The organism is Nonomuraea purpurea (assembly GCF_042650645.1).
Taxonomy (GTDB): domain Bacteria; phylum Actinomycetota; class Actinomycetes; order Streptosporangiales; family Streptosporangiaceae; genus Nonomuraea; species Nonomuraea purpurea.
Genome location: NZ_JBHSBI010000027.1, coordinates 108,295 through 159,215, shown reverse-complemented (window position 1 = coordinate 159,215; position 50,921 = coordinate 108,295). Strand labels below are relative to the sequence as shown.

Annotated in this window: 57 protein-coding genes (1 of these 57 running past the window's edge); 36 read left to right on the top strand and 21 right to left on the bottom strand. The window is 70.7% G+C overall.

Annotated elements, in window-relative coordinates:
- The coding region (locus ACFOY2_RS40045) for a M28 family metallopeptidase (protein ID WP_379533328.1) at positions 1–1,147 on the bottom strand (1,147 nt) is incomplete at its 3' end.
- Between the two features lie 95 nt (positions 1,148–1,242).
- Positions 1,243–1,851, bottom strand: a complete 609-nt coding sequence (locus ACFOY2_RS40040) for a hypothetical protein (protein WP_379533327.1) — start codon at positions 1,849–1,851, stop codon at positions 1,243–1,245.
- Positions 1,852–2,038: 187 nt separating this feature from the next.
- Between ACFOY2_RS40040 and ACFOY2_RS40035 the strand changes: the two genes are divergently transcribed.
- The 5 genes from ACFOY2_RS40035 to ACFOY2_RS40015 are packed head-to-tail and all read left to right on the top strand — an operon-like array spanning position 2,039 to position 4,613.
- Positions 2,039–3,280 carry a hypothetical protein gene (locus ACFOY2_RS40035; protein ID WP_379533326.1) on the top strand — a complete coding sequence of 414 codons (1,242 nt, stop codon included), beginning with the start codon at positions 2,039–2,041 and terminating at the stop codon, positions 3,278–3,280.
- Positions 3,273–3,560 carry a hypothetical protein gene (locus tag ACFOY2_RS40030; protein ID WP_379533325.1) on the top strand — a complete coding sequence of 96 codons (288 nt, stop codon included), beginning with the start codon at positions 3,273–3,275 and terminating at the stop codon, positions 3,558–3,560. The genes ACFOY2_RS40035 and ACFOY2_RS40030 overlap by 8 nt, the downstream gene beginning before the upstream one ends.
- Positions 3,560–3,718, top strand: coding sequence for a hypothetical protein (locus ACFOY2_RS40025; RefSeq protein ID WP_379533324.1), 159 nt, complete (start codon positions 3,560–3,562; stop codon positions 3,716–3,718). Before ACFOY2_RS40030 ends, ACFOY2_RS40025 begins: the two co-directional genes overlap by 1 nt.
- Positions 3,711–4,307, top strand: a complete 597-nt coding sequence (locus ACFOY2_RS40020) for a hypothetical protein (protein ID WP_379533323.1) — start codon at positions 3,711–3,713, stop codon at positions 4,305–4,307. The genes ACFOY2_RS40025 and ACFOY2_RS40020 overlap by 8 nt, the downstream gene beginning before the upstream one ends.
- 6 nt (positions 4,308–4,313) lie before the next feature.
- On the top strand, positions 4,314–4,613 hold the full coding sequence (locus ACFOY2_RS40015; protein ID WP_357825313.1) for a WXG100 family type VII secretion target: 300 nt from the start codon (positions 4,314–4,316) through the stop codon (positions 4,611–4,613).
- Here ACFOY2_RS40015 and ACFOY2_RS40010 read toward each other — a convergent pair.
- Positions 4,610–8,770 carry an FtsK/SpoIIIE domain-containing protein gene (locus tag ACFOY2_RS40010; RefSeq protein ID WP_379533322.1) on the bottom strand — a complete coding sequence of 1,387 codons (4,161 nt, stop codon included), beginning with the start codon at positions 8,768–8,770 and terminating at the stop codon, positions 4,610–4,612. The two genes, ACFOY2_RS40015 and ACFOY2_RS40010, sit on opposite strands and share 4 nt — an antisense overlap.
- A gap of 207 nt (positions 8,771–8,977) precedes the next feature.
- On the opposite strand from ACFOY2_RS40010, the gene ACFOY2_RS40005 reads away from it, so the two are divergent.
- The 4 genes from ACFOY2_RS40005 to ACFOY2_RS39990 are packed head-to-tail and all read left to right on the top strand — an operon-like array spanning position 8,978 to position 12,272.
- Positions 8,978–9,475 carry a sigma-70 family RNA polymerase sigma factor gene (locus ACFOY2_RS40005; RefSeq protein WP_357825307.1) on the top strand — a complete coding sequence of 166 codons (498 nt, stop codon included), beginning with the start codon at positions 8,978–8,980 and terminating at the stop codon, positions 9,473–9,475.
- Positions 9,472–10,167 (top strand): zf-HC2 domain-containing protein, encoded by a 696-nt coding sequence (locus tag ACFOY2_RS40000; RefSeq protein ID WP_379533321.1) that lies wholly within the window; start codon positions 9,472–9,474, stop codon positions 10,165–10,167. The genes ACFOY2_RS40005 and ACFOY2_RS40000 overlap by 4 nt, the downstream gene beginning before the upstream one ends.
- Positions 10,168–10,187: 20 nt before the next feature.
- The gene (locus tag ACFOY2_RS39995; protein WP_379533320.1) at positions 10,188–11,048 is read left to right on the top strand and encodes a PHP domain-containing protein; all 861 of its coding nucleotides are present in this window, start codon (positions 10,188–10,190) and stop codon (positions 11,046–11,048) included.
- A 48-nt stretch (positions 11,049–11,096) separates the two neighbouring features.
- A complete protein-coding gene (locus tag ACFOY2_RS39990) occupies positions 11,097–12,272 on the top strand; it encodes an FUSC family protein (protein ID WP_379533319.1) in 1,176 nt (391 codons plus the stop codon).
- A 2-nt stretch (positions 12,273–12,274) separates the two neighbouring features.
- Here the strand turns inward: ACFOY2_RS39990 and ACFOY2_RS39985 are convergent, their stop codons facing one another.
- From ACFOY2_RS39985 to ACFOY2_RS39975, 3 genes are all read right to left on the bottom strand, one after another.
- On the bottom strand, positions 12,275–12,490 hold the full coding sequence (locus tag ACFOY2_RS39985; RefSeq protein ID WP_379533318.1) for an aldo/keto reductase: 216 nt from the start codon (positions 12,488–12,490) through the stop codon (positions 12,275–12,277).
- An 84-nt stretch (positions 12,491–12,574) separates the two neighbouring features.
- On the bottom strand, positions 12,575–16,018 hold the full coding sequence (locus ACFOY2_RS39980) for a tetratricopeptide repeat protein (RefSeq protein WP_379533317.1): 3,444 nt from the start codon (positions 16,016–16,018) through the stop codon (positions 12,575–12,577).
- 102 nt (positions 16,019–16,120) lie between these two features.
- A complete protein-coding gene (locus ACFOY2_RS39975; RefSeq protein WP_379533316.1) occupies positions 16,121–16,813 on the bottom strand; it encodes a response regulator transcription factor in 693 nt (230 codons plus the stop codon).
- Between the two features lie 175 nt (positions 16,814–16,988).
- Between ACFOY2_RS39975 and ACFOY2_RS39970 the strand changes: the two genes are divergently transcribed.
- The 11 genes from ACFOY2_RS39970 to ACFOY2_RS39920 all read left to right on the top strand — a co-directional run bounded on the left by ACFOY2_RS39970 (position 16,989) and on the right by ACFOY2_RS39920 (position 23,922).
- Entirely contained in the window at positions 16,989–17,240 is a 252-nt protein-coding gene (locus ACFOY2_RS39970; protein ID WP_379533333.1) for a MoaD/ThiS family protein, read from the top strand.
- Positions 17,241–17,324: 84 nt separating this feature from the next.
- On the top strand, positions 17,325–17,990 hold the full coding sequence (locus ACFOY2_RS39965) for an LmeA family phospholipid-binding protein (protein WP_379533315.1): 666 nt from the start codon (positions 17,325–17,327) through the stop codon (positions 17,988–17,990).
- A gap of 37 nt (positions 17,991–18,027) precedes the next feature.
- Positions 18,028–18,540, top strand: coding sequence for a sigma-70 family RNA polymerase sigma factor (locus ACFOY2_RS39960; RefSeq protein ID WP_357825269.1), 513 nt, complete (start codon positions 18,028–18,030; stop codon positions 18,538–18,540).
- On the top strand, positions 18,537–19,367 hold the full coding sequence (locus tag ACFOY2_RS39955) for an anti-sigma factor family protein (RefSeq protein ID WP_379533314.1): 831 nt from the start codon (positions 18,537–18,539) through the stop codon (positions 19,365–19,367). The genes ACFOY2_RS39960 and ACFOY2_RS39955 overlap by 4 nt, the downstream gene beginning before the upstream one ends.
- Positions 19,368–19,501: 134 nt before the next feature.
- Entirely contained in the window at positions 19,502–19,591 is a 90-nt protein-coding gene (locus tag ACFOY2_RS39950) for a putative leader peptide (RefSeq protein WP_357825266.1), read from the top strand.
- Between the two features lie 56 nt (positions 19,592–19,647).
- Positions 19,648–19,947 (top strand): DUF4395 family protein, encoded by a 300-nt coding sequence (locus ACFOY2_RS39945; protein WP_379533313.1) that lies wholly within the window; start codon positions 19,648–19,650, stop codon positions 19,945–19,947.
- The gene (locus ACFOY2_RS39940) at positions 19,944–20,783 is read left to right on the top strand and encodes a sulfurtransferase (RefSeq protein WP_379533312.1); all 840 of its coding nucleotides are present in this window, start codon (positions 19,944–19,946) and stop codon (positions 20,781–20,783) included. Before ACFOY2_RS39945 ends, ACFOY2_RS39940 begins: the two co-directional genes overlap by 4 nt.
- On the top strand, positions 20,783–21,094 hold the full coding sequence (locus ACFOY2_RS39935; RefSeq protein WP_379533311.1) for a DUF1416 domain-containing protein: 312 nt from the start codon (positions 20,783–20,785) through the stop codon (positions 21,092–21,094). The genes ACFOY2_RS39940 and ACFOY2_RS39935 overlap by 1 nt, the downstream gene beginning before the upstream one ends.
- 89 nt (positions 21,095–21,183) lie before the next feature.
- On the top strand, positions 21,184–21,744 hold the full coding sequence (locus ACFOY2_RS39930) for an RNA polymerase sigma factor (protein WP_379533310.1): 561 nt from the start codon (positions 21,184–21,186) through the stop codon (positions 21,742–21,744).
- Positions 21,741–22,490 (top strand): methylated-DNA--[protein]-cysteine S-methyltransferase, encoded by a 750-nt coding sequence (locus ACFOY2_RS39925; protein WP_379533309.1) that lies wholly within the window; start codon positions 21,741–21,743, stop codon positions 22,488–22,490. The genes ACFOY2_RS39930 and ACFOY2_RS39925 overlap by 4 nt, the downstream gene beginning before the upstream one ends.
- Positions 22,491–22,605: 115 nt before the next feature.
- Complete coding sequence (locus tag ACFOY2_RS39920; RefSeq protein WP_379533308.1) at positions 22,606–23,922, top strand: hypothetical protein; 1,317 nt, start codon at positions 22,606–22,608, stop codon at positions 23,920–23,922.
- Here the strand turns inward: ACFOY2_RS39920 and ACFOY2_RS39915 are convergent.
- The 3 genes from ACFOY2_RS39915 to ACFOY2_RS39905 are packed head-to-tail and all read right to left on the bottom strand — an operon-like array spanning position 23,912 to position 26,590.
- Entirely contained in the window at positions 23,912–25,276 is a 1,365-nt protein-coding gene (locus tag ACFOY2_RS39915; protein ID WP_379533307.1) for a hypothetical protein, read from the bottom strand. The genes ACFOY2_RS39920 and ACFOY2_RS39915 overlap by 11 nt on opposite strands.
- Positions 25,277–25,283: 7 nt before the next feature.
- The gene (locus tag ACFOY2_RS39910; protein WP_379533306.1) at positions 25,284–25,931 is read right to left on the bottom strand and encodes a hypothetical protein; all 648 of its coding nucleotides are present in this window, start codon (positions 25,929–25,931) and stop codon (positions 25,284–25,286) included.
- Positions 25,928–26,590, bottom strand: coding sequence for a hypothetical protein (locus tag ACFOY2_RS39905; protein WP_379533305.1), 663 nt, complete (start codon positions 26,588–26,590; stop codon positions 25,928–25,930). The genes ACFOY2_RS39910 and ACFOY2_RS39905 overlap by 4 nt, the downstream gene beginning before the upstream one ends.
- A 168-nt stretch (positions 26,591–26,758) precedes the next feature.
- On the opposite strand from ACFOY2_RS39905, the gene ACFOY2_RS39900 reads away from it, so the two are divergent.
- The 5 genes from ACFOY2_RS39900 (at position 26,759) to ACFOY2_RS39880 (ending at position 34,655) form a co-directional block, all read left to right on the top strand.
- A complete protein-coding gene (locus ACFOY2_RS39900; protein ID WP_379533304.1) occupies positions 26,759–28,708 on the top strand; it encodes a hypothetical protein in 1,950 nt (649 codons plus the stop codon).
- 70 nt (positions 28,709–28,778) lie between these two features.
- Positions 28,779–31,727, top strand: coding sequence for an ATP-binding protein (locus tag ACFOY2_RS39895; protein ID WP_379533303.1), 2,949 nt, complete (start codon positions 28,779–28,781; stop codon positions 31,725–31,727).
- A gap of 59 nt (positions 31,728–31,786) precedes the next feature.
- Positions 31,787–33,016 carry a MurT ligase domain-containing protein gene (locus ACFOY2_RS39890; protein WP_379533302.1) on the top strand — a complete coding sequence of 410 codons (1,230 nt, stop codon included), beginning with the start codon at positions 31,787–31,789 and terminating at the stop codon, positions 33,014–33,016.
- Complete coding sequence (locus tag ACFOY2_RS39885; protein WP_379533301.1) at positions 33,006–33,719, top strand: type 1 glutamine amidotransferase; 714 nt, start codon at positions 33,006–33,008, stop codon at positions 33,717–33,719. Before ACFOY2_RS39890 ends, ACFOY2_RS39885 begins: the two co-directional genes overlap by 11 nt.
- Positions 33,720–33,839: 120 nt before the next feature.
- On the top strand, positions 33,840–34,655 hold the full coding sequence (locus ACFOY2_RS39880) for an ArsR/SmtB family transcription factor (RefSeq protein WP_379533300.1): 816 nt from the start codon (positions 33,840–33,842) through the stop codon (positions 34,653–34,655).
- On the opposite strand, the gene ACFOY2_RS39875 is transcribed toward ACFOY2_RS39880, so the two are convergent.
- A complete protein-coding gene (locus tag ACFOY2_RS39875; RefSeq protein ID WP_357825222.1) occupies positions 34,649–35,011 on the bottom strand; it encodes a DsrE family protein in 363 nt (120 codons plus the stop codon). The genes ACFOY2_RS39880 and ACFOY2_RS39875 overlap by 7 nt on opposite strands.
- Positions 35,012–35,074: 63 nt before the next feature.
- Here ACFOY2_RS39875 and ACFOY2_RS39870 point away from each other — a divergent pair, with 63 nt between their 5' ends.
- The 4 genes from ACFOY2_RS39870 (at position 35,075) to ygfZ (ending at position 37,563) form a co-directional block, all read left to right on the top strand.
- Positions 35,075–35,563, top strand: a complete 489-nt coding sequence (locus ACFOY2_RS39870) for an FABP family protein (RefSeq protein WP_379533299.1) — start codon at positions 35,075–35,077, stop codon at positions 35,561–35,563.
- 6 nt (positions 35,564–35,569) lie between these two features.
- Entirely contained in the window at positions 35,570–35,866 is a 297-nt protein-coding gene (locus ACFOY2_RS39865) for a DUF2470 domain-containing protein (RefSeq protein ID WP_379533298.1), read from the top strand.
- Positions 35,867–36,200: 334 nt separating this feature from the next.
- A complete protein-coding gene (locus tag ACFOY2_RS39860; RefSeq protein WP_357825214.1) occupies positions 36,201–36,614 on the top strand; it encodes a Fur family transcriptional regulator in 414 nt (137 codons plus the stop codon).
- 10 nt (positions 36,615–36,624) lie between these two features.
- Positions 36,625–37,563: a CAF17-like 4Fe-4S cluster assembly/insertion protein YgfZ gene (gene ygfZ, locus ACFOY2_RS39855; protein ID WP_379533297.1), complete on the top strand. Its 939-nt coding sequence runs from the start codon at positions 36,625–36,627 to the stop codon at positions 37,561–37,563.
- Between the two features lie 10 nt (positions 37,564–37,573).
- Here ygfZ and dtd read toward each other — a convergent pair whose 3' ends face one another.
- Positions 37,574–37,999: a D-aminoacyl-tRNA deacylase gene (gene dtd / locus ACFOY2_RS39850; protein WP_379533296.1), complete on the bottom strand. Its 426-nt coding sequence runs from the start codon at positions 37,997–37,999 to the stop codon at positions 37,574–37,576.
- Between the two features lie 51 nt (positions 38,000–38,050).
- On the opposite strand from dtd, the gene ACFOY2_RS39845 reads away from it, so the two are divergent.
- Positions 38,051–38,959: an asparaginase gene (locus tag ACFOY2_RS39845; RefSeq protein ID WP_379533295.1), complete on the top strand. Its 909-nt coding sequence runs from the start codon at positions 38,051–38,053 to the stop codon at positions 38,957–38,959.
- On the opposite strand, the gene ACFOY2_RS39840 is transcribed toward ACFOY2_RS39845, so the two are convergent.
- A complete protein-coding gene (locus ACFOY2_RS39840) occupies positions 38,956–40,566 on the bottom strand; it encodes a DUF2207 domain-containing protein (protein ID WP_379533294.1) in 1,611 nt (536 codons plus the stop codon). The two genes, ACFOY2_RS39845 and ACFOY2_RS39840, sit on opposite strands and share 4 nt — an antisense overlap.
- Before the next feature lie 28 nt (positions 40,567–40,594).
- Complete coding sequence (locus ACFOY2_RS39835) at positions 40,595–41,671, bottom strand: FAD-dependent monooxygenase (RefSeq protein WP_379533293.1); 1,077 nt, start codon at positions 41,669–41,671, stop codon at positions 40,595–40,597.
- A gap of 105 nt (positions 41,672–41,776) precedes the next feature.
- On the opposite strand from ACFOY2_RS39835, the gene ACFOY2_RS39830 reads away from it, so the two are divergent.
- Positions 41,777–42,691 carry a TetR/AcrR family transcriptional regulator C-terminal domain-containing protein gene (locus ACFOY2_RS39830; RefSeq protein ID WP_379533292.1) on the top strand — a complete coding sequence of 305 codons (915 nt, stop codon included), beginning with the start codon at positions 41,777–41,779 and terminating at the stop codon, positions 42,689–42,691.
- Here ACFOY2_RS39830 and ACFOY2_RS39825 read toward each other — a convergent pair.
- A complete protein-coding gene (locus tag ACFOY2_RS39825; protein WP_379533291.1) occupies positions 42,681–43,415 on the bottom strand; it encodes an alanyl-tRNA editing protein in 735 nt (244 codons plus the stop codon). The two genes, ACFOY2_RS39830 and ACFOY2_RS39825, sit on opposite strands and share 11 nt — an antisense overlap.
- A 27-nt stretch (positions 43,416–43,442) precedes the next feature.
- On the opposite strand from ACFOY2_RS39825, the gene ACFOY2_RS39820 reads away from it, so the two are divergent.
- A complete protein-coding gene (locus ACFOY2_RS39820) occupies positions 43,443–44,081 on the top strand; it encodes an SGNH/GDSL hydrolase family protein (RefSeq protein WP_379533290.1) in 639 nt (212 codons plus the stop codon).
- 6 nt (positions 44,082–44,087) lie between these two features.
- Here the strand turns inward: ACFOY2_RS39820 and ACFOY2_RS39815 are convergent, their stop codons facing one another.
- The 5 genes from ACFOY2_RS39815 to ACFOY2_RS39795 form a co-directional block, all read right to left on the bottom strand.
- Positions 44,088–44,453 (bottom strand): DUF2516 family protein, encoded by a 366-nt coding sequence (locus ACFOY2_RS39815; protein ID WP_379533289.1) that lies wholly within the window; start codon positions 44,451–44,453, stop codon positions 44,088–44,090.
- A gap of 123 nt (positions 44,454–44,576) precedes the next feature.
- Positions 44,577–44,969 (bottom strand): hypothetical protein, encoded by a 393-nt coding sequence (locus ACFOY2_RS39810; protein ID WP_379533288.1) that lies wholly within the window; start codon positions 44,967–44,969, stop codon positions 44,577–44,579.
- 3 nt (positions 44,970–44,972) lie between these two features.
- Positions 44,973–45,464, bottom strand: coding sequence for a helix-turn-helix domain-containing protein (locus ACFOY2_RS39805; protein ID WP_379533287.1), 492 nt, complete (start codon positions 45,462–45,464; stop codon positions 44,973–44,975).
- A gap of 60 nt (positions 45,465–45,524) precedes the next feature.
- Positions 45,525–46,430 (bottom strand): M56 family metallopeptidase, encoded by a 906-nt coding sequence (locus ACFOY2_RS39800; protein ID WP_379533286.1) that lies wholly within the window; start codon positions 46,428–46,430, stop codon positions 45,525–45,527.
- Positions 46,427–46,783, bottom strand: coding sequence for a BlaI/MecI/CopY family transcriptional regulator (locus ACFOY2_RS39795; protein WP_357825175.1), 357 nt, complete (start codon positions 46,781–46,783; stop codon positions 46,427–46,429). The genes ACFOY2_RS39800 and ACFOY2_RS39795 overlap by 4 nt, the downstream gene beginning before the upstream one ends.
- A 54-nt stretch (positions 46,784–46,837) precedes the next feature.
- On the opposite strand from ACFOY2_RS39795, the gene ACFOY2_RS39790 reads away from it, so the two are divergent.
- Positions 46,838–47,344: an O-acetyl-ADP-ribose deacetylase gene (locus ACFOY2_RS39790; RefSeq protein WP_379533285.1), complete on the top strand. Its 507-nt coding sequence runs from the start codon at positions 46,838–46,840 to the stop codon at positions 47,342–47,344.
- On the opposite strand, the gene ACFOY2_RS39785 is transcribed toward ACFOY2_RS39790, so the two are convergent.
- Together ACFOY2_RS39785 and ACFOY2_RS39780 are read right to left on the bottom strand one after the other, a co-directional pair.
- Positions 47,341–48,129, bottom strand: coding sequence for a class I SAM-dependent methyltransferase (locus ACFOY2_RS39785; protein ID WP_379533284.1), 789 nt, complete (start codon positions 48,127–48,129; stop codon positions 47,341–47,343). The two genes, ACFOY2_RS39790 and ACFOY2_RS39785, sit on opposite strands and share 4 nt — an antisense overlap.
- Complete coding sequence (locus ACFOY2_RS39780; RefSeq protein ID WP_379533283.1) at positions 48,122–48,865, bottom strand: SDR family NAD(P)-dependent oxidoreductase; 744 nt, start codon at positions 48,863–48,865, stop codon at positions 48,122–48,124. The genes ACFOY2_RS39785 and ACFOY2_RS39780 overlap by 8 nt, the downstream gene beginning before the upstream one ends.
- A 144-nt stretch (positions 48,866–49,009) precedes the next feature.
- Here ACFOY2_RS39780 and mshA point away from each other — a divergent pair, with 144 nt between their 5' ends.
- The 3 genes in view from mshA to ACFOY2_RS39765 are tightly spaced (at most 23 nt apart) and all read left to right on the top strand, a layout consistent with a single transcriptional unit that may run on beyond the window.
- Positions 49,010–50,287 carry a D-inositol-3-phosphate glycosyltransferase gene (mshA, locus tag ACFOY2_RS39775; RefSeq protein WP_449290156.1) on the top strand — a complete coding sequence of 426 codons (1,278 nt, stop codon included), beginning with the start codon at positions 49,010–49,012 and terminating at the stop codon, positions 50,285–50,287.
- Positions 50,288–50,310: 23 nt separating this feature from the next.
- Complete coding sequence (locus tag ACFOY2_RS39770; RefSeq protein ID WP_379533282.1) at positions 50,311–50,802, top strand: type III secretion system chaperone family protein; 492 nt, start codon at positions 50,311–50,313, stop codon at positions 50,800–50,802.
- A gap of 10 nt (positions 50,803–50,812) precedes the next feature.
- Positions 50,813–50,921: the start of a phosphoglyceromutase gene (locus tag ACFOY2_RS39765; protein WP_379533281.1), read on the top strand. It continues 635 nt past the right edge of the window; 109 of the gene's 744 nt are visible here — the first part of the coding sequence; it begins with the start codon at positions 50,813–50,815; its stop codon lies beyond the right edge, outside the window.

Genomic DNA, 50,921 nt, shown 5'->3' with positions numbered 1-50,921 from the left:
TCGAACCGCTGACCGTGGTGCCGAGCTGCTTGGCGCCCGAGGACGTGGTGGCCTCGGGGTCGCCGCGCTCCCACTGACCCGAGGTGGCGGTGTCGGTCCCGGCCGGGTTGACGGTCCAGCCGTTCGCCGACTCGAACGTGTCCTGCCAGACCACGGCCGGGGGAACGGCGGTCGCGGTCGTCCACACCGTGTACGCGATCGCGTCGGCGTTCCTGTTCAGCGCGGTGTCGTTGATGTTGGACGTCGTGTCGCAGGAGCGGTGGTAGCAGGAGTCGAACGCCTGGCCCGCGGTGCCGCCCCACAGCGTGGCCTGCGCGGAGGTCTTGATGCCTTCCGCGCCCGTGAACGTGCCGCCCGCCGGGATGCCCACCGCGATGAACGGCCCGTAGTCGGAGCGGCCGTCGAAGTCGGTGCCCCGCGTGGCGACCCCGATCGAGGTGAAGTAGTCCTGGATGGTCTTCTCCAGGGCCGCGGAGCCGGCGGGTCCCGGGCCCGAGCCGGTGCCGTCGGAGTTGTCGCCGTCGTAGACGAAGTAGCCGGCGTTCGGGGAGCCGACCATGTCGAAGTTCAGGTACCCCTTGATCTTCGCGCGTTCGGCGGCCGGCAGGTTGTTCACGTAGAACTGCGAGCCGCGCAGCCCCTGCTCCTCCGCGCCCCACCAGGCGAAGCGCAGGTGTTTGGTCGGCTGGAGCGACTGGCGGGCCACTTCGAGGGCCGTCTCCAGGACGGCCGCGCTGCCGGAGCCGTTGTCGTTGATGCCGGGGCCCGCGGTGACGCCGTCGAGGTGGGAGCCGGTCATCAGGATGTCGTTCGGGTCGCCGCCGGGCCAGTCGGCTATGACGTTGTAGCCGGTGGCGCCGTTGTAGGTGAACGACTGCAGCGTCGTGCTGTAGCCGGCGGCGTCGAGCTGCCCTTTGACGTAGTTGGCCGAGGCCAGGTAGCCGGGGCGGCCGTGCGCCCTGTTGCCGCCGTTGGCGGTGGCGATGGACTGGAACTGGGACAGGTGGGCCTTGACGTTGGCCAGCGAGATGTCCGGTGGCGCGGCGGCCTGGGCCGGTGGGCCCGCCGAGATGGCCAGGGTCAGGGAGAGTGTCGCGATCGCCGCGACGATGGGTAATTTCCTGCCGTTTCTCCAGGTGAGCGGCATGGCGGCGCCTCCATCCGAGCATGAGGGTGAAAGATCCCGAGATGGTGCTGTATGGAACTTAGCCGCACAAATGGGGTTCGCCTAGGGCCCAACTTTCAAGAGGGCAGCGGGAGGTCGGTGCGCAGGGCCGTCACGATCCGGTTCGGGTCCTCGGCGAAGAATCGGATCGAGGTGACCTCTGCCCGCGCGCCGAGCGGGCGGACGACCGTGATCGGCTTGGTCAGCTCGACCGTCACGTTGGTCTGGGACGCCACCGCCACGCTGACCCGGCCGTCCTTGACCGTGATCATGCCGCTCTCGTTGAGGCTGCGGCTCGTGCGCACGGCGGCGATCTGGTCGCGGGGCACGCGCAGGTCGAAGTAGACCCCGTACCTGACGCGTAGCTCGCCCGCTGTGACGACGTGCGGCCTGGTCACGCAGGCGGCGGCCATGGACAGGCCGGTCAGCAGCCCGTACAGGTCGATGGCCAGCACCGCGTACCGCAGCCACGGGTTCACGCCGACGGAGATGAGCAGCAGGTCCACCACGATCGCCTCCACGGCCATGGCGAACATGAACAGGCCCATCGTGAACGCCTGCTCCTTGGCGTACGTGCCGACGGTCGAGCCCGGGGGCACCTCGTGGCGGCGCCGCATGATCCACAGGCCGATGCCGGCCATCCCCTCACGCTCGAAGTTCAGGAGCCTCTGCGCGGTGCCGACCATTGATTTCCCCCCTTTTTGTGGTGATCACCGCTAATTAGACAGGTTGACGTCACGTCAAGGTCAAGCCGCACAGTGGCGACTTCGTGCGATTCCTGCATGGGATTGAACCCATCCCCGGCCGACGGCGTACAACCAGGCGGAAAACGGCGGAAACGCCGGATCACCTGGGCTTGCCACGGGGGTGACGATGGAATTTCAGGGATGGGGCGGCGGCCTGGCCCTACGGCCCCGCGATTACCTGGGAACGGGCGAACCGCTCGCCGCGGTCGTCGGGACGGCGGGGCCGTTCCGCGGGCAGACGCTCCACCTGCTGGCGCTCGGCACCGCCGCCACCCTGGCCAGGCTGCACCTGGGCGGGATCGCGGGGCTGCGCCTCAACCCGGGCAACGTCATGATCGGGCCGCACGGCCAGGCGTTCTTCGCGCCGGGCCCGCGCACCAGCGAGTTCCCGGCGCAGGACGTGCGTGACTGGGCCGAGGTGATCGTGTTCGCGGCGACCGGCCGGCCGGCTGACGAGGAACCCGATCTCGACCGGCTGCTGCCCGCGTTGCGCGCGGTGGTCGAGGAGTGCCGCCGCCCGGACGCCGCGGCCCGCCCGACGGCCGTCGACCTGGTACGGATCCTGCTCGGCCACTCCGGAGCCGCCCCCGGCGCGTCGGTGGCCGAGCTGCTGCGGGAGGCGGAGAACCGGACACGGCCCTACGAGGAGCAGGCGCCGTACGAGGCGGTGCCCGCGCCCACGCCGATCTGGCGCAGGCCCGCCTACCTGGCGGGAGTGGCCATCGGCGTCCTCGCCGTCACGGTGGCCACGGCCGCCGTCGCGATGATCGCCCGCGAGCCCGAGGCGCGGGACGTGGTCAGCGCCATCGGCCACCGCACCGCGTCCTTCCAGCAGAAGGGGGACTCCTTCGCCGCCGACGGCCGGCTGAGCTTCGACGCCGGCGTCCCCGCGACCTCGTACGAGATGACCGTGACCTGCGGGCAAGGGCATGTTCCCGTGCCCGTCACCCTCGTCGGCAGCAAGGGCGTGGCGGCCGGCGTGCCGTTCGACGCCGACCGGCCGCAGATCGAGCCGTGCGCGTCCTTCACCGCGCCCTCCATCAGGCGCTACAGCTCCCCGAACACGATCAAGGCCCTGCTGGAGGCGGCGGAGCCTGGTCTGACGACCACGTCGGGCCCCGGCAACGGCCGGACGATCACGGGAACGGCCATGGCGCACCGGCTCAGGGGCGTGGAGACCGGCGGCGTGTACGGCGGCGGCATGGGCGAGGGGCCGGTCCGGTTCGAGCTGCGGGTGGACGGCCGGGGGCTGCCGACGCGGCTCGCGCTCCAGACCGACAGCAGGTCCGGCGGCCGGACGGACGTCGAGACGGTGTATCAGGACTGGCGGGCCTTCGAAGCGGTCGGCACGGAGGTGCGCAATGGCTGAGGAGTTCACCGCCGACCGGCAGGAGGCCGCGACCGTCTCGCGGGACCTCAAGTCCATCCGCGCCGCGCTCGACGGCGCGAACGTCGGCGCGCTCGACGCGAAGACCGGATCGGACAAGGTGGACGAAGCCGTCAGGACGTTCTTCGCCGAGTCCTCCGACAACCGTGAGCGGATGGACCAGCTCCTGGAGCGCGCGGCCGGACTGCTGGACGCCCTCGTCGAGGGCACGGGCACGCTCGACGGCTCGCTGGCCGATTCGCTGACGACCAGGAGCGCGTGATGAAGCCGCTCGCGCTCGGCGTGATCACCGGCGTCCTGGTCGCCACGATCGCGGCGTCGCTCGTGTTCGCGCTCACGGACCGGGGCTCGGCGTCCTCCGGCGGGAGCCCGGCGCTTCCCGCCCTCACCACGCAGGTCAAGGAGCTCGTCGATGGCTGATCTTCCCTTCGGGTTCACGGTACGGGTGCCGGAATCCTGGTACGAGTTCGACGTCTGGCGCGCGGCCCGTACCAGTGACCTGGCCCGCCTGGTGGACGCCCGCGTCAAGGCCGCTCCCGAGCTGGCCCCGCACCGGTCGGTGCTGCTGAAGGTGCTGCGCGGGGTCGCCGACATGGCGGCCAGGCACGGCGCGGTGTTCGGGGCGGCGATGACCGACCACGTGGAGGACGCGGGCACGGTCCTGGCCACGCTCATGGTCCTGCACACCGAGGGCCGGGTGGACCCGGACGGCAACACCGTGGAGTCGATCGCCTCTGGCGTCATCGCCGTCCCGCCCCGGCCCGGCACCCCGGCCTGGCGGCGGGTCGAGATCGTGGACGTCGCCGCCGGCCGCGCGGTCCGGGTGGCCGGCGTCGAGGCCGGAGAGATCGAGACGGTGGGAATGCAGACCCTCATCCCCGTGCCCGGTGGGCACGGCGTGCTGGACCTGGTGCTCACCAGCCCGCACGTGAGCCTGGCCGAGCCCATGCTCGACCTGTTCGACGCGATCAGCGCCACTCTGGCCTGGTCAGACCCCCAAGGAGAGTGAATTGTCATGGCAGGTGGCACCCATCACCTGAGTATCCCCCAGGTAGAGAACAGCGCGACCCGGCTGAACAAGGAGAAGGAGGACATCGAGACCCGGCTGACTCAGCTCAAGTCGATGATCGACCAGCTCGTGAGCAGCGACTTCGTCACCGAGCGGGCGTCGGGCAAGTTCCAGCAGGACTACGACCAGTGGAACAACGGCGCCAGGCAGGTCATGCAGGGCCTGGACGGCATGAGCCAGTTCCTCAAGACCGCCATCGCCAAGCACCGTGAGCTGGACGCCTCGCTCAGCAACGGGGTCTCCTAACGGTCGAAGGCGGCCACCTGCACGAGCTCCATGCGGCGGGAGGCGACCAGGTAGGCCCGGCCCGGCGGCCCGGCGAAGAACTGGTCGGGCTCCAGGTTCAGGCCGTGCTCGCGGGCGTTCACCCGGTTCGTCGGCGTCAGGAGGAGGCGGGCGCCTGTCCTGAGCACCTCCGTGACCTCGGACGACAACGAACGGCGGTGCCCTTCGAGCAGCGGCGTGGCGTCCCCGGCCAGGATCAGCGCGCGCCGGCCCAGAGCGGATGGGGCCAGGACGTCCTGCAGGAGCGTGGGCAGCGTCTCGAAGCCCTGCTCCCTGGGCGTGATCGTGAGCTGGTCGAAGTCGTCGACGACCACGGCGTGCCGGGTTCCTTCGAAGGCCGAGGCCGCCTGCCTGAGCTCCTCGTCGGTGAAGGACGTGCCGGTCAGCGTCCTGGCGCCGGGCAGCGCGCGGGTCAAGGGTGAACGGGGCGGCGCGACGGCCAGCACGTTCACCCCGGCCCTGAGCAGCCCGGCGGCGATGACGAGCGCGGCGTTGCTGCGCCCGGAGCCCGGCGGCCCCGAGACCAGCACCAGGTGCGGGCCCATGCCGAACAGGTCCAGCTCGACGGGCGTCACGTCGGGGCCGCCCACCCCGATGGGCACCCCGGTCGTGCCCGCCGTGGTCAATGGCAGGGTCACCGGCAGCGGCGGGAAGACCTTCGGCGGGCGGCTGTTCCCGGCGGGGGCCGTGGGCGTCTGCGCGGGCGGCAGGCAGATCTGCACGTGCAGCCCGGACGCGGCCTCGATGGCCCGCCCGGCCAGCAGAGGCGGCGACACCATGCCCGACGACAGGTACGACCGCCGCGTCTCCTCCCGGGGGAAGGGCAGGAACAGCCGCCGCGAGAACAGGTCGGGCGTCTTGCCCCGCAGCATGTCGTGCCCGCCGACCGCCACCACGTGGATCCCCACGGGCGGCCCGCCGGCCACGACCCCGCGCAACGTGACCAGCAGCGGCGTCTCGAAGAAGTCGGGGTCGCCGCGGTTCTCGAAGTACTCCCAGCCGTCGATGACGAGCACGATGACCGGGTCGTCGCCGCCGGCCGACAACCGCGACAGCCGCCGCCGCTCCATCTCGCCCGCCAGCCACGTCACGATCCGGCGGATCCGGTCGGGTTCGCCGCCGCCCGCGACGGCCCCGCAGTGCGGCAGCCCCTCGTAGGCGGCCAGCCCGCCCGGCTGGTGCTCGATGACGTACAGCCAGACCTCGGAGGGCGAGTACCTGGCCGCCAGGCTGGAGACGAGCGTGCGCACGAACGTCGTCCGCCCCGACTGCGGCCCGCCGGCCACCATGAGCCGCTCGGTCCCGTCGAGTTCCAGCGCCATCGCGGGCTGCGCCTGGTTGGCGGGGTCGTCCGCCAGAGCGTACGGCACCCCGTCCGCCTCCCCCAGCCGTTCCAGCCCGATCGAGGCGGGCAGCGGCGGCAGCAGGGGACGGAACGGCGGCTCGACGGGCAGCCGGCGCGCGGCGGCGACCGCGGCCTCGATGACCAGGTCCTGGTCGGTACGGCCGGCCCTGGGCGGGTCCTTGAGCACCGGCCGGGGCAGGCCGAGCGCCGGCCACGGCAGCAGCCGCGCGGTGGCTGGGGCCGCTCCGGAGGGCGGCGGGTCGCCGAGGTAGCCGGTCTGGAAGAGCTGGGGTGTGCGCTGCTCCCCGCCCACCCGCATGATCATGCCCCGCCCGCGCAGCCGCGACGGGATGGCGGCGGCGTCGGGCACGCCGAGGACCTCCGTGCTGTCGGAGGGCTCGTTCTGGCGCAGCGTGATGCGCAGCGAGATGTTGTTCTTCAGCTCGGGCGAGAGCTTGCCCTGCAACGACTGCGTGGCCAGGACCAGGTGCATGCCGAGCGAGCGGCCCTTGGCGGCCACGTTCACCAGCTCGCGCAGGAAGTCGGGCGAGGTCTCCAGCACGCGCGCGAACTCGTCGAACACCATGACCAGCCGCGGCAGCCGCCCGCCGGCGTCCCAGTAGACGTCGATCTCGCCGCCGTAGCGGGCCAGGACGGCCTCCCGCCGCCGCACCTCCGCCCGCACCGAGGCCAGCACGCGCCGCGCCGCGCTCTCGTCGAACACGTCGGCGGCCGTGTCGCCGGTCGAGCGGATCAGCCCCACCACGTGCGGGCAGTGCTCGAACGGCAGGAACGCGCTGCCGCCCTTGAAGTCCACCAGGACCAGGTTGAGCTCGTCCGGCCGGTTGGCCAGCAGCAGCGCGGTGACCAGGGTCTGCAGCAGGATGCTCTTGCCCGCCCCCGTGGCCCCGCCGAGCATCGTGTGCGGGCCGTCGGCCGCCAGGTCCACGGTGACGGGCCCCGAGCCGTCGGCCCCGATGACGACCTTCGTGGTCGGCCTCGGGTCGGTGTTCCAGCGGGCCAGGATCAGGTCGGCGTCCGGCACGCCGAGGCCGAGCGCGTCCACCAGGCGGACGCTGCCGGGGATGACGCTCTCGGCGCGGGCCAGCGTGAGCCGGTCGCGCATGGGCGCCACCGCGCGGGCGATGCGTTCGGCGGCCCTGCGCCCGAGGTGCTCCGGCTGCACCGAGACCGGCAGGCCCTGGCGGCCCCGGGTGAGCAGCATGCCGGCGCCGTCCAGCTCGCAGACGCCTCGGCACTCGTTCAGGCTGCGCTGGTCGGCGCAGATCACATAGACGCCGACCGAGGGGCCCTGCCTGAGCACCTCCTTCATGCCGGGGATGTCGCGCAGGGCCCTGGCGCCGTCGAGGACGACGACGATCTCCTCGGCGAAGCGCCGGTCGCGGACCTTGAGCCGCTCGGTGACCAGGTTCTTCAGCTCGTCGATCCGCTCGATCCTGGTCTCCCGCGTGTTGCCGATCAGGCAGGGGGCCTCGACGTTCAGGTGCGGCAGCCAGCGCGTCCAGGCCAGGTGCTCGCCGGTGGAGGCGGTGATCAGGACCAGGCGCAGCTCGTCGGGGGCGCGTAACGTGCCGAGCTGCACCAGCAGCCAGCGCAGCAGCGCGTCCACCGGTTCCGGCGGGCCGATGACGCCGAGCACGCCGATCTCGCGCAGGTCCACCGTGACGGGCACGCCGCGCAGCACCGGCTGGACGAAGTCCGGCCACGGCTCCCCGTCGAACGCGATCGTGGCCGGCTCGTCGGCCACGCCCACGCGCAGCGTCAGCCCGTCGGGGGAGTCGGCGTTGCGCGGCCACAGCCCCGGGCCCTCGTGGGTGGCGGCGAAGGTGAGGTCCACCTCGTCGGGGGCGACCAGGTGACGCAGCCACTGCTCGTGGACGACGTGCCGCCGTATTCGCTCGGCCGTCTCCCGTTTGCGCTGGTCGAACTCGCGCTCTTTCTTCCGGCGCTGGCGGCCTTCGACCCACTGCGTGGCAAAAAAAGTGACCGGTGTCAATATTCCGAACAGCAGAAAATACGCACTTTTCAGCAGGATGGCCATCGCGATGGAAATGGGCAGCGGCAACAACGACGAAAGCAGCGCGACCGCGATATTGCGCTGCGGCACCTCGTTCCTGGGCATGGCGATCCTGGCCGCGGGCACCGCGGGGGCGGGGGAGAAGGCCCGGTCGAAGTCGACGTGGCCGTCCCCGCCCCGGGTGGTCCTGAGCCGGGCGGGCGGCAGCGGCGCCCACCGCAGCCGGTCGTCGCCCACCTGCAGGACGCCGTCGGGGCGCAGCACGGCGGGCTCGCGCACGTTCAGTTCGTCCACGAGCGTGCCGTTGCGCGAGCCGAGGTCGACGACCGTGGCCTCGCCGGTCCACGAGATGTCCAGGCGGGCGTGCGCACGCGAGATCTTCTGGTCCCGCAGGAGGGGGATGTCGGTGCGTTCCCTGCCGATGACGTGGCTTCCGGGGCTGAGCCAGATCACCAGTCCGGCGTCCGGGCCGGAGAAGACGCGGATCGCGCCCGCGGCGGCGAGCGGCCGCCACGGCTGCGCGCGCTCGGGTTCGCCCACGCTGATCGTCGATCCTGGCACCAGCGGGCTGTCGGCGAGGGTGGAGTCGGGGTCGAGCTTGCCGGTGCCGACGAAGCATGGCCGCCCCTTGACGGGGAACGGCAGGGCCCGCAGCAGTGAGCCGATCGGGGTCTGCGGCTCGGCCGTCACCTCGACGTCGAGTTCGGCGGGTTGGGCGGGGTCGCGGATCGTCAAGCGAATGATCATAATCCCCTCTCCGGGGGACCTAGGCCCGATTTATCCGTTAAATCTAGATTGGGGGGTGAGAGGGGCAAAGTACCTGACCTTTGCCCCGCTTGGTGGCTAGAGTAATAATTCCCATACCGACGCGATATTCGATGGTATCCGCAGCACGCGCGAGGAGTCCGTCCCCTTGTGAAACACCGCGTAACGGACGAAGCCATGGTCCGAGCCCTCTACCGCGAATACGGCGGCCCCCTGATGGCCTTCGCCGTCCGACTGACGGGCGGCGATCGGCGCTGGGCCGAGGACGTCGTCCAAGAGACCCTGGTACGCGCCTGGCGCAACCTCCCCGACCTGCGTACGGAGTCCGGCTCGCTGATGCCCTGGCTCGCGACCGTGGCCCGCAGGGTCGTCATCGACAACCGCCGTCGCTCGGGCTCCCGCCCCCTGGACACCGTCGAGGACATCCACGACCGCGTCCAGCCCGTGGCCGCAGAAGACGAGCGCCTGCTGCGCGAGATCGTCGTGACCGAGGCGATGCTCTCCCTCTCGCCCGCCCACCGCCAGGTGCTCACGGAGACATACCTGCTCGACCGGACGTTACAAGAGGCGGCGGAGACGATCGGCGTGCCCGTGGGCACGGTGAAGTCCCGCGTGTACTACGCCATGCGCGCGTTACGGGTGGCGCTGGAGGAAAGGGGGGTGACGTTGCCATGACGGAGGTACGTCACGAGGACGTGGCCGCGTACGCGCTCGGCCTGCTCAGTGACGAGGAGCGGGCCGAGTTCGAACACCATCTGCGTGCCTGCGGGAGCTGCTCGGAAGAGGTCGGCTCGTTCGCGGCCATGGGGGAACTGATCAAGGGGGTGCATCCGGACGACCTGCTGCCCAGCCCGCCCGACGCCCAGGTCGAATCACTGCTGGTACGCCGAGCCGCCACGGAACGCCGCCGCCGGGGGCTGCACAGGATCGTCATGAGCGCGGCCGCCTGCGTGCTGGTCGCGGCCGGCATCTTCCTGGCCGTCAACTCCGTGACCGGCGAGCCGAACCCCGACAGCATCCACGGCCCCGCCCGCGAGCTGCTCCTGACCGGCCGCACCTACTCCTTCAACGACTCGGAGACCCGCGTCAACGGCGTCGTCGGCCTGGAGGACAAGGGCTGGGGCACGCACGTCGCGCTGGAACTCAAGGGCGTCAAGGGGCCGTTGCAGTGCCGCCTGCGCGCGTTCGGCGACGACGGCCGCTCCGAGGTCGTGGCGAGCTGGGGCGTGCCGGAGAAGGGGTACGGCGTCTCCGGCTCACCCGACCCGCTGGTCCTGCACGGGGGCACCAGCCTGCCGCAGTCCGAGCTGAACCACTTCGCCATCGAGACCGCCGACGGCAGAAACCTGGCCACCATCCAGGTGTGACGTCGTACGATCGGAGGGCAATGCGCATAGACCTGCACAGCCACAGCACCGCGTCCGACGGGACGCAACCCCCTGCCGACGTGGTGCGCCGAGCCCGCGCGCAAGGGCTTGACGTGCTCGCGCTGACCGACCACGACACCGTCCGCGGACACCGAGAGGCGATCGAGGCGCTGCCGGCCGGGCTGACGCTCGTGCCGGGCATGGAGTTGTCGTGCCGCCGCGCCGGCCAGAGCATCCACCTGCTGGCCTACCTCTTCGACCCGCTCGATCCCGAGCTGGTGGCCGAATGCGCCCGCATCACGCAGGCCCGCGAGGTCCGCGCCAAGCTGACCGTCGAACGGCTGGTCGAGCTGGGCGTGCCGGTTACCTGGGAGCAGGTGGCCGAGTTGGCAGGGGGTAGCCCGATCGGGCGGCCGCACATCGCCCGCGCCATGGTCGTGGCCGGGGCCATCGCCGAGCCCGCGCTGGCGTTCACACCCGAGTGGATCGGCGCGGGCGGGCGCGCCCACGTCACCCGCTACGCCCTCGACCCCGAGCGTGCGGTGCGCCTGGTGCGCGCGGCCGGCGGAGTCGCCGTGCTGGCCCACCCGAAGGCGAGAAGGCGCGGCGAGGAGGTGCCCGACGAGTGGATCGCCGAGCTGGCGCGCGCCGGGCTCTTCGGCGTCGAGGCCGACCACCTGGACCACGACGCGGACGCCCGCGCGCACGTGCGCGGCCTGGCCGGCGAGCTCGGACTGGCCGTGACCGGATCGAGCGACGACCACGGCGAACTGACCGGCCACCGGCTGGGCTGCGAGACGACGGCGGCCGAGGTCTACGAGCGGCTGACCGCCACGGCGACGGGCGCCCGACCGGTCACCACAGGCCGCCGCGAAGCCTGAGCACGCCGCCGGGCGCTATCCGGCGACTGTCTGGGCAGGTCAAGGGGCATGGAGACCGAGCCGAGAGGCTCCCCGTTCGAACGCATCCTGTCGGGCGGGGCGGCGGGGCTCGGCCGGATCCGCCGGCTGGGGTTCGGCCGCTGGCTGCGCATGGAGCGCGCGGAGCTGATCCAGATCGCCAAGGTGACGGGCGCCTGCGTGTTGGGCTGGTGGCTGGCCGCGCGCGCACTGGGGCTGAATCTGCCTATGCTCGCGCCCATCGGCGTGCTGCTGACGGTCTCGGCCACCGCGTACGGCACAGCGGTGCGCGCGGTCCAGCAGGTCGGCGCCGTGATCGTGGGGGTGGCGGCCGCGACGGGGCTGATGTGGCTGCTGGGCGTCAACGCGGCGACGCTGGCGGTGCTGGTGGTGGCGGGCCTGGTCCTGACCCGCCTGCTCAAGCTGCCGGCCCAGAACGTGCAGATCCCGATCTCGGCGCTGCTGGTGTTCTCGCTCGGCAGCACGTACGGCTTCGCCCGTTTCGCGGACGTGCTGCTGGGCGCCGCGGTCGGCCTGGCCGCCAACCTCCTGCTGCCGCCGCGCTATGTGGAGCAGGCCAAACGGGAGCTCTGCCGGCTGTCGGGAGAGCTGGCCGAGCTGACCGAGGACATGGCCCGCGGCCTGCGCTGCGACTGGGACAGGGACATGGCCGAGGGCTGGCTCGACCGGGCCAGGACCCTGTCCCAGCGGTTGGAGAACGCCAAGGAGACGGCCGACCAGGCGGCGGAGTCGGTCCGGCTGTCGTGGCGCCGCCGCCGCTACGACCGCAGACTGCGGCAGGTGGCCGAGGCCGCCACCTGCCTGGACCACGCCTGCCACCAGCTCAGGGGGATCGCGCGCGGGCTGACGGACCTGGTGGCGGGCGCCCGCGGCCTGCCCGGCGAGGAGGCCGCCGACCTGCCGAGGCCGCTGTCGGGGGAACTGGAGGCGCTCTCGCGGATCTTCGACGGGTTCGGCCGGCTCCAGATCGGTCAGGGCAGGGCCGAAGACCTGGAGGAGCTGCGTGCGGCCGGCAAGGAGGGCGAGGCGCGGCAGCGCGAGCTGATCGCGGAGTTCGAGGGGACGAAGAACCACCGGTTGCGGCTGCTGCAGGCGGCCTTGCTCGACGACTGCGCCAGGATCCGGCACGAGTTGGACCCGGACGAAGGGCCGCACCGGGCGGCCTTCCCGCCGCGCGCCCCGTGAACTCAGTCGAGGACGGGCGGCGGTGCCATGCGCTCGCCCTTGTCGATGCCGTAGTAGTCGGAGGTGTCGAGGAAGGTCATGCCGAGGTCGGCGGCCTTCCTGAGTGTGTCGAGCGACTCGTTCCTGTCGGTGGGCCCGAGGAACTCGCTCAGCCCCATGCAGCCGAGGCCGAGGGCGGAGACGTCGAGGCCGCCGCCCAGGTGGACCATGCGCATCATAGGTTTCTCCCAAGGAATAGGGACACCCGTCCCGGATGCTGGGAAATATACGGGACGAGCGTCCCGGTTGTTTATGCGCGGCTTTCAGGCCAGGTCGCGCAGCTCTTCCGCCACCTGCCGGGCCTCGATGACGTCGCCGACCTCTTCGAGCGCCTGCACGGACTCGCGCAGATAGCCGGCCGCCACGCCGAGACGCCCCTTGCGGGCCGAGATCAGCCCCAGCGCCCGCAGCGCGGTTCCGAGGTCCCGCCTGGTGCCGCACTCCAGGTGCACGTCCCTGGACTGCCGGGCGTGCCCCTCGGCCTCTTCGAGCTGGTCCAGGTCGAGCAGCACCATGGCCAGCGTGGTGAGCGCCGCCGCCCAGCGGTCGCGCGTGCCGGTCTCGTTCTGCAGCTCGACCGTCTCCCTGGCGAACGGCAGCGCCGCCGCGGGCCTGCCGGCCGTGTGCAGCGCCTGCGCGATCGACAGCAGCGCGCTGGCACGGTTGTCGCGCAGCTCCTGCCTGATCGCCAGCGACGCCCGCGCCGCCTCAAGCGCGGGCTCGTGCCGCCCGAGCGACAGGTACGTGTACGCCAGCGTCTCCTGCACGTCCGCCTCGGCCCGCCGGTTGCCCACGCCCTGCACGATGTCCAGGGCCTCCAGCGCGAACACGAAGCCCACCTGCGGCAGCCCCTGCCGCCGCCGCACCCTGGCGAGCCGGTTGAGCATCCTGGCCTCCACCGGTTCGTCGCGGATCACCCGGCTGATCGACAACGCCTGGTTCAGGTAGTCGTCGGCCCGCAGGTAGTCCGACAGGCGCCAGTGCACCAGCCCGATGTCGCCGAGCGTCTCGGCCTTGCCCTGCTCGTGGTGGAGCTCGATCTGCACAGCCAGGGCCTGCTCGTAGTAGGCCAGCGCCTCGTCGTACCGTGAGCCGTTGCGCGCGATGCGGCCGAGCGCGCACAGGGCCCGGCCGCAGCCGTGCTGGTCGCCCGTCGCGGTGTAGCCGGCCAGCGCCCGCTCGGCGTCGCGCCGGGCGTCGTGCGGCAGCCGCAGCAGGTCGTAGATCTCGGCCAGGCAGAGCAGGGTCTCGGCCTCGGCCTGGTCGTCGCCCAGCTCGTGGCAGATCGACAGCGCCTCCAGGCCCTCCGACAGTGCCGCGTTGAGCTCGCCGAGATTGCGTCGCACGCGGGCCAGGATGATCAGGCTCTGCGCGGTGCCCCGGCGGTCGTGCAGCCCCTCGCGTACGTCCAGGGCCTGGCCCGCGTACTGCAGCGCCGGCTCGTGGCGCTCCTGGGACAGGTGCAGCCGCGACAGCGTGTGCAGGCACCCGGCGACGCCGCTCAGGTCGCCGATCTCCCTGTAGAGGTCGAGCGCCTCGCCCGCGCACTTGAGCGCGTCCTCGTTGTTGCCCGCGATGCCGTGCACCTCGGCCAGGTCGTTGAGCGCCCGCGCCCGTCCGACGCCGTCGCCGAGCGAGGCGAAGTCGGCCAGCGCCTCGCCGATGAACCTGGCCGCCAGCGTCGACGGCCCGATGTCCCGGTGGATCGAGCCCAGGTGGCTGCGCATGAGCGCGATCGCCCGCCGGTTGCCGACCTGCATCGCCGAGGTCAGCCCGGCCTGCTGCACCTCCAGGTTGTTCTCGTAGAAACGCAGGCTCCTGAACGGCGCGAAGACGGCCTCGGCCAGCCGCCAGGCCATCCCGTACGCGCCGCTCTCCTCCGCCAGCCGCACCGCCGAGACCAGCGAGCGCCGCTCGGCCTCGAACCACTCGCGCGGCGTGCCGGAGTCGGTCGCGACCGCCAGATAGTGGTCGAGCAGGCGCACCCTGGCCTCGCGCACGCCCGCCTCGGCGTGCCTGCCCAGCTCCCTGGCCAGCCCTTTGACCAGGTCGTGCACCCGGTAACGGGGTCCGGGCATGGGCTCGACCAGGTACGCCCGATGCAGTTCCTCCACCGCGATCACGGCCTCGTCCACCGGCACGCCCAGTGCGGCGGCCAGCACCTGCGGCGCGAAGTCCCGGCCCGGCAGCAGCCCGACGTGCCGGAACGCCCGCCGTTGGGCCGGGTTCAGCGACTCGTAGGCCAGGTTCAGCGCCGACCTGAACGCCTCCTCGGGATCGCCCATCGGCGACCGGTCCGGCCTGCGCAGCTCCCGCACCCGCGAGTGCACGCTCATGCCGGGGTTCTCGGCCAGTTTGGCCGCCGAGATCCGCAGCGCGAACGGATGGTAGGAGCACACCCTGGCCAGCTCGGCCAGCGCGTCCCTGTCGGCGGCCCTGGGCGAGTCCTCTCCGAGCACGGCCACCAGCAGCGCCACCGCGTTGCCCGGGTCGAGCACCGGCAGGTCCATGAGGTCGGCGTGCCCGGTGGCCCGCAGCGGCGCCATCATCGTGCGGCTGGTCACCAGCACCACGCAGTCCTTGCTGCCCGGCAGCAGGGCCCGCACCTGCGCGGGGTCGGCGGCGTTGTCGAGGATGAGCAGCAGCCTGCGGCCCGCGATCCTGCTGCGGTACAGCGAGGTCAGTTCGGCCTCGTCGGAGGCGGGCTCGCCGATGCCGAGCGAGCGCAGGATCTGCCCCAGCGCCTCGATCGCGCTCATCGGCGGCTGGCTCGGCGACTGGCCCCGCAGGTCGATCACGATCTGGCCGTCGGGGAACCGGTCGGCGTGCAGATGACCCCAGTGCGTGACCAGCGCGGTCTTGCCCACTCCCGGCAGGCCCTGGACGACCATGGTGTTCGTCCGCCTGGGCCGGTCCAGCCAGGTGGTGAGCAGGTCGAGGCTCTGCTGCCTGCCGGTGAAGTCGGGGACGGTGGCGAGAAGCTGGCGCGGCTTGGGCACCTCGCCGACCCGCAGCGGCTCGCTCAGCGGCACGCCGGGCCGGGTCAGGAACGGCGTCACCTGGCCCTGCCACGGGGCCGACAGGTGCTCCCAGCCGCCCGCGGCGTCACGCAGCGCGGACGGGTCGGCGATCAGCAGCCGCCGGTAACCGGTCCTGACCAGCCAGCCGCGCCGCCCCCACTCCGTGAGCCGGCGCTGGACCACGTCGGACGAACTGCCCACCAGATCGGCCAGCGTCTCCGTCGACAGCGGCGGCGCCGAGTCCGAGGCCAGCTCGTACCGTTCGTCCAGGTGCAGCAGCCACACGGCCAGCCGGGCGGCGACGGGGGCGCGGGCCAGCGACTCGTGCCTGCGCGCGGCCACGTTCCTGGCGAAGAGCTCCTGGACCAGCGCGGTCAGCACGGCAGGGCTCGAGGAGGCGTGCTCGCGCAGCCGCCGCAGATCGATGGGCCAGGCTCGCAGCTCGGTCAGCGCGTCGATCTTCACCCGGTCGCCCGCGCTCCAGAAGGCCAGCTCGCCCAGCAGATCGCCGTCGCCACGCAGGTCGTGGACGGCCTCGCCCTCGCCGTCGGGGGTGTATTCGCGGGCGAAGCCATAGTCGATCAGGTAAATCTGATTGGCGGGCCGCAATGGCGAGCAAATCATCTCGTTACGCCGGTAGACGCGGGGCCGCGCGCCCTCGTCCACCAGAGATCTGAACAGACCCACCCGACACCACCCATCTGCGGACGGCGGTGTCCTCGGTCTGACAGCAGTTGACCAACCCCAACGGTTATTTGTCACATCCGCGGGGCTCCGCTGTCAATCGGCTCAGACGTTGGCGGCGTCGGCGCGGTCGGGGACGAAGCGGTAGCCGACGTTGCGGACCGTCCCGATCAGGGATTCGTACTCGGTGCCGAGCTTGGCGCGCAGGCGTCGTACGTGCACGTCGACCGTCCTGGTGCCGCCGAAGTAGTCGTAGCCCCAGACCTCCTGCAGCAACTGGGCGCGGGTGAAGACTCTGCCGGGGTGCTGGGCGAGGTACTTCAGCAGCTCGAACTCCTTGAACGTCAGGTCGAGCACCCGGCCGCGCAGCCGCGCGGTGTAGGTGGCCTCGTCGATCGACAGGTCGCCGCTGCGGATCTCGTCGGGCACGTCCTCGGTGGCGGCCTGGGAGATGCGGCCGGTGGCCATGCGCAGGCGCGCCTCCACCTCGGCCGGCCCGGCGCTGTCGAGCAGGACGTCGTCGACGCCCCACTCGGAGGTCATCGCGGCCAGCCCGCCCTCGGTCACGATCACCAGCAGGGGGCAGTCGATGCCGGTGGTGCGGATCAACCGGCACAGGCTCTTGGCCTGCACGAGCTCCTTGCGCGCGTCCACGAGGACGGCGTCGGCCGGGGGCGTGTCGATGAGCGCGGACGCCTCCGCGGGCGACACCCGGACCGAGTGGAGAAGCAACCCCAGAGCCGGAAGCACCTCGGCGGACGGCTCGAGGGCGTTGGTCAGCAGGAGCAGGTTGCTCATTACGGCCTCCTCAAACACGCAAGGACCCGGGGGCTACGTCGCCCAGGTCCTGTAGGTGAGGATATCCCACGAGTAAGTCGCGTCCATTGCGCGTCCAGCAGGTGAACAGCATGTCACCTGAAACAACGTCGTTAACGGCGGCGCACAATAGGTGCAAACGAGAAGTGAGGTGCGCATGGCGGCAGGAAAAATACGGTATTGGGCCGCGGCCAAGGATGCGGCGGGGGTCGCCGAAGAACCATTCGAAGCGATCACTCTTGGTGAACTAATGACGAAAATCACACAAAATCGTGCAGAACTGGCCCGGGTGGTGGCCCGCTCCTCGTTCCTCGTGGACGGCTCCCCGGTCGGCAAACGGGCCCACGACGAGGTCGTTCTCGGCGAAGGCTCGACCGTCGAGGTGCTGCCGCCCTTCGCGGGCGGGTGAGCCAGAGGTGATCGGAAGGTTTGTGGGGGAATGAGCCATGTCGATCGGTAGGCTGCAGTACCCCCGGCTGAGACAGGAAGCCCCATGCGCAAGTTGATCGTATTTCTGATCCTGCTCATCGTCGTCCTTGTCGCCCTCGATCGTGTGGCCGTCGCGGGCGTGCAGCGCGATCTCGCGAACAGGATCGCGGCGGCATCCGACCTCAGCGGCACGCCCACCGTGACAATTGAGGGCATCCCATTTCTTACGCAGGCCCTGTCAGGGCACTATCCCGAGGTACGGTTCGATCTCGGCACCTTCACCTATGGCGGTGTGCCGATCAGGAACCTGCGGGGCGCCGCCTACGACGTGACGGCACCCCTGGACGGCATCCTGCAGAACAGGCCCAACATCAAGGCCGGGCGGGTGACCATCAGCGGCACGTTGACCAAGGCCATCATCGACAAGTACGCCCCGAGCGGCGTCAAGATCGGCGGCAACGGGCAGCGGCTCACGGCGTCGGGCGAGCTCACGGTGGGGGCGCAGAAGGTGCCCTTCAACGCCGAGTTGCGGGTGGAACTCACCGACGACGGCATCAGGGTCCGGGCCGAGAAGATCGAGGGCGTGCCCGACCAGCTCGCCCAGCTCGTCTCCTTCCCGATCCCGTTCCAGGGCAAGCTGCCCTTCGACGTGAAGGTCACCGGGGTCAAGAGCGTGGCCGATGGATTGGAGATCTCGGCCGAAGCGTCTGACGTGCCGATCCGTGGATGACACTGAACCGCTCGGGCCCGGCGTACGTGAAGAAGGCGTGAGCGCAGCCGGGACAGCGGACGAGGAACTCGTGAGGACCCTGTTCGACGAGCACGCCGGGCCACTCTACGGTTACGTTCTGCGGCTGACCGGCGACTCAGGGAGAGCCGAGGACGTCGTGCAGGAGACGCTGCTGCGGGCCTGGCGACATCCCGAGGCCCTGTCCGACCGGCCCATCCGCGCGTGGCTGTTCACGGTGGCACGTAACCTCGTCGTCGACCAGCACCGCGCGAAGAAGGCCAGGCCGCAGGAGACCGGCGACGAGGCGCTGGCGGTCCTGCCGGCCGACGACGAGCTGGAGCGCGCGGTCGAGTCGTGGGCCGTGGCAGAGGCGCTGGCCGTGCTGCGGCCGGAGCACCGCGAGGTGCTGATGGAGGTCTACTACCGGGGGCGATCGGTGAAGGAGGCGTCGGCGACGCTGGGCATACCGCCGGGCACGGTCAAATCGCGCACCTATTACGCGTTGCGGGCGCTCAAGCTGGCGCTTGAAGAGCGGGGGTTGGCGCCATGATGACGTGCGAGGAGGTCAAGCTGGCCCTGGGCGCGCACGCCCTGGGCGCGCTCGACCCAGAAGAGGCGATCGAGATCGACAACCACCTGGCGACCTGCGACGACTGCGGGGCCGAACTGGTGGAGCTGGAGGGCGTGACCTCCTTCCTGGGCAAGGTGTCGGAACGCGACGTCGAGCTGGTGGCCAGCCCCCCACGCCAGGTGCTCGACCGGCTGCTGAACGACCGCGCCAAACGCACCAAGCGCAGCCGCCTGCTGCTGACGCTGGCCGCGTCCGCCGCGGCGGTGGCCGTCGGCGGTACGGCGCTGGTCGCCGTGCAGACCAGCGCCGACCGCGACGTCTCCACTGCGGCGGCCCCTGAGTCCGCCGGGTCCGGCGCCGCCGATTCGCAGGTGCGGCCGAGGGCGGACAAGGCCGAGCAACTCGACTCGCCAGTTCCCTACGTCGTGGAGTCCCCGAGCAGGGCGGTGCCCACGAAGTCCCCCGCGGACGAGGCCCGTGTGTTCTCCGACGAGGGCCGCGAGTTCTCCGGCCAGAACAAGGCCGAGGAGTACCGCGCCACCGTCTCCGCCTGGCCCGGCGGCGACGGCGGCACCGATCTGGGTGTCCGCGTCTCGGGCGTCCCGGTCGGCACGACCTGCAGGCTCGTCGTGATCGGCGTGGACGGTGAGCGCCGGCCCACCAAGGCGTGGCGTCTGACCCGCGACACCTACCAGGACAAGGTCGTGTTCAGGCGCTCGACCTCGCTGCCCATGCCGGAGATCGCCGGGTTCGAGATCGTCGACGCGGCGGGCCGGGTGCTGGTGGGGGTGAAGGTGCCTAATTAGCGGAGGTCGCGGGCGGGGCGCGGACAAGACGGCTGGTCAGCCGTGCGAGGCCGGCGTCCCGGCGCGAATCCGTCTCATAAATTGTCTCACCAACCGGACGAGATGTGACAGATGACGAGACGCCGAGTAGTGTCATGCTCATGAACCCGACGACAGAGCTGCTGACGAAGCGGCGCGCGGTTGACTTCTGCCGCGTCGCCACCGCGCTCTGTCGCGCTGCCTGAGGACGATCTCGCGGACGCCCGGTCCGCCCCATCGACCCCTTCAGGAGCATCCCACGATGCGTGCCGATCCCACAGCGCTGCTTTTTGGCGCGGCTACCACGACTATCGTCCTCGCCCTCGTCCTGGTGACGGAGACCGCCTGGCCGCTCGCCGCCCAGGCGGTGATCTTCGCGCTCGTGGTGCTGTGGCGATCGCCGTACACGATGCTCTTCAGAACGCTCGTCAGCAGCGTTCAGAAGGTGATGGAAGGCACCGCGGCCCTCCTCAACGCAGCCTTCGGATTCCGCCTTGGCTGCGAAATGTACCTGCTCGTTCGCCGTCTACTGCCCGCCGCCAAAATGGAGGTTTCCCAATGAGCCGCTCCGCCGCCCTGGTGGACGCCGACTGGGTCGAGGCCAACCTCGACACGCCCGGAGTCGTTCTCGTCGAGGTCGACGAGGACGTCAGCGCTTACGACAAGGGCCACATCCGTGGCGCCGTGAAGGTCGACTGGAGGCAGGATCTTCAGGACCCGGTCCGCCGCGACTTCGTGGACAAGACCGGTTTCGAGGCTCTGCTGTCCGACCGAGGCATCTCCAACGATGACACCGTCGTGCTCTACGGCGGAAACAACAACTGGTTCGCCGCCTACGCCTACTGGTACTTCAAGCTCTACGGCCACCAGGACGTCAAGCTGCTCGACGGCGGGCGCAAGAAGTGGGAGCTCGACTCGCGCGAGCTGGTCAAGGACGTCCCCGAGCGGGCCAAGACGCAGTACGGCGCGCAGGAGCAGGACAGCGCGATCCGCGCGTTCCGCGACGACGTCGTGGGCGCGATCGGCAAGCTCAACCTCGTCGACGTGCGCTCGCCCGACGAGTTCACCGGCAAGCTGCTCGCCCCGGCCCACCTGCCGCAGGAGCAGGCGCAGCGCGGCGGCCACGTGCCGACGGCGCGCAACATCCCGTGGTCCAAGGCGGCCAACGACGACGGCACCTTCAAGTCCGACGACGACCTGCGCACCCTCTACCAGGACGCCGGCGTCGACTTCGGCAAGGACACCATCGCCTACTGCCGCATCGGCGAGCGCTCGGCGCACACGTGGTTCGTGCTGCACGAGATCCTCGGCCAGGCCAACGTGAAGAACTACGACGGATCGTGGACCGAGTACGGCTCGCTCGTGGGCGTGCCGATCGAGCTGGGGGAGGCCCGCTGATGACCACCGCACAGACTGCACAGGGTTGCGGAGCGCCGGAGCAGACGATCGCTCTGCCCGCCGGGATCGACCTGGCCAACCAGGCCGTGATCCAGGGCGTGGTGACCGGTGCCGGCACGGCGTACGCGCGGCTGCTCGACCAGTCCGGCGAGTTCACCGGCGAGGTCGTGGTGTCCGACGACGGCATCTTCCGTTTCTTCGCCGCTCCCGGCGAGTGGACGGTGCGCATCATCGCGGGCGGCGGCGTCACCAGGGACGTTCAGGTGGAGGCCAAGCTGGGCGAGGTCTCCCAGCTCGCGGTCGCCGTCTGAGCCGAGGTTCGTGACAAGCCCGCGTCCGGGTCATCCGGGCGCGGGCTTTTCGCTGCAACGAATCCGCCCCGGTTGGTGTTGTCCAAGATGTGAGTGAATTGGACTGTCTCGACCCGGTGCGTAAGGCGCTGCTCGACGACCTCGACGAGGGGTTCGCCGAGCTGTACGGCGCCTACCGCGGCCTGGTCTTCTCGACCGCGCTGCGCCTGAGCGGGCGCTGGGCGGACGCCGAGGACCTCACCGCGGAGACGTTCCTGCGGGCCTACCGCGCGCTGGCCGGCTACGACCGCGACCGGGTGGCGGGGCTCCAGCCGCGCGCCTGGCTGATGACGATCCTGATGAACATCTGGCGCAACTGCGCCAGGGCCAAGTCCCGCAGGCCGCCGCTCGACCTGCGGGACGAGCCCGTGGAAGAGATCGATCCCGACCAGGACGTGGAGGCGGCCGCGGAGCGCCGTGAGACCGGCGACGAACTGAGCGACCTGCTCGGCCTGCTGCCGGAGGAGCAGCGGGTCGCGGTCGTGCTGCGGCACGTCGTCGACCTGCCGGTCAGCGAGATCGCCACCGTGCTGAAGATCCCGCAGGGCACGGTCAAGTCGCACGTGTCACGGGGGCTGAAGCGGCTGCGCGCACTAGGAGGTGTCCGATGAACCAGGATCCGCTGCTTGCCGGGCTCGCGGCGCTGGCGGCCGACCCGCCGCAAGGGCTGCTCGACCGGATCGCGGCCCGCTGGGTACGTGTGCCGGGGCCCATCGGGGAACTGGCGGTCGCGTTCACCGACCAGGGGGTGGCCTACGTGCACGAGGGCGACGGCTTCGCCGAGGCGTTCAGGAAGCGGTTCGGCCGCCCGCTGCTGCCGGGTGCGCGTCCGCCCGCCGGGCTGCTGCCCGCGCTGCGCACGGGCCGCCCGTCCGGGCTGCGGCTGGATCTGCGCGGGATGAGCGACTTCCAGCGCGAGGTGCTGGAGGCGGCGCGGACGATCCCGCGCGGCGAGGTGCGCCCCTACGCGTGGATCGCCGAGCGCGTCGGCCGGCCCAGGGCCGTGCGCGCGGTCGGAACGGCGCTGGCCCGCAACCCGGTGCCGCTGCTGATCCCGTGTCACCGGGTCACCAGATCGGACGGCGTCGTCGGCGAGTACGTGTTCGGCCCTGCGGCCAAGGAACGGCTGCTGCTGGCCGAGGGGGCCGACCTGGAGCGGGTGCGGGAGCTGGCGGGACGGCGGGTGTTCTACCTGGCCAGCGACACCACGGGCGTGGTCTGCTTCCCCACCTGCCACAACGCCAGGCGCATCACGCCCAGGCACCGGCACGGCTTCCGCAGCGTCGCCCAGGCCAGGGCGGCCGGCTACCGCCCGTGCCGCACCTGCGAGCCCGCTCGGGCCGGCTTGACCGGGTAGCGCATCCCCGCTGGTCAGGGAACGGTTGCCGCGCGTTCATGATCGATAAGCTCAGAGTAGCGTTTTTCGCCGGTTGCTGATGCGGCACAAGGGGCAGACCGATACGATTCTCCAGATGTCCGGTTCGATAGGTGCGACGGCTCCACCACGACCTGGGCCGACGTCGCCTCAGGAACAGCCGTCGCCGTACTCCCTGCCCCTGCACGCACTCCGCCTGGCGTGGAGATGCGCGCTGCCGCTGATCTGCTGGTTCGCCGCGGGTGAGCTGACGCGCTTCGCGCTGCTGTACGCCGCCACCGAGGTCGCCTACGGAGACTTCCGCCAGGTCCGGCTGATCATCACGATGACGCTGCTGACGTGCATCATCCTCGCGGCGATGACGGTCACCACCGGCATGCTCCACAGCCTGCGCGACGCGCTGTGGGAGATGCGGGCCAGAGGGGAAGACGGCGTGCCGCAGGAGCGCTTCTTCCGGACGCTGGACCGGGTCGCCCCGGCCTTCGCGGTGCTCTACCTGGCGTGGGGGTTCCAGTCGGAGGACGCCAGGGACGTCTACCAGATGGACATCCTGCACAACTTCTGGGACGGGGTGGCCAACTCCCTGTTCGGCGAGAACAACGACGTCGGCCGGGGGCTCGTCGACCTCGACTGGCGGGTGTCGCTGGGCGCGATGATCGCCACCTTCGGGCTCAAAACGCTCTTGGCCAAGCTCGCGGAGAGGGAGGGCAGCGGCAGGTTCTACGGCTTCGGGGCCGCCTTCTCCGAGTTCGCGTTCGTCTTCTACGGGCTGAACGCGACCGTGGCGATCGCCGACGCGCGTTCCGAGTGGGTGCAGCACAGAAGCGTGGTCGCGGGCACCGAAGCCGTCTGGGCCGACATGCAGAAGAACGTGCCCCTGTGGGAAGCTCTCACCGGCGTGTGGGGCGAGCTCTGGCCCCTGATCATCGAGGCCGTGGCGGTGCCGCTGGCCTGGCTCACCGTGGCGATGCTCGTTTTCGGCGCCTTCTCCGACGACACCCGCACCCTGGTGAAGGGCACCCGCCTGGAGAAGGGCGTGGACCGGCTGGAAAGCAGCCACGACCTCACGCAGCGCTCGTTCGACCAGCTCACCGGCGGGTTCAAGGACCGCTGGCTGCCGCTGGCCAACGCCCTGCGGATGGTGTTCAAGAGCGGGCTGGCCCTGTTCGGCATGATGTGCCTGTGCTACATGGTGATCAACGTGGTCGCGGAGTACGCGGAACGCGGGCTGGCGACGCTCGTCGGCAGCCGGGACGAGTGGGTGTGGGCCTTCCAGGGGCCGCCGGTGGCGTTCCTGCGCGACATGATCGTCACCGGGCTCACCATGGCGCTGCTGGCGGCCACCTACGACATCGCGGCCACCAGGGCCCGCCTGAGCGGCGAGCCCTTCGACGACGCCTCCGTCAGCGCTTGAACCACAGCACGTCGGTGCTCGGCTCCTTCTCGATGTTCTCCCGCGTCAAGAGCTCCTCCGTGGGCGTGTCCGAGCGGTAGGTGCTCGGCCGGAAGGAGAGCTCGACCTCCTTGGCGACCGACACCGGCACCACGGCCGCGCCCACGAACTTGTACTCCTTGCCCACCTCCAGCTTGTCCGTGGGATAGTCGTCGCCCTTGGCGAGCTCGACGACCCAGGTGCGGTCGGACTGGTCGCTCAGGCGCGCGTCTATGGGCGCGCCCGTCATGGTGGCGTAGCGCTCGTCGAGGACCTTCTGTGAAATGTCCACCTTCAGCCAGGCCACGTCGGGGCCGTGCTTGCTGTCCGGAGGCGCCTTCATCGGGGAGAGCACGGTCTTCCACTCGATGTTGTAGACCTTGCCCGCCTGCCCGCGCGGGACGTCGACGATCCTGGTCTCCATGCCCTCCTTGTTCTTGGCGTACACGATGTAGCCGTCGAACGACTGGGCGGCGGTGGTGACCAGGGCCAGGACGACCGCGCCCACGGCGACCAGCAGCGTGCGCCTGCGGCGGTTCGGCCGGGCGGCGGGCGGCTCCTCTCCGTGGCGAGGGGCGTCCTGGACGATCTGGTCGGGCTGGGTGTCGCCGGTGGCGCGCTCGCGGGGCGACGGGGGCCAGACCTGCTGGCCCGGCCGGGCGTGGCGGCGGCCGCGTGGCGGCGGCATCTCGGCCTGCCCGAACGGCCCCGCCTGCTCGTGCGGGGCTTGGCCATGCCGAGGCTGCTCGTGCGGTGCCTGTCCGTGGCGGGGTTGCTCGTGCGGGGCTTGGCCGTACGGGGCCGGTCGTTCGTAGGGGGCAGGGGGGATCGGCCGGCCAAGGGGCATTGTGGGGGCGTGTGGGGCGGTTTGCCCCTGCGGAGCCGGCTGGCCGGGGGCGGCGGAGTGTCTGGGGCCGGTGTCCTGGCCGGGGTACGCGCCGGGCCCCTGGGGCCCGCCGGAAGGCGGAGGCGTGTCGTGGCCGGCAGGCGGCACATCCCGGCCGCGACGGCCGCGACGGGACGGCAGCCCCTGGTCGGAGGAGAACTCGCCGCGCCGGGACGGCAGTCCCTGGTCGGGAGAGAACTCGCTGCGACGGTCGGTGGGGAGTTCGCCGCCCGGCGGCGTTCCCCGGCCCGAGACGGGCGGCTCGCCGAACCGGATGGCGGGATGGGGGACCGTCTCCTCGCCGGGCATCACGTCGTACTCAGACGGCATCCCGTGGCCCGGCCGGCTGCTGCGTTCGCCGAGCCCGGCCGGTGGGGTCTGGGACTGTTCCGGTGCCGGGGCGTCGTCGTTCCTGGGGGAGAACCAGTTGCGCTCGTCGTTCGTGCTCATCCTGCGATCACTTCTCAACGGTCGAGTAGACGTCCTGAGGCGTGGCCGCGAGCTTGCGCGCGCCCTCCTCGGTCAGGCCGAGATCCACCTCGACCTCCGGCGGGTACTGCTCCACCAGCAGTTCCGGCGGCAGCCTGAAGATGACCCGCGCTTCGGGCAGCACCGCCGCCGGCACCTCGAAGAAGAACCGGCCGCCGGCCCAGATGTCGGGCTGGATCCATTTGGTGGCCAGCGTCGCGCTCTGGTCCACCCGGTCAGTGGCGTCGAACCTCTTGCCGTCGGCCGTCAGCAGCACCGGCTGGCCCAGGTGGTAGGGCTTGAGGCTCGACTTGGCGGAGGCGTCCACGATCAGGAACAGGTTGTCGGTGGAGACGGTCTTGGTGTGGGTCTTGACCGCCTTCGCAGCCGTGAACGAGTTGAGCCGTACGGTGAACCGCTTGGCGTCCACGGTGTCCCCCTTGGCGCCCACGTACGTGATCGGCGCGCTGAGTTCCTCGGGCGTCAGCCGGATGGACTGGACCCCGACGGCGGCGCTCAGCAACAGCAGTCCGGCGGCGACGCCGAGCAGCCGCGACCCGCTGCCGCGCCGGCGCGCCGCCCTTCTCGAGCGCCGCGGCGCCGGCGCGCCCGAGGGGCGTGGGTCGGTGGCGGTCACTGCGCCTCACCCTTCTCGACCGGCAGCGTCACCCGCGCCTTGATGACCGGGAGTATCTTGTCGCCCGCTTCGGTGGAGTCCATCTGCCAGGCGGGGATTCTGTTGAGGAACTGCTCTTCCTCCACGAAGGAGCTCATGTCAAAGGTGATCTTCTCCGGCGGCTGCTCGGACGGCTGGAGCTCGTAGCGGACGACGACCTGGTTGGGCACGCCGGGCTGGAGCTGACGGGACTCGCCCCCCTTGACCCGGGCGAAGGAGAACGGCCCGGCTTCCTGGTCGAAGGCCGGGGTGATCTTGATGAGCGAGGCGGCGAAGGCGGTCCACGTGTGGGCCTTGTCCGGACTGGCCGCGGGGTTGCCGACCGCCATGGTCTCGTCCCCCTTGTTGGTCACGTCGAAGATCAGCTCCACGAATCGTTTGTCCTCGGCGAACTGGGATTCGGCCTTCTCCACGGTCACCCGCGATGCGACGATCTTGGTGTCGTACAGGCCCTGGTCGAGCACCGCGCCGGGGCCGAGCGCCTCGGGTTCTTCCGCGGCCTCGCTGAGGCCGCCGAGAAGCGCGGTGATGCCGAGGCCCGCGATTGCGACCAACGCCACCGCGGGCACCACTACCGGACGTCTGGGCTTGTCAGTGCTGTCGCCGGAGGGTTCCGTCATGGATAAGGATGGTAATAGGTCTCGCTTGTCTCATCTGCCGCAATCCTCCCATCGGGGTGGCCGAATTGCCGAGAACCCTGCCGCTACAGGGCTTGTAGCTCATACGCTGTCACGAAGCGGAAAGGGCTGCCCCCTGCTCCAAACGACATATCGCGGCCGGAGGGTCACGTGACGGACGTGCATCCTGAGCATGCCCAGCTCCAGGCGGACCGCATCTACCTGGGCTGGCAGTACATCCTGCTGCATCCCGACCCCGGCTCCCCGCCCAAGCGCCCCTCGCCCGTCGAAGAGCAGTCGTCCGCCGCCCCGCCCGACACCGCCGAGGCGGATCTCCTGCGTCGCGAGCGGCTCCAGGAGGACCTGCTCAACCGGCCGGTCCGGCACGTCCGGCTGTTCATGCTGGTGCTGAGCGTGTTGATCCTGGCAGCGCCCGTCGCCGGCTACCTCGACTGGTCCTTCGCGCTGCTCGGGCTGCTCGCTACCGGCGGCGTGGCCGGGATCTGCAGTTACGCGCTGCTGCAGGGCGACCGGGCGGTGAAGTACCGCGTGACGGAGCAGCGGGCCAGGGACGAGCGCCAGCGCGAGGAACGTGACAAGGAGTTGTTCAAGGCGCAGGAGGAGCACGCCCGGCGCTACCGCGAGTGGCAGGAGTCCAAGGACCGGCACGACAGGCAGCTCGCCTGGTACGCCGTCGCCGTCCCCGACGACCTCGACCGCATCGACGTGGCGGGCGGCACGTTACCCGGCTGGTCGGCCCTGATCACGCTGCTGGGCGCGACGCGCCTCTACAGCGGCGGCCATCTGACCGTGCTCGACCTGTCCGAGGGCGCGATCGCCAAGGACCTGATCGAGCTGGCCCGCAAGGGCGGCGACGACCCCCTGGTCTGGGTGCTCCCCGTCGACCTGCCCAAGCTGGACCTGGGCGCCACGCTCAAGCCGGAGGCGTTCGCCGACGTGCTGGCGCAGGTGGTGAGCGTGAGCGAGGAGCACCACACCACGCGCGACCTCAGCTTCGACAACGCCATCCTGGAGCGGGTGCTGGAGGTGCTCGGGGAGAACGCCACGATCAGCCAGGTCACGGCGGCGCTGCGGGCCCTGGCGCAGGTGGGCGACCCGCGCGACGACCTGAAGTTCGGGTTGATCACCGCCACGCAGCTCGAACGCATCGGCACGCTGTTCGGGCGCGGGGTCAGCGATCGGGTGGTGATCGAGCGGGCCTGGGCGCTGGAGTCGCAACTGCGCAAGCTGGAGACGCTCGGCACGGAGGCCGTACGGCTGCCGCCCGCGCGGCTGCGGGTGGTGAGCATGGACCGGCAGGCGGGCGTGTTCGGCAACCGGGTGCTGGGCACGTACGTGGCCACCGCGCTCACCCACATCCTGCGCCAGTCGCCCGCCTCCGACCGGCCCTGGTATCACACGATCATCGTGGCGGGGGCGGACAAGCTCAGGGGCGACGTGCTGGATCGGCTCATGGACGCCTGCGAGACCAGCCGTACCGGGCTTGTCTTGACTTATCGGTCTTTGACGCCGACCGTCCGGGAGCGGCTCGGCAGGGGACACGCGGCGGTGGCGTTCATGCGGCTCGGCAACGCCGAGGACGCCAGAGTCGCCAGCCAGCACGTCGGGACCGAGCACCGGCTGGAGCTGGCCCAGCTCACCGAGACGATCAGCGAGTCGCTGCCGGGGCTCGACGGCGGCTACATCTCGACGGTCTCCCAGATGGACGACCCCAAGGAGGACCGGGAGGAGGACCGTACCGACCTGGTCGGGGACATCACCGCGTCCACCGAGTGGGGCAGGACCGCCGACAAGATCTCAGAGAAGGAACGGGTGCTGCAGCGCTCGCGCGAGTTCCTCGTCGAGCCGCACCAGCTCCAGCAACTCCCCACGACCTCCGTGATCGTCACGGACGCCACCCCCGAGGGCCGGCGGGTCCGCCTCGCCGACGCCAACCCGGCCATCCTCACCTTCCCCAAGACCACGCTCGGAGAGCTGGACGAGGTGCGCGAGGCCGTGCTCGCGCTCGACCCCAAGGCCGACGACGACGGCGACGGGGAGCCGCCGCCGAACCTCGGTCCGCCACCGCCGCGCCTGGACTGGCGCAAGGGGAGGCAATGACATGGTCAATGTCAAGGTGACGAGCTGACGGCTGACGGAATTTAGCAAAGAACCGTCTTGGGGGGATGAAATGCAGCCGAGTGTCTCGCTGAGCGGGCCCTGGTATCGAATTCAGTCGATCGCAGCACCCTCGCGAAGCTCATCGGCGGAATGGGATTTCGTCACCGTGCTGCCCGCGGTGCTGTCCGCGGCCCAGCGCGACCGGCCGTTCGTCATCGGGTGGTTGTCACGGGGCTCCGGCGCGCCGCTCGAACTCATCACCAACGCGGGCCCGCTGTCGCCGCCGCGCCAGCCGCGCAGGTCCACCGGCGCGCCCGACCAGCCGAGCGGGCCGCAGCCGCTGCTGTTCCCCGGCGGGGCGCGGGGGATCGAGCTCGACGAGGAGTACCTGGCCGACCTGGCCGACCTGGTGTGGACGCCGTGCCCGGGGCGTCAGGCGCCGCCTCTGGGCAGCAGGGCGCCCGTCGACGAGCTGAAGCTGCCGACGCTGTTCGAGGCCACGCTGGTGACGCTGATGTCGCGGCCGTTCGCCTGGCTCGTGGTGGCCGAGCCGACCGACCTGCTCGACGCCGAGGTGGCGCACCTGCGTACCCAGCTCAACGTGCTGCGTCAGTACGGCGACGCCTCCGAGCGCTCCCGCTTCGACGCCGAGCGGGCCGAGCGGCGCATGCAGGAGTTGGACGCCTTCCGCGAGGCGGGGCTGTGGAACGTCCGCGTGCTGGCCGGCGGGGCCACGGCCGAGGAACTGCGGCAGATCGCGCCCGTGCTCGTCGGGTCGGTCGAGATGAGCCACCACCCCTACCGGCTGCGCAGCTCCCACGGCTCCGTCTACGCGCTGTCGGAAGCCCTGGCCATCACCATGCAGGACCCGGCCGACGGCGCCGCCGCCCCCTTCGCCGCCACCGCGGGGGCGCTGGCGGCCCTGGCCGGACTGCCCAGGCGGGAGGTGCCCGGCGTGCGGGTGCTGGAGTCGGGCTTCTTCGACGTGACGTCGGAGGCCGACGCGGGCGAGCTGGAGCTGGGCGAGATCCTCGACGGCCAGGACAGGGGCGTCGGCTCGTTCCGCGTGCCGCTGGCCACGCTGAACCGGCACGCGTTCGTCACCGGAGCGACAGGCTCGGGCAAGTCCCAGACGGTCAGGCACCTGCTGGAGCAGCTCAGCAGGGCCCGCATCCCGTGGCTGGCCATCGAGCCGGCCAAGTCGGAGTACGCCGCCATGGCGGGCCGCGTCGAGGACCCGATCACGGTCATCAACCCCTCAGCGCCCGACGGCGTCCCGTTCAGCATCAACCCGCTGGAACCCGAGCCCGGCTACCCCGTCCAGGCCCACATCGACATGGTCAGGGCGCTGTTCATGGCGGCCTTCGACGCCGAGGAGCCGTTCCCGCAGATCATGTCGCTGGCGCTGCAGCGCGTCTACGAGGCCACCGGCTGGGACGTCGTCACCGGCGGGGCCGTCCCCGGCTCCAGCGTCCCGCCCAGCGTCCCCACGCTCGAACAGCTCCAGCAGCACGCCATGGACGTCATCAAGGAGATCGGCTACGGCCGCGAGGTCCAGGCCGACGTCGAGGGCTTCATCTCGCTGCGGCTGCGCTCCCTGCGCGTCGGCTCGGCCGGGCGCTTCTTCGAGGGCGGCCACCCCGCCGACATCGGCGGCCTGCTGGAACGCGACGTCGTCCTGGCGATCGAGGACGTGGCCAACGACGAGGACAAGGCGTTCCTCATGGGCACGCTCATCATCCGCATCGTCGAGCACCTGCGTATGCGGGCGCGCAAGGAGAAGTCCCACGAGCTGCGGCACGTCATCGTGATCGAGGAGGCGCACCGGCTACTGCGTGACCGAGGCCACGGCCGGGCCTCCACCCACGCCGTCGAACTGCTGGCCGGGCTGCTCGCGGAGGTCAGAGCGTACGGCGAGGGCATCGTCGTGGCCGAGCAGATCCCCACCAAGCTGGTCTCCGACGTGGTCAAGAACACCGCGCTGAAGGTCGTGCACCGCCTGCCGGCCGAGGACGACAGGAAGCTCGTCGGGGCCGCCATGAACCTGAGCGAGGAGCAGTCGCGTCACGTCGTGTCCCTGCAGCCCGGTTCGGCCGCCGTCTTCGCAGACGGGATGGACCGGCCGTTGCGCGTGCGGGTGCCGCTGGGCGAGTCGAGGGAGAAGGTCCTGCCGGGCCCGCCGCCGCCCATCCGGGGGCGCCGGTCGGCGGCCTGCGGGGCGGCCTGCCGTACGGGGCAGGCGTGCACGCTGGTGGAGCTGCGCGAGGCCGACGTGCACGCCGACGCCTCCGACTGGGCCTGGCTGCGCATCTGGTGCGACACGGTCGTGCTCGCCTTCGTCAGCAACCGGCCGCTGCCCGGGGTGCCGCGCGCCCTGGCGGCGACCTGGTCGGACCTGCCCGCGCGGCGGCGCGAGTGCCTGCTGGCGACCCTGGTCGAACGCTCGGTGCAGCGGCGCGCGTGGTCGCTGCGGAGCTGGTTCGACCCTTCGCTGCTGACGGAGAAGGCCGCCGAGGTCGCCACGCGGCTGCTGTCGGGGCTCGACGGGGGCGGGGAGCGGCCGGGGGCGTCGTGGGTCATCCCGCAGGTGCGCTGGCTGCACGAGGTGGACCGGCTCTTCCCGTTCGGGCAGCCCGCCCCGAACCTGCGCAGCCCCGCGCCTCCCATGGAGTACGCCCTCTTCCGCCCGCCGAACGGCAACGCGCCGGGCGACGCCGTCCAGAGCGAGCTGCTCGGCCACCGGGCCAGGGCGCTGCGCCACCATCCGCTGTCCATGGAGATGGACCACAACCGGGCGCTGGCCTGGCGGGTCATCCTGGGGGACGACGAGAACGAGGGCGTGCAGCGCGACGTCGTCACCGTCGCCATCGGGGTGGAGGCGTCGGCCCGGGTGCGGCACGTGGGGCAGACGATGGGGGCGGGGTGGCTGGAAGGGGTGCTCTCCTGGCCCCGCCGCTTCATCCTGCCGTTCGACCAGGGCGGCGCGCCGGAACTCGCCTTCGCCGACCCCCAGCCCTGATTTGCCGTGTTCACCTGCGCGTCTGCGGAGTACGGGCCAATGCCGACTAGGATCCTGGCATGACCCAGCTTCCACTGCGGGCGCAGCTCGCCAGCGCCCTGGGCCGCAGTGCCGCCACGCTGTCCAGGATGACCGGGCGCGGAGACGGCTCGGTGATCGGCGGGCGAGTGGGCCTGCTGCTCGAGCCCGACCTCCTGCGCAAGCTGGCCCACGATCGCAAACTGGCCCTGGTCAGCGCCACCAACGGCAAGACCACCACGACCAGGCTGATCACCTCGGCGCTGCTGGAGCTGGGCGAGGTGGCCACCAACGCGTTCGGCGCCAACATGCCCGCCGGCCACGTCTCGGCGCTGTCCCAGCACAAGGGCGCCCCGATCGGCGTGCTGGAGGTCGACGAGAAATACCTGCCGGAGGTGCTCGACACGACCGGCGCGGGCGTCGTCTGCCTGATGAACCTCAGCCGCGACCAGATGGACCGCGCCGGCGAGATCTGGCAGCTGGCGCAGAAGTGGCGCAGGGCGCTGTCGGGCCGGCCCACCCACGTCATCGCCAACTGCGACGACCCCCTTGTCACCTGGGGCGCCTCCACGGCCGCCAAGGTCACCTGGGTCTCCGGCGGGCAGCGCTGGAAGGAAGACTCCTGGTGCTGCCCCGAGTGCGGCGGCCCGCTCGACCGCAAGGACACGTTCTGGGCGTGCAGGGAGTGCACCTTCCACCGGCCCGAGCCGCAGTGGGCGCTCGACGACGAGGTGGCGGTCGATCCGCGCGGGCAGCGCTGGATGCTCGACATCCAGCTCCCCGGCCAGGCCAACCGCTCCAACGCGGTGATGGCGCTGGCGGTGGCCGATGCGTTCGGGTTGCCGGTGGAGCGCGCGCTGCCCCGGCTGCGCGAGGTCACCTCGGTGGCGGGCCGCTACACCACCGTCGAGCGCGACGGGCGGCACGCGCGGCTGCTGCTGTCGAAGAACCCGGCGGGCTGGCTGGAGGCGTTCGACGTCGCCGATCCGCAGTTGCCGATCATCCTGTCGGTCAACGCGCAGGGCCCCGACGGGCGCGACACCTCGTGGCTCTGGGACGTCGACTACCGCATCCTGCGCGGCCGTCCCGTCTTCGTGACCGGCGAACGCCGCCTGGACCTGGCGCTCCGGCTCGATGCGGCCGACGTGTCGTTCCTGCTCTGCGGCACGTTCACCGAGGCCCTGGCCATGCAGCCGCCCGGCCGGGTCGACGTGATCGCCAACTACACCGCCTTCCAGCAGATCCGATCGGAGTTCGGTCGTGCCGTCTGACAGCGCCCTTCGCATCGTCTGGATCTACCCCGACCTGTTGAGCACCTACGGAGACCAGGGCAATGTGCTCGTCCTGGAGCAGCGGGCGCAGCGCAGGGGCATCGAGACGGAGACGATCCACGTAGGCTCGGCCGACCCGGTGCCGGAGTCGGGCGACGTCTACCTGATCGGCGGGGGCGAGGACCGCCCCCAGATCCTGGCCGCCAAGCGCCTGCGCAGAGACAACGGCCTCCAGCGCGCCATCGCCGCCGGTGCGTCCATGCTGGCCGTGTGCGCCGGCTACCAGATCATGGGCAGCACGTTCGGCGGTGAGGAGGGCCAGCCGGTCGACGGCGTCGGCCTGCTCGACATCTCCAGCTCCCGAGGCCCGGCGCGCGCCGTCGGCGAGCTGGCCGCCGAGGTGGACGCGGCGCTCGACCTGCCCATGCTGACCGGCTTCGAGAACCACATGGGCGTCACCCGCCTGGGGCCCGGCGTCAAGCCGCTGTCCAGGACGATCGTCGGCGTGGGCAACGGCGACGGGTACGAGGGCTGCTACGCCGGTCACATCGTCGGCACCTATCTGCACGGGCCCGCGCTGGCCCGCAACCCGGCGCTGGCCGACATGCTGCTGTCGTGGCGGGTGGGGCCGCTGGCGGCGCTCGACGACTCCCGGTACGAGGCGCTACGCCAGGAGCGTCTGACTGCCGTCCTGCCGAGCTGATCTTCTGTCAGAAGGGCCGTCCGCGGATTCGCGGGCGGCCCTTCAGCGTTTCCCCGAATTGACATGCAGCCGTAAGGCTGCCTATTGTGCAGACATGCAGCCAAACGGCTGCATGTCGGGATGGCGGAGATGGACGAGGTGTTCAAGGCGCTGGCCGACCCCAGTCGCCGCAGGCTGCTGGACAGCCTGAATGCCCGCAACGGGCAGACCCTGCGCGAGCTGTGCGCCGGGCTGGACATGGCCAGGCAGTCGGTCAGCAAGCACCTGGCGGTGCTGGAGGCGGCCAACCTGGTGACCACGGTGTGGCGGGGCAGGGAGAAGCTGCACTACCTCAACGCCGTGCCGATCAACGCCATCGCCGAACGCTGGATCAACCAGTACGACCGGCAGCGAGCCGGCGCGCTGGCCGACCTCAAGACGGCATTGGAGGGCCACGACATGGCCGACGACTTCGTTTACACGACCTACATCAGGACCACCGCGGAAAAGCTCTGGCAGGCGCTGACCGAGCCCGCCTTCACCACCCGCTACTGGGGCGTGGAGCTCGAGTCGGACTGGAAGGTGGGTTCAACGGTGACCTGGAAGCAGTTCGGCGTCACGATCGCCGACCCCGAGCAGGTCGTGCTCGAATCAGAACCCCACAAGCGGCTGGCCTACACCTGGCACACGTTCACGCCGGAGTTCGGCAGGTCGGTGGGTTTCGGCGACGAAGCCCTCGCCCAGATGGCCGCGGAGCCCAGGTCCAGGGTCACCTTCGAGATCGAGCCCCTGGGGGAGATGGTCAAGCTGACCATCGTGCACGGAGGTTTCGAGGCGGGCAGCGCCATCCGCGACGGCATCAGCGGCGGCTGGCCGGCGCTGATCTCCAACCTCAAGACCCTGCTGGAAACCGGCGAAACCCTGCCGACCGCCGAGCCCGCGGCGCCGGCTCAGTAGACCAGGGCTTGGACGTCCTGACCGACGACCTCCTCCACGAACGCCGGAGCGCCCGCGATACGGATGCCCTCGATGAGATCGTCGACGGTGATGTTCCTGCGGGCGGCGCACTGCGTGCACAGTGTCACCCGACCGCCGGCCAGCACCGCGTCGAGCAGGTCGGCCAGCGGCGCGGCGTGCGGCAGGTTGAACTCCTTGGCCCGCTCAGGCAGCGCGAACCACGACGCCTCCCCGGTGAGCCACAGAGATACCGAGACGCCGCTCGCGAGCGCCGCCGTCGCGACAGTGAACGCCTGGTTGCAGCGCTCGGGGGCGTCGGCCCCTGCGGTCACCTTGATCACCAGTGATCGTGCCATGACCGTCACCCTAGCGCCCACCGCCGACCGTGCGGCCGGCCGGGACCACTAGGCTTGGGGAACATGGAAGAACCAGAGGTGCACCCCGATCTGGAGCCCATCGCGTTCCTGCTCGGCCGGTGGGAAGGCGCCGGTGTCGGCGGTTATCCGACGATCGAGAGCTTCAACTTCGGGCAGGAGATCGAGTTCGGGCACAACGGCAAGCCGTTCCTGTCCTACGTGAGCCGCACCTGGCTGCTCGACCAGGAGGGCAACCGGGTCAAGCCGCTGGCCACCGAGACCGGCTTCTGGCGCCCGCAGCCGAACCGGCAGCTTGAGGTGTTGCTGACGCACCCGACCGGAATCGTCGAGATCTACATCGGCGAGGTCGTCTTCCACAAGATCGATCTGCGTACGGACGTCGTGGCCCGCACCGCCTCGGCCAAGGAGTACACCGCGGGCCACCGGCTCTACGGCCTGGTCAACGGCAACCTCATGTGGGCCTACGAGATGGCGGCCCTCGGCCACCCGCTCACGGACCACATGTCGGCGGAGCTGAAGAAGGTAGCTTGAGCCGATATGAGCACGCCTTTCACCGCTGACGCCGTCGAGGCGATCAAGCGTCACATGAACGACGATCACTCCGGCGACGCCCTGATCATCGTGCGGGCCCTCGGCGGGCGCCCCGAGGCCGTCTCGGCCGTGACGAGCGACGTCGACGCCGAGGCGATCGAGTTCACGCTCGACGGCGGGGAGCGGGTGCGGGTGCCCTGGGGCGAGACGATCACCGAACGCGCCCAGGTGCGCAAGGCCGTGGTGCGGCTCTACCGCGACGCCTGCGGCAAGCTCGGCCTCACGCCGCGCGGCGAGCACTGAAAGAACCGGCGGGAAAACAAAGAGGGCCCCAGGCGACACTCCGCCTGCCGAGCAGGCGGGCCGGATGGACCAAGGACAGGATTCAGCTCCCGCCCTCCGGCTGCCAGGGGCCCCGGTGGTTGCCTCGAATTCGCACGAACGACACGAGACAACAGTCCGCATCGTTAGCGGACAACCACCTCGCTAGCCCGATTATGACTAACCATTATTCGGACCACCTCCTTTCCGCGTACCCAAGAAGCTATGCGCTGGCCGGTGAGCGGGGCAAGTGAATATCACCGAGCGATCCTGTGGTCCGCCGCACGTTGTGAGGCACGCGCCTTACACTCAGGACATGACCGAGACGCAGTGGCACGAGGAACTTCGCGCTAAGGGCTACCGGGTCACTCCCCAGCGCCAGCTCGTTCTCGAAGCGGTCAAGGATCTGGAGCACGCCACCCCTGAGGAGATCTGCGGCAAAGTTCGTGAAACCGCTCGTGGCGTGAACATCTCGACCGTCTACCGCACGCTGGAGTTGCTGGAGGAGCTGGGCCTGGTCACCCACACCCACCTCGGGCACGGCGCGCCGACCTACCACCTGGCCGCGGAGGCCGATCATGTGCACCTGGTGTGCAGGGGGTGCGACCAGGTGATCGAGGTACGCCCCGAGCTGGCCGAGGGGCTGGTCAACGGGCTCGACAAGGAGCTGGGGTTCATCGCGGACGTCCATCACCTGACCGTTTTCGGCCGTTGCCGCGACTGCCGATAACCTGGAGGGCATGCGTAGCCCTCTGCTCGACCTTCCCGGCGCCGTCGCCGCCGACGAGCCGGACTCTGATGTAGCCGCGCACTACGGCGATCTGTTCGCCGAGCAGCGCGCGCTGGCCAAGGGCGAGGCGGTCGTCGACCGCAGCAACCGCGAGGTGGTCCGCGTCTCCGGCGCCGACCGGCTGAAATGGCTCAACGACCTGACCTCGCAGAAGCTCGACACGCTGAAACCGGGCGAATGGACGCAGACGCTCGACCTCGATCTCCAAGGCCGCGTCCAGCACCACCTGACGCTGGTCGACGACGGTCAGAGCGTGCTGGCCCACGTGGAGCCGGGCACCGCGCAGAGCCTGATCGACTATCTCGACCGCATGCGGTTCATGCTGCGGGTCGAGGTGTCGCGGGCCGATGACCTGGCCGTGCTGTCCACGGCCGCGGAAGACTTCCTGGTGCCGCGGGCCGAGCTGGCCGACCACCTGGGCAAGCCGCTGGCCGGGCTGTGGGCGTACGAGGCGCTGCGGATCGAGGCGCACCGGGCGCGGATGGGGTTCGAGACCGACCACAAGACGATCCCCCACGAGATCGCCTGGATCGGGTCGGCCGTCCACCTGAGCAAGGGCTGCTACCGGGGGCAGGAGACCGTGGCCCGGGTGCACAACCTGGGGCATCCGCCGCGTCGCCTGGTGTTCCTGCACCTCGACGGGAGCGTCGACACGCTGCCCGTGCACGGTGATCCGGTGATCTTCGAGAGCCAGGAGATCGGTGTGGTCGGCTCGGCCGCCCGCCACCACGAGCTCGGCCCGATCGCGCTGGCCGTGGTCAAGCGCACGGTGCCGGTGGACGCGACGCTGCTGGCCGGGGGTGTGGCGGCGACCCAGGAGGTCGTCGTGCCGCCCGACGCGGGCCGCAACGTGGCCATCGACCCGTCACTGCGCCGCCGCATCCGCTGAACCGGCGCGTTCAGAGGTCGAGGACCAGGGTGATGGGGCCGTCGTTGACGAGGGACACCTTCATGTCGGCCCCGAACACCCCGCTCTCCACCCGTGCCCCGAGCGCCTGAAGCTCTTCGACGACGGCCCGCACCAGCGGCTCGGCGACCGGCCCTGGGGCCGCCGCCTGCCAGGTGGGCCGCCGTCCCTTGCGCGCGTCGCCGTACAGGGTGAACTGGCTGATCACCAGGAGCGGGGCCGACACGTCGGAGCAGGACTTCTCGCCGTGCAGGATCCGCAGGCCCCACAGCTTGGCGGCGAGCTTGGCCGCCTGCGCCCGCGTGTCGTCATGCGTGACGCCCACCAGGACCATCAGCCCCGGCTCGTCGATCGCCCCGACCGTCTGCCCTTCGACCTCGACCGACGCCGAGCTCACCCTCTGCACAACCGCTCGCATGGCACCCCATTCTGGACCATTCGTAGACTCGTCCCGGAAGAGGAGCGTGAAATGTCGATGATTGTGGAAGTCGTCCGGTCCGGGTTCGTGGAGTCCACGCATCAGGCGCGCATGCTGACGGTGGACGCGGAAGGGCGGCCGGTCGAGACGAGGGGCGCGGTCCACGTCCCCGCGTCGCCGCGATCGTCGATGAAGCCGCTCCAGGCGCTCGGAATGCTCCGCGCCGGGCTCCGGCTGGAGGACGAACTGCTGGCGCTGGCCTGCGCCTCGCACTCGGGTGAATCGTTCCACGTGGACGGCGTCAGGAAGATCCTGGTGGACGCGGGGCTGGAGGAATCGGCGCTGCTGTGCCCGGAGGACTACCCGTTCGACCGGTCGGCGACCGAACGCGGGCGCGTCTTCATGAACTGCTCGGGCAAGCACGCCGCGATGCTGGCCACCTGCGTGCTGAACGACTGGCCGCTGGCCACCTACCTGGAGCCCCCGCACCCGCTGCAGCGGACGATCCGCGAGACGGTCGAGGAGCTGACGGGGGAGCGGGTGGCCGCCTCCGGTGTGGACGGCTGCGGGGCGCCGCTGTTCTTCGTCTCGATGCTGGGGGTGACCAAGGCGTTCAGGGCGTTCCCGCTCTCGTCCGAGGACTCCTGCGAGCGCAGGATCTACGACGCCATGCGCGCCCACCCCGAGTGGACCTCCGGCACCGACCGCGCCGAGGCCACGCTCATGCGCGCCCTGCCGGGGCTGATGCTGAAGGCGGGGGCGGAGGGGTTCGACGCGTTCGTCTTCGAGGACGGCCGCGCGGGCACCGTCAAGGTCGAGGACGGCTCCACGCGGGCCCGCGTGCCCGTCACCGTGGCCGCCCTGCGCTCGGTCGGCCTGGACGCGCCCGAACTGGCTGAACTGGCCGTCCCGCCGGTACTCGGCGGCGGCCGGCCCGTCGGCGAGCTGAGAATCCGCTAGAGGCTGCGGAACTGGCGGGTGGCGGAGATCGCGCCGGAGGTCGTGGTGGTGAACGTGCGCATCGACCCGGCGAACTTCGACAGGTCCCACTCGGCGGGGCCGTGGTACCAGTACAGGTTGTCGACCTGCCGTCCGTCGCCGGTGACCGAGGCCACCACGCGCGACCAGTGCTCGACCCCGTCGAAGATCACGGCATAGGGCAGGTAGCGGGAGAACAGCTCCACCCGGTGCTGATCGGGCACCTGGCCCAGCTCGCCGGAGAACAGGTACTCGCGAAAGCCCAGCGTGTGGGCCAGCGCGGCCGACCCCTTGGCGGTCTTGGCCGGCATGTACTGGCCGCCGACCGCCAGCGCGCCGCCCGCGATGACCACGGCCAGCCCCAGCAGCCCGTACGTGGTGAACCAGGCCAGCCCCGCCGTGGCCAGCAGCCCGGCCCCGATCAGCACCACGCCGGCGGTCGTCCACGTGGTGCGCTCGGTGTCGGGGCGGCGGGCGAACCAGCCCTGCTTGACGACGTCGGTGTACAGGGCGTCGCGGACCTTGCCCAGGTGGGTCGCGAACGCGCCGGACAACTGCGACAACAGCACCTCGTCACGTCCGTCGAAGACGGCCTCGTACAGGGCCTGCTCGTACGGCAGGAGCGTGTTGACAGACGCGGTCGGCAGCTTGACCAGCATCCAGTCGGGCGCGTCGTACGTCTGCCGCGGCTGCTCGTCGATCCGCAGGTAGCCGCGGACCGCCAGGTCGACGATCGTGGCGGTGACATCGATCACGTCGGCCTGTTCGTCCACGAGGGTGCCGATCTGACCGGGCCGCACCCCGTCGGGCGGGGAGAAATGGCCGTTCTGGATGGGATCGACCGAGCCCTTCTCGTGCCCGGCGACCCGGCTGTCGCGGCCCCGGGTCCAGTAGAGCAGGGCGACGCCGCCGAGCAGCAGCACGAGCAGGCCGGCCAGGGCCGCGCCGGTGACGGTGTTCAGGGTGAAGGCCGAGGCCAGGGAGAAGCGCCTGTCCAGGATGGGGACGCCCTCGCTCGACCCCTTCGGGTAACCGACGATCACGGTCAGGACCTGGCCGGAGGCGAGGTTGTCCTGCTCGAATTCGGCCTGGGTGGCCGTGTGGTTCATGGACGCCGAGGTGCAGCCGACGGCCGAGGTCGGCTCCCCGGCGAAGCACGACAGGTTCTGCACCTGCCCGGGGCCGTCCACCTTGACGGTGGCCTTGGCGACCTGCTGGTTCCAGCCGTTCACCGCGAACCAGCGCAGCTCCTCGACCCCGCCCGAGGTCGTCACCGCCCCTTTGACGTCGTACTCGACGGTTCCGTCGCCCTTCATGGTGAGCACGTCGCCGGCCAGGGTGGCACCCTTGACGTTCGAGATCTGGTAGAGGCGGTTGTTGTCGTCGTCGTATCGGGTCCTGGTGGTGAACGTGCGCTTGAGCTCCCCCGACGACCCGCTGATCTTCTCGACCACGTGCAGGGTGCCGTTCTTGCCGAGGGTCATCGTCACCTCGTCCGTGATCCCGGCCCGCGTGGCCATCGCAGGGGCGGAGGTCAACGTCAGAGCGGTGGCCCCAAGGGCGGCCATCGTGAGTCTGATACCCATCATGGCGGAAAATCGTATCGGTTCGTGACTCTCAGTCCACTCTGAGGCTGTTCGCTGCCCTCTGCACGCTCTCCTGGGCGGCGCCCCGGCCGGGGTTCTCCAGGGCCAGCGCCTGGTTCTGGGCGACGAACGGGCGCATGCGCCGCTCGTACCGCTCGAACGCCCCTTCCCCGCCCGCGCCGAGCTCCTGGGCCAGCACGTACGCTCCCACGACCGCCAGGCTGGTGCCCTGCCCCGACAGCGGCGAGGGGCAGTAGCCCGCGTCGCCCACCAGCGCGACCCTGCCCTTCGACCACCGCTCCATTCTGACCTGGGCCATCGCGGCGAAGTAGAAGTCGTCGGACTTCCACATGGCCTCGATCAGTTTGGGCCCCAGGTACACCTCGGAGCAGTGCCGCTCGATGAGGCGCTTCTGCTGCTCGACGTCGTGGTGGTCATAGTCGATCGGCGCGGAGCTGAAGCCCAGGTTCACCCGCATGACGCCGGCGTCGCGGTCGCTGAAGAGGGCGCCGCCCGCCTCGCCCTCGGTGAACCACGTCTGCCAGTGGTCCAGGCCCGCGAAGTTGTCGGCGGTGAAGATGGACAGGTAGGTGCCGAGGTGTCGCAGGAAGCCGGACTCCGGGCCGAAGACCAGGCCGCGCACGTTGGAGTGCAGGCCGTCGGCGCCGATCACGTAGTCGTAGCGGCCCTGCTCGCCGCTCTCGAACCTCACCTCCCCGTCCGGCGTGAGCGCGGCGATCGAGTCGCCGTAGCGGTAGCCGGCGTCGGAGGCGGCCATGAGGATCGCGGTCAGGTCGTCGCGCATGATCTCGACGTCCGGGCTGTCGAAGCGGCCGCCGCTGATCGTGCCCTCGGTGTCGCGCATGAGCTCGTTGCCGTCGCGGTCGACCATGGACATGCCGCGCATCCTCGTCCGCATGTCCCTGATCTGGTCGAGGAGGCCCATCTTCGCGGCCACGGTGATCGCGGCGCCCCTGAGGTCGATGGCCTGGCCGCCCTTGCGCGGGGCCGGGGCGCGTTCGACGAGCGTCACCTCATACCCGTGCCGCCGCAGCCAGAAGGCCAGGACGGGCCCCGCGACACTCGCTCCCGAGATGAGCGCCTTCATTGTTTCCTCCTTGTTGACGTTGTACGCGAAACTGAATGTACGTCGTACATACAGCAGCTCACAAGGATATGCTGGGAGGATCTGTACTAGTACAGGAGGAGTGTGATGAGTACCGGCGCCCGCATCGTGGCCGACATCAAGCAGCGCATCGCCGACGGCAGGCTGCGTCCGGGAGAGCGGGTGCCCTCCACCCGGCAGCTCGCCAGAGACTGGGGCGTCGCCCTGGCCACCGCCGCCAAGGCGCTGACCCTGCTGGCCCAAGAGGGCGTCGTGGTCGCCGAGCCGCGCGTCGGCACGATCGTGGCCGAACCCAAGGGCGGCAGGGCGCGGCGGCCCGTGCCGTCCGAGCACGATCTGACCCGCGCGCGCATCGTGCGCGCGGCCGTCGACATCGCCGACGCCGACGGGCTCGCCGAGGTGACCATGCGCGCCGTCGCGGGCCGGCTCGGCGTGGCCACCATGTCCCTCTACCGCCACGTGGGCGGCAAGGACGACCTGCTCGTGCTGATGGTCGACGCGGTGCTCGACGACTTCCCACTGCCGGAGCAGCCGCCGCCGGGCTGGCGGGCCGGGCTGGAGGCGTCCGCGCGGGTGCAGTGGGCGGTCTACCGCGCGCACCCGTGGGTGGCCGGCGTCTCCTCACTGACCAGGCCGCTGCCCTCGCAGGGCCTGCTCAAGTACACCGAGTGGGCCATGCGGGCGCTGGAAGGCACCGGCCTGGACGCCACGACCAGGATGTACGTGCACATCCTGGTCTACAGCCACGTCCAGGGCCTCGCGGCCAACATCGAGCTGGAACGTCAGGCCCGCGCGGCCACCGGGGTCACCAGTGACGAGTGGGTGGCCGGGCAGGAGGAGCACCTGCGGTGGCTCGCCGAGTCCATGCGCTTTCCCGCGTTCGTCCGGCTCCTGGACGAGTTCGACGGCGACTTCGACCTCGACCTGGACCGGCTGTTCGAGTTCGGGCTCGGCCCGCTGCTCGACGGGCTGGCCGCGGTGGTCGAGGGCGCTAGTCGATGATCTGGATGCGCAGGCGGCGGAAGCCCCGGCCCTTGCTCTCGACCTTGCCGACCCTGATGTGGCCGATCTGCTTGGTCGAGGCCACGTGAGTGCCGCCGTCGGCCTGGGTGTCGAGGCCCACGATGTCGACGATCCGCACGTCCTGGACGCTCTGCGGCACCAGGTTGGTGGCCGTGCGGATGATGTCGGGGATCTCGAACGCCTCCTTGCGCGGCAGCACCCGGACGTCGATGCGCCGGTCGGCGACGACCTCGGCGTTGCAGGCGTCCTCGACGGCCTGCTTGAACCCCGCAGGCAGCTCCGGCAGGTCGAAGTCCATTCTGGCGCTCAGCTCGTCCATGTTGCCGCCGGTGACCAGACAGCCGTAGTCCCTGAACACCACGCCGCACAGCACGTGCAGGCCCGAGTGCGTGCGCATGAGCGCCGAGCGCCGCGCGTCGGCCACCGCCGCCTCGACCACGGTGCCGACCGGCGGGATCGGGTCGCCCTCCGCCGGGATCAGGTGGAGATCGTCGCCCTTGCGCACCCCGACGATGCGCGTCTCCACACCCTGCCAGACCAGAACGCCGTGATCCGCCGGCTGGCCGCCCCCACCTGGATAGAATGCCGACCGGCTCAGCACGATGCCCTCAGGCGTCGCGTCCAGCACGACGGCCTCGAAGTCGCGGAGATTCTGGTCCGACAGTTCCAGCCGCTGGGTGCGCCCGTGGAGGTCGTTGGTCATGTCGGCAGCTTAGTGCCCGAGGTGGGAATGAGGCATCGGTCCCTGATCGCACCGGCGATCGCGATGATGGGGCTCGTCTCCGGATGCGGCCCTCCGGCGCCCAGGAACGTCACGGCGTCGCACAAAGCGCCGGTGATCATGTTCGTGGGCGACAGCTTCACCGTCGGGTCGGGGCCGGTGCCGCGGTGGCGGACCTATGCCTCGCTGACCGCGCGCCTGCTGGGCTGGCAGCCGGTCATCGCGGGGGCGAGCGGCACGGGGTTCGTCAACCGGGGCCGCGTCGGGCGTACGTTCCAGCAGTCGTTCGAGGAGGAGCTGGCCTGGCGCCCGGCCCCCGACCTGCTGGTCATCTCCGGCGGGCACAACGACCGGAGCGGGAGCGCCGAGCACGTGGGCCAGGCCGCCGCCAACCTGGTGCGGCAGGCGCGCGAGCGCTGGCCGGGCGCCAGGATCGTGCTGGTCGGCCCGATCTGGCTGGACGAGCCGCCGCGCCGGGCCTACGGCGTGCGCGACGCCCTGGCGGAGGCGGCGAGCAGGGAGGGCGTGCCGTTCCTCGACCCGCTGCGCCGGCGCTGGCCGCCGGACGCGCTGCTGCCCGACGGCGTGCACCCCACGGCCGCAGGGCACGAACGCCTGGCCGCCTGGCTGGCCCGCGAACTGGACTGAGGTCGTTTACCAGGGGCCGTAGGGGCCGTTGTTGCCCCGGCCGCCCATGCCCTTGACGGCGGGCTTGACGTCGACGATGTAGATCGTGGCGGCGATGACCGCCAGGATTGAGAAGAAGCCCAGGCCGATGCCGATGAACTCGACGCTGCCCACGATCCGGAAGGCCCTGAAGTAGCTCCACGCGCCCGCGCCGGAGAACAGCGTCGCCAGCACGAGGATCAGCAGCCACAGGTTCTTCTGGAGCTTGCCCGCCGAGACGAAGGCGGGGGTCGGCACCCGGAGCGCGTGCACGAGCGCGTAGATCGACATGCCGAAGATGGCCGTCGCGAGCACCAGGAAGAGAAGGTTGAAGACACCGTTGATCAAGTTCATGTTTGTTGGCTCCGCCCAACGCCGCGATGGAAATCCGGCTTCAGCCTAATAGGCGTCCCCGACAGGCGGGCACCCCCAAACGGGAAGGCCCGCCTCCGATCGGAGACGGGCCCTGCTGTCACCTCAGGCCTTGGTCCTGGTGGTGCGGGTCTTCTTGACCGGCCGGGCAGCCTCGGAAACCTCTTCGAGCTCCAGGGCGGCATCGCCGGAGGTCTTGCTGACGACCCGGCGGCCACGCGTGGCGAAGCCCTCGTAGGCCTCGGTGGCCCGGTGGGTGAGCTGGTCGGCGTACTCGCGGGCCTTCTCGGGGAGCTCCTTGGCGAAGCCCTCGGCCTTGCCCGCGTACTCGCGGGCCCGCTCGGGAAGGTCCTTGGCCAGCTCGGTGCGGCGCGACTGGAGCTTGTGGAACTGCTCGGGCAGCTCGCGCAGCTTCTCGACGGCGTAGTCGCCCACGCCCGCGACGGCGTAGAACGGCTTGGATTCGGTGAGCTTCTTCACCTCAGTGGAGAGCGTCATGGGTTAACCTTCCTTGGTTTCCTGGGTGACGTTGCCGCCTCGCGAGGGCGCCGCGAAGGGCTCGATGGCGGCGAGGAACTCCTCCGACAGCGGCACGTCGTCCGGCTCGGAGTCGTGCCGGGGGTGAGCATTCTGGGAGGTCTGCTCGTCCTCGGCGCGCTTCTCCTTGCGGAATGATTCGTAGATGTCGATCAGCACCTGGCGTTGGCGCTCTGAGAGGTGCGCGTCGGCCCTGATCGTGGTGATCACGTCGCTGGGCGGCTCACGGTCCTCGATGAGGCCCGCCTGCACGTAGAGCGCTTGCGAGGAGATGCGCAGACCCTTGGCGATCTGGTTGAGAATCTCCGCGCTCGGCTTGCGCAGGCCGCGCTCGATCTGGCTCAGGTAGGGGTTGGAAACCCCCGCCGCCGCCGCGAGCTGGCGCAGCGAGATCTGCGCCTGCTGCCGCTGCTCGCGGATGTATTCACCGATCGAGCCGACTTTGGGTAGTGCCATACGTCCAGTCTGCCTCGCGGTGCTTGCAATTGCAAACACGGCGATTAACGGCAGCTAGCATCAGAGCTGGATAACCCAGAGGAATGGGGTGATAGTGAGCAAAGTCACGGATAGCGCGATATATCCGTAGCGGGTGGATGCGGCCAGTTCAGGGCCCGGCTTGATCAGGCGATCGACCCTGGCCATGACGTTGTGGGCGTGCACGCCCATCATGCCGTGCGGGGTCGGCATGGCGCCCGCCGTGCCGAACCTGAGCAGCGCCGTGGCCAGCCTGCGCGGCGAGCAGTAGCGACGCGCGCGGTCGTCGGCGGCCATCTCGACGAGCAACTCCACCTGGCCCTGCGCGTCGGCCGCGACCTTGGACCAGGGCAGCGCCCTGCGCAGCGCGGCGAACGGCAGCAGCACCAGGTCGTGGCGCTCGCGCACGTGCGCGGCCTCGTGCGCGAGCACGGCCGCCATCTCGTCCTCCGACAGCAGCTTGAGCGCGCCCTCGCTGACCACGACCTGCGAGCGCAGGCCCGGCACGCAGTAGGCCGCGGCGCTGGGATGGTCGAGCACCCGCACGCCGGGCACGCCGGGGTTCTCGTGGGAGATCAGCGCCAGCAGCATGCGGTGGCGCCTGCGGGCGCGCAACGCCTGCAGACCGGCCATGATCAGCACCACGACCAGGACCGCCAGCGCCGTGAGCCCCGCGATCAGAGCCAGCACGTGCAGCGGGTCCCACGCGTGCGCGGGCTGCTCGCCGCGCGCGAACGCGACCAGGCCGGGCAGCACGCCCGTCTCGTAGGGCTGGACGGCGAAGGCGAGCATCGCGCCCGTCGTCGCCAGCCCCCAGGCCACGCCGAGGGACTGCCAGACGATGATGGCCAGCCGTGGGGCCCGTGAGGTCCACCGGGCCGTCGTGAAACGCCAGGAGCCGAGCCCGCACGCCATCGCGAGCGCGGCCAGCACCACTGCCGTGATCACTCTTCCTCCAGCTCCGTGAGGGCTCTGCGCAGGATCTCCGCCTCCGTGCCCGACACGGCCTGGGCGAAGCGGGTCAGGGCGGCCGATCGGTCGCCCGTCATGTCCAAGGCTTCCAGCATAAGCTCGGCGATGTAGGCGTCACGGGTTTCCGCGGGCTGATACCTCCACGCCCGCCCGTCTCTGGTGCGATCGAGGAAGCCCTTGCGGGTGAGGCGGTCGAGCACGGTCATCACCGTGGTCGGGGCGAGGTCGCGGTCGGCGATCAGCCGACCCACCTCGCGTGCGGTGAGCGGGTTGCTCTCCGCCCAGAGGATGTCCATGATACTGCGCTCAAGCTCGCCAAGACCCTTCACGCCATTCAGACTAGCTCTACGACGTGTCGAGCTCGTATCCGGGATGCTGGTGAGATGGAGATCACGCTGGTACTGGGCGACATCACCGAGCAGCGGGCGGACGCGGTCGTCAACGCGGCCAACTCCTCGCTCATGGGCGGCGGGGGCGTGGACGGCGCCATCCACCGCCGAGGGGGCCCCGAGATCCTGGAAGAGTGCAGGAAGCTGCGTGCTTCCCAGTACGGCAAGGGCCTGCCGACCGGCCAGGCGGTGGCCACCACGGCCGGTCGGCTGCCCGCGCGGTGGGTGATCCACACCGTCGGGCCTGTCTACTCGCGCTCGGAGGACCGCTCAGAGCAGCTCGCCTCCTGCTACCGCGAGTCGCTGCGGGTGGCCGACTCGCTGGGGGTCACGTCGGTGGCCTTCCCCGCGGTTTCGACCGGCATCTACGGCTGGCCCATGGACGACGCCGCGCGCATCGCCCTGGACGCCGTCAGAGGGGCCGATACGGCGGTGCGGGACGTCAGGTTCGTGCTGTTCGACGCCGCGGCCTACGCCGTGTTCGAGTCGCTGGCCCGCTAGGGGGCCACGGCGGACCAGGGGAGGGTCAGTTCGCCGAGTCGCCAGCGGGCAGGACCGCCGAGCGGCGGTCGCGTCGGCACGGGCCAGGATCGGGACAACTCTCGCACGGAGGCCAGCCACCGCTGACGCACGCCATAAGCCCCGTAAGGCGCACTGACCGCCCACGCCCGGTCGAAGTCGCTCAGGAATGCGTGGATCCGCTCACCCGGCACGTTCCGGTGGATCAGCGTCTTGGGCAGCCGGTCGGCCAGGTCGGAAGGCCGGGAGAAGGCGTCGAAACGGGCGGAGAAGGTGATGGTCCCCGGCCCTTCGGGCGACAGGCCCGCCCAGACCGCCCGCCGCCCGTTCTCGGATGACGTGCCCTCCACCAGGACGCCGCCGGGCGCCAGCTTGCCGCACAGCGTCTCCCAGTGCCGCCACGCCTCCGGCTCGGCGTACTGCCGCAGGACGTTGAAGGCCCGCACCAGCGTCGGCGGGCGCGAGATCGGCAGTTCGAAGCCCCCGAGCCGGAAGCTCAGCCCTTCCCGCTCGTACGGCTTGGCCGCCGCCACCCTGGCCGGATCGATCTCGATGCCGACGACCTCGACCCCGGGCGCCACCCCGCGCAGCCGGGTGAACAGCTCCAGCGTCGTCGTGTGCGAGGCGCCGTACCCGAGATCCACCACCAGCGGTCGTTCCGCGGCACGCAGCGCCTGGCCGTGCACCGCGACCACCCAGCGGTCGCAGCGCCGCAGCCGGTTGTACCCGGTCGTCCCTCGGGTGATCGATCCGACCGGTTTAGCCACTGACGCGGTGGACCCTGTGCTGCGCGGCCTGGGCGCGGGGGCGGATGACCATGCGGTCGATGTTCACGTGGGCGGGCCTGGTCACGCACCAGGCGATCGCGTCGGCCACGTCGTCTGAGGTCAGCGGGTCGGGTACGCCGGCGTACACGCGCTCGGCGGCAGCCTCGTCGCCCCTGAACCGGTTGAGCGCGAACCCCTCGCTCTTCACCATGCCGGGCGCGATCTCGACGACCCGCACCGGCTGCCCGACCAACTCCAGGCGGAGGGTCTCGACCATCGAGGTCTGGGCGTGCTTGGCCGCGCAGTAGCCGCCTCCGCCCTCGTACGACACCAGCCCCGCGGTCGAGGTCACCATCACCAGCACGCCGTCGCCCGACTCGACGAGCTTGGGGATGAGCGTCTGGGTCATGCGGAGGGAGCCGAGGACGTTCGTGTCGTACATCCGCTGCCAGTCGTCCAGCCGCCCTTCCGCCACCGATTCGAGGCCGAGGGCGCCGCCGGCGTTGTTGACCAGCACGTCGCAGCGCTCCAGCGAGGCGGCCAGCGCCTCGACCGACTCCTGCGAGGTGACGTCCAGCGCCACCGCCCTGATCGAGGGCACGTCCGCGGCCAGCTTGTCCAGCCGGTCGCGCCGCCTGGCGCCCGCGATCACCTCGTACCCCTCTGCGGCGAGCCGCCGCGCGGTCGCCTCGCCGATGCCACTGCTCGCCCCGGTCACCACAGCCGTTCTCCGCATGCGACCCATCCTGCCGCAACCCGCCGAACCCCCGTCTCCGGGCCCCATGCCGGCCGGGATAGGGATTCGTACCCCAGTTATGACCTCATGTCGGGAATGTCGCAAAAATCTGGGTCGTTGTATCCCGCTTGGAGGTGGTGTCGAGTGAGGCGACGACGGGTCGGCCGAGTCGCGACGATCAGCATGCACACGTCCCCTTTGGACCAGCCCGGCAAGGGCGACGCCGGAGGCATGAACGTGTACATCGTCGAGTCCGCCAAACGCCTGGCTCACCTCGGCGTCGAGGTCGAGATCTTCACCCGGGCCACGGCCCGCGACCTGCCGCCCGTGGCCGAACTGGCCCCCGGCGTCCTGGTCCGCCACCTCACCGCAGGACCGTACGAGGAGATGGACAGAAGCGACCTGCCCGGCCAGCTCTGCGCCTTCCTCTCCGAGGTGCTGCGCACCGAGGCGATGTACGACGCGGGCCGCTACGACGTCATCCACTCCCACTACTGGCTGTCCGGCCAGGTCGGCTGGCTGGCCAAGGAGCGCTGGGGCGTGCCGCTGGTGCACACGATGCACACGATGGCCAAAGTGAAGAACCTGCTCCTGGCCCAGGGCGACAGGCCGGAGCCCCAGGCCCGCGTGGTGGGCGAGCAGCAGGTCGTGGACATCGCCGACCGCCTCGTGGCCAACACCGTGGACGAGGCCCGCGAGCTGATCGGCCTGTACGGCGCCCCCGAACAGCGCGTCGCCGTCGTGAACCCCGGCGTCAACCTCACCGTCTTCCAACCGGCCTCACAGTCCGCCGCCCGCCGCAGGCTGGGCCTGCCGCAGGACGCGCACGTACTGCTGTTCGTGGGCCGCATCCAGCCGCTCAAGGCCCCCGACGTGCTCCTGCGCGCCGCCTCCAGGATGCTCATCGACGACCCGTCGCTGCGCGATCGCCTGATCGTGGCCTGCGTCGGCGCCCCCTCCGGCAACGGCCTGGCCAGGCCGTCCATCCTCGCCGAACTCGCCGCGGAACTGGGCATCTCTGACGTCGTCCGCCTCGTCCCCCCGGCCCCGCAGGAGGAACTGGCCGAGTGGTACCGCGCGGCCTCGGTGACGGTCGTGCCGTCCTACAGCGAGTCGTTCGGCCTCGTCGCCCTGGAGTCCCAGGCGTGCGGCACCCCGGTGGCCGCGGCCGCCGTGGGCGGGCTGCGCACCGCCGTCCGGGACGGAATCTCCGGCCTGCTCGTGGACGGCCACGACCCGGCGGACTGGGCGCCGGCGCTGCGCCGCTTCATCACGGCCCCGCGCTGGCGGGACGAGCTCTCACAGGGCGCGCGCACGCACGCGACCGCCTTCGGCTGGCAGGCCACGGCCGCGCGCCTCATGGACGTCTACGCGGGCGCCATCGCCAACCTTCACAAACTGCCCGTGGCCCTCAACTTCTAGCCCGGACTTTTATTCTGTACGGCATGCGCGATGTCGTCGAAGCAGCGCTCAAGGCCGCGGACGTCTCCTACGACGAGCCGCGGCCAGGGGCGTTCCTGGTCAAACTGCCCGGACAGCACAAGCTCGCCACCATGACCTGGCTCATCGTCGGCGAGCGGGTCCTGCACGTCGAAGCGTTCTTCTGCCGCCGGCCCGACGAGAACCACGCCGAGTTCTTCCGGTGGCTGCTGGGCAAGAACGGCTCGATGTACGGCGTGCACTTCAGCCTCGACCCGGTGGGCGACGTCTACCTGGTCGGCAAGGTTCCCCTGGCCGCCGTCTCCGAGGCGGAGGTGGACCGCCTGCTCGGCTGCGTGCTGACCTACGCCGACGACTGGTTCGACCGGGCGCTGGAGCTGGGCTTCGCATCGTCCATCAGACGCGAGTGGGCGTGGCGGGCCAAACGCGGCGAGTCGCTGGCCAACCTGCAGGCATTCGCCCGGTTCGCCGACCCCGCCGCGACCGGCGAACCATAGGATTGGCCGCATGGCGACTTTGGTGCTGCTACGGCATGGCGAGAGTGACTGGAACGCAAAGGGCCTGTTCACGGGCTGGGTGGACGTGAGCCTGTCCGCCAAGGGCGAGGACGAGGCCA

Bases quoted from the DNA above. Each gene is read 5' to 3' on its own strand.
- ACFOY2_RS39810 (WP_379533288.1), bottom strand. From the start codon at position 44,969: ATGACGCTCTCCACTGAGGTGAAGAAGCTCACCGAATCCAAGCCGTTC.
- ACFOY2_RS39780 (WP_379533283.1), bottom strand. From the start codon at position 48,865: ATGCGGAGAACGGCTGTGGTGACCGGGGCGAGCAGTGGCATCGGCGAG.
- ACFOY2_RS39790 (WP_379533285.1), top strand. From the start codon at position 46,838: ATGGAGATCACGCTGGTACTGGGCGACATCACCGAGCAGCGGGCGGAC.
- ACFOY2_RS39905 (WP_379533305.1), bottom strand. From the start codon at position 26,590: ATGACGGAACCCTCCGGCGACAGCACTGACAAGCCCAGACGTCCGGTA.
- ACFOY2_RS40030 (WP_379533325.1), top strand. From the start codon at position 3,273: ATGGCTGAGGAGTTCACCGCCGACCGGCAGGAGGCCGCGACCGTCTCG.
- dtd (WP_379533296.1), bottom strand. From the start codon at position 37,999: ATGCGAGCGGTTGTGCAGAGGGTGAGCTCGGCGTCGGTCGAGGTCGAA.
- ACFOY2_RS39920 (WP_379533308.1), top strand. From the start codon at position 22,606: ATGTCCGGTTCGATAGGTGCGACGGCTCCACCACGACCTGGGCCGACG.
- ACFOY2_RS39825 (WP_379533291.1), bottom strand. From the start codon at position 43,415: ATGACCAACGACCTCCACGGGCGCACCCAGCGGCTGGAACTGTCGGAC.
- ACFOY2_RS40040 (WP_379533327.1), bottom strand. From the start codon at position 1,851: ATGGTCGGCACCGCGCAGAGGCTCCTGAACTTCGAGCGTGAGGGGATG.
- ACFOY2_RS39860 (WP_357825214.1), top strand. From the start codon at position 36,201: ATGACCGAGACGCAGTGGCACGAGGAACTTCGCGCTAAGGGCTACCGG.
- ACFOY2_RS39890 (WP_379533302.1), top strand. From the start codon at position 31,787: ATGACCCAGCTTCCACTGCGGGCGCAGCTCGCCAGCGCCCTGGGCCGC.
- ACFOY2_RS39970 (WP_379533333.1), top strand. From the start codon at position 16,989: ATGGCGGCAGGAAAAATACGGTATTGGGCCGCGGCCAAGGATGCGGCG.
- ACFOY2_RS39820 (WP_379533290.1), top strand. From the start codon at position 43,443: ATGAGGCATCGGTCCCTGATCGCACCGGCGATCGCGATGATGGGGCTC.
- ACFOY2_RS39845 (WP_379533295.1), top strand. From the start codon at position 38,051: ATGTCGATGATTGTGGAAGTCGTCCGGTCCGGGTTCGTGGAGTCCACG.
- ACFOY2_RS39935 (WP_379533311.1), top strand. From the start codon at position 20,783: ATGACCACCGCACAGACTGCACAGGGTTGCGGAGCGCCGGAGCAGACG.
- ACFOY2_RS39880 (WP_379533300.1), top strand. From the start codon at position 33,840: ATGGCGGAGATGGACGAGGTGTTCAAGGCGCTGGCCGACCCCAGTCGC.
- ACFOY2_RS39985 (WP_379533318.1), bottom strand. From the start codon at position 12,490: ATGATGCGCATGGTCCACCTGGGCGGCGGCCTCGACGTCTCCGCCCTC.
- ACFOY2_RS40025 (WP_379533324.1), top strand. From the start codon at position 3,560: ATGAAGCCGCTCGCGCTCGGCGTGATCACCGGCGTCCTGGTCGCCACG.
- ACFOY2_RS39830 (WP_379533292.1), top strand. From the start codon at position 41,777: ATGAGTACCGGCGCCCGCATCGTGGCCGACATCAAGCAGCGCATCGCC.
- ACFOY2_RS39805 (WP_379533287.1), bottom strand. From the start codon at position 45,464: ATGGCACTACCCAAAGTCGGCTCGATCGGTGAATACATCCGCGAGCAG.
- ACFOY2_RS39955 (WP_379533314.1), top strand. From the start codon at position 18,537: ATGATGACGTGCGAGGAGGTCAAGCTGGCCCTGGGCGCGCACGCCCTG.
- ACFOY2_RS39950 (WP_357825266.1), top strand. From the start codon at position 19,502: ATGCTCATGAACCCGACGACAGAGCTGCTGACGAAGCGGCGCGCGGTT.
- ACFOY2_RS40015 (WP_357825313.1), top strand. From the start codon at position 4,314: ATGGCAGGTGGCACCCATCACCTGAGTATCCCCCAGGTAGAGAACAGC.
- ACFOY2_RS39915 (WP_379533307.1), bottom strand. From the start codon at position 25,276: ATGAGCACGAACGACGAGCGCAACTGGTTCTCCCCCAGGAACGACGAC.
- ACFOY2_RS40020 (WP_379533323.1), top strand. From the start codon at position 3,711: ATGGCTGATCTTCCCTTCGGGTTCACGGTACGGGTGCCGGAATCCTGG.
- ACFOY2_RS39895 (WP_379533303.1), top strand. From the start codon at position 28,779: ATGCAGCCGAGTGTCTCGCTGAGCGGGCCCTGGTATCGAATTCAGTCG.
- ACFOY2_RS40035 (WP_379533326.1), top strand. From the start codon at position 2,039: ATGGAATTTCAGGGATGGGGCGGCGGCCTGGCCCTACGGCCCCGCGAT.
- ACFOY2_RS39995 (WP_379533320.1), top strand. From the start codon at position 10,188: ATGCGCATAGACCTGCACAGCCACAGCACCGCGTCCGACGGGACGCAA.
- ACFOY2_RS39965 (WP_379533315.1), top strand. From the start codon at position 17,325: ATGCGCAAGTTGATCGTATTTCTGATCCTGCTCATCGTCGTCCTTGTC.
- ACFOY2_RS39770 (WP_379533282.1), top strand. From the start codon at position 50,311: ATGCGCGATGTCGTCGAAGCAGCGCTCAAGGCCGCGGACGTCTCCTAC.
- ACFOY2_RS39835 (WP_379533293.1), bottom strand. From the start codon at position 41,671: ATGAAGGCGCTCATCTCGGGAGCGAGTGTCGCGGGGCCCGTCCTGGCC.
- ACFOY2_RS39990 (WP_379533319.1), top strand. From the start codon at position 11,097: ATGGAGACCGAGCCGAGAGGCTCCCCGTTCGAACGCATCCTGTCGGGC.
- ACFOY2_RS39925 (WP_379533309.1), top strand. From the start codon at position 21,741: ATGAACCAGGATCCGCTGCTTGCCGGGCTCGCGGCGCTGGCGGCCGAC.
- ACFOY2_RS39870 (WP_379533299.1), top strand. From the start codon at position 35,075: ATGGAAGAACCAGAGGTGCACCCCGATCTGGAGCCCATCGCGTTCCTG.
- ACFOY2_RS39945 (WP_379533313.1), top strand. From the start codon at position 19,648: ATGCGTGCCGATCCCACAGCGCTGCTTTTTGGCGCGGCTACCACGACT.
- ACFOY2_RS39840 (WP_379533294.1), bottom strand. From the start codon at position 40,566: ATGATGGGTATCAGACTCACGATGGCCGCCCTTGGGGCCACCGCTCTG.
- ACFOY2_RS39815 (WP_379533289.1), bottom strand. From the start codon at position 44,453: ATGAACTTGATCAACGGTGTCTTCAACCTTCTCTTCCTGGTGCTCGCG.
- ygfZ (WP_379533297.1), top strand. From the start codon at position 36,625: ATGCGTAGCCCTCTGCTCGACCTTCCCGGCGCCGTCGCCGCCGACGAG.
- ACFOY2_RS40005 (WP_357825307.1), top strand. From the start codon at position 8,978: ATGGTCCGAGCCCTCTACCGCGAATACGGCGGCCCCCTGATGGCCTTC.
- ACFOY2_RS39975 (WP_379533316.1), bottom strand. From the start codon at position 16,813: ATGAGCAACCTGCTCCTGCTGACCAACGCCCTCGAGCCGTCCGCCGAG.
- ACFOY2_RS39940 (WP_379533312.1), top strand. From the start codon at position 19,944: ATGAGCCGCTCCGCCGCCCTGGTGGACGCCGACTGGGTCGAGGCCAAC.
- ACFOY2_RS39875 (WP_357825222.1), bottom strand. From the start codon at position 35,011: ATGGCACGATCACTGGTGATCAAGGTGACCGCAGGGGCCGACGCCCCC.
- ACFOY2_RS39865 (WP_379533298.1), top strand. From the start codon at position 35,570: ATGAGCACGCCTTTCACCGCTGACGCCGTCGAGGCGATCAAGCGTCAC.
- ACFOY2_RS40000 (WP_379533321.1), top strand. From the start codon at position 9,472: ATGACGGAGGTACGTCACGAGGACGTGGCCGCGTACGCGCTCGGCCTG.